Raw genomic sequence first — 51,299 nt, 5'->3', positions numbered from 1 at the left:
TAGATACTGATAAATTTACGATCAGAGGAACTTCGGGCGATCCAGATGCTAATTCTAATGTTAAAGTGTCTTATCGTATCAACGCTGGGAATGCCGTTGAAATATACGATGGCACAGGAGGAGCTTGGGAGTTTGAATTGTTATTAGCCCAATTAAAAGTTGGAGAAAATATGATTGTCGTTGAGGTAGTAGACAATTATGGTGCTAAAACTAGCAAGACGATAAAACTTAATAAAAACACTGTAAACACGCCTATTTTGCAATCTGTCGCTCGATATAAAATTGAGCCTCCGAGGGGATCAGCGAAGGGTGTTTTATTATTTATTGAACGTGACGCAGGGTTGGCAGTAAAAGTTGAGTTATCAATGACCTTGACAGGAGAACAGGAGCAATACATCACCCTCACACCAGTTAATACAGCACCAACTAATAATGACACTATAGAAGATACTTTTGAATACACAGTGTCAGAAGAAAAGCAAAATATTATTCTAAAAATAACGCCATCATGTACAGATTTATCGTTTAATCATAAAATTCACTTAATATCAGGGGCGGTGGACTAAATGCCATTTGAGTACAAAGTACGTAATCCAGACGGAACTATAAGTGCAATGAAAAAATTCGGGATTGAAGAAACAGCAGAGGAAAAGGCTGCTCGTTTAGAGCAAGAAAATAAATTGCTACTCGGTAGCATGATGGAAATGTCATCTTATATGGCAATGCAAGAACAACGTCTAAAAGGACAAGAGAATGCCATTATGGAGCTCTCTACATTAATTGCCATGTCGTTACCTGGAGGTGAAAGTGATGTTTAATGAAAACAGTGGCTTAGTCGGAATCTGGTGCAATTTTATAAAAGCGAATCCGGACAAGCGTGAACAGGTACCTAACCTATCTAATTTACGTGAAGTTGTATATAAGAAACTAGACGAAGGTGAAACGCAAGCATAGCTTAGCGTTATTTTTATTGTCAAAAATAGAAGGAATTCCTTTCTTGTTTCCAGAATTATTAATGTAGAAATAAAGGAGGATTACCACATGTACAAAGATGAAGATTTTATAAAATTAAGTAAGAATTATGATGTTAAAATTACAGAAGTCAATCAAAGTTCTTTTGACCAAGAAGAATCTCTTATAGAAGTGGTCACAGAATTGAATGATGAACAGTTATTAAAGTTCAAAGAAATTTATGGTAATTCTAACTTTGGAAACGAAAATGGTTTAGAGTTTAAAGTTAGTGATCATAAAGTTACTTTTAAAGCTGGAAACGTGAATAAATTCAATAATGTGTTTTCGTTAATAAGTAGTTATAAACCTAATTATTTTTAGCACTCTTTTTTGGGAGTGTTTTTATTATACGCTATGAGACCAATCAAGATGGGCAATGTTACTTAATCTCAATGCTTCTCGTGGCTACAGTTTTGTCATGAAAAAAATATTTTTAACCTAAATTTAACGTTGAAAGAATATACTAGAATTGGGGAAATAAATTTTAATGATCTATCGCTGACGGATCGCCGTATGCGATGAAAGTCGCCCGTGCGGTGAAGGCTCGTTATAAAGCCAAATAAAGAGAGGGTATAAGACGAGAATAGCGTACCAAATGTAATTATCTCACCACCATTCGAAGACGAATCTGTACATGGGCCATTTGCATCCTATACGAATGTGAATTTAACAGTTGCATTACCTGGTTCTAATGGAACAACAGCAACTTATTCAAATCCTGTTAGTAGTGACCCTGGCGTTGCTACGGTATCCATTTGGGGACCAAATCCTTCTGGACATGTGTATTTGGATGTGAACAAAGTATCAACTGGAACGGTCGATATTACTTTTACTTACACTGGTAGCAATGGGGCATCTGGCACTATAACTTGGACCTTTATTTTTAATTGATTGAAATTCAAAAGAACTTGAAATACCTTAATCCTCACCTTTTTAGGTGAGGATTCTTTTTGCACTTTCACAAGAGAGTGTTTTTTATATTGCCTCCCACAAATATAGTGGAGGGCTATTTTTATACAACAAGACTTAAGCAATGCACTGTGCTGAGCAGTGCTATTTTTTTATGTAGAGGTGAGGACAGTGGAGCTTTTAGTAATAACAGGGGCGGGTATAGCTGAAAAAGTGGCCAATAGTTCAAATCCGTGGATTTACTTGTCAATCATATTAATAATCGCGGTTTTGATTGCTGGACGTTACATTTTCAATTATTTAATACAACTAGATCAATCGCATCGTGACGAATCAAAAGAACGGGAAAAAGCATTAATGACACACTTAGAACGTTCTAATGAATCACAAGAAAGGACAGCAAATGCATTAGAAGGAATTCATTCAAGTCTTTCGACATTAGAGGGTCGAGTTGACCGTATTGAAAAACATACTTATAACAAGGAGAGTGCGTAAAATGGATTTAACAAATATTTTTATGATTGCAATCGGAATGGTTGCAATTGTCTTAGCGGTTGCAGAGGTACTTAAAAAGACTTTTAATCTAAATACCCAATACATGCCAATCACATCTGTAGTGATTGGTATTTTTATTGGTTTGGTGTTATGGCCTTTAGCCAGCTACCCACTCTATGTAATGGTGATTGCTGGATTTTTTGCAGGATTAACAGCATCAGGAACATTTGATTTACTAAAAGCAGCTAAAAAAGAAGGTGAGCAGTAATGTCTTATTTAATTGAAAAACGTTTAATGTCTGGATTACCGAATGTACGTTTAGATAGCGCTAAATATGTAATTGCTCATGAGTCTGGCAACCCAAATAATTGTGGACCGAACGCATTAGAAAATGAAATTGCATATATGAACCGAAATAAAGCAAAGGCATTCACTTCCCACTGGGTAGGTGGTGGAGGACGTATCGTGCAAATTGCGCCAGTTAATCGTGTTCAGTATGGTTGTGGTCCAAAAGGGAATCCACTTAGCTACGCACAGGTTGAGTTGGCTCGAACAAATGACAAAGAACAATTTAAAAAAGATTATGCAGCTTATATTTGGCTTTTGAGAGAACTTGCAAAAGAGGCAGGTATACCAGTTGTATTGGATGGGGCAGGTAACGGTATCAAGTCCCATCGATGGATTACTGACAATCTAAAAGGCACAACTCATAGAGATCCTTATGATTATTTAGCGAGTATGGGAATCTCCGAGGCACAATTCAAGCTAGACATTTTAAATGGCTTGGAGGAAGTAAAAAGGGCTCAAATTACAGAAGCTAAAGTTATGTTTAATGATACAAAAACTATTCCAGCTGTGATTATAGATGGTAGGACGCATGTTCAAGTACGTAATATTGCGGATTTGTTAAATTTAAAGCTTGTCTATAACAATGAAAGTAAAATAACAAAATTATACGAAGTAAAATGATAATATCAGCTCTCTTGTAATTCAAAGGCCCATTACCAATTAAGGTAACGGGCTTTTTTATTCTTCAATTGTCTCATCAAAAGTTTTTCTTCCTGGATTTATTTTATTAACATCAACATTTATTTTACTTATTGAATCTTCCGTTAAAGGTATTTTTCCATTATGCTCGATTTTTTTCCACACCTTTACATTACTCCTGTATAGATATTCTGATAAACGATATACATCAGCATCTAGTTTTAGACCTTCTTGATACGTTTCTTTAATTTCCTTTTCTATTTGTTTAGCGATATTTTTTCTCACTTCATCCGTAGTAATTTTCCCTTTAAACCCATTGAGTATTCCTTGTATTTTGATATCAACTTCAAATTGAACTTGATTGTTTTTATTAACAATTGGTTTAACTTCGAGATTTAAATGATCTAAATCGATAGTTAGATAATCCCTTTCACCACCTTCTATTTTAATTGTGACTTCTCCCCGACTTGTCTCTTCATTCATCCATTGATTCCCTCTTGCGGAGGAATCTGTAATGAAACCTTTAACCCCATCTTTTGAGAGAATACCTATGCCAGAAAAAGTGGTTTCCTCCGTTTGTTCCTTATCATTTTCCCAATTTTTCATTATTTTCACATAAGGTATACTAACCTCATGGCTTGGTTCATTTAAACCAATAATTAATTCCCTCAAATTTATAGGTTGAATAAATGATAATTGTTTATTAGTACTAAGTGGATTACTTAACTTTGAAGCTGTCATAGAATTTCGCAATATTGGTGTTACTAGCATTAATTCATTAATAGGATCCTTTGTGCAATAGACCCAGATATGATATCTTGTCTCTCGAAAACGAATAAAAGTATCAATAACAGGAATGCTTCGTTCATTTTCCATGGCACGTTCTGAGAATATTAGGTATCTCATATGCCCCCAAAAGATCTCTTGATCAGATGAACGATACAATTTATAAATCGCTTCTTCAATTGTTTTACCTTCAGCATACCCGACTTCAGCAGGTTCAACATCACCGCCCGATTGCTGTGATCTAGCTACATCAGCAAAATTGATAATTTGTAAGTAAACTTTATATTTATCGTCTTCAAAATCAACCCCAACGGCATTGATATAGTACATTCTTTGAGGTTCCGTTACATCCCAACAGCCTGCCAGGAGCAGAGTAGAGGATAAAATAAGAAATAATAATTTATTCATTGTCATTTTTTCGCCTACTTTTATTAATAAAGTGTAACTTTAGTATTCGCCTACAGTTTTGGTTCTAAACTATAAAAAAACACTTTTGTACTAGGGAGGCAAATAACAGTATGTTGATAAAACAGATCGTTAGTTCTATAACGCATCAAACAAACGTTCTTATCAGGAGAAATAAAAATAGCAAAGTCAAAGAAAAAAGATCCAGCTAAAATGGTTGCCGAAAAACTGAAACAACCACCTAAACACCCTGAACGTGACTAGTTTGATCTTGAGGAACTTAGCTATAGTTTAAGTGAAGTGCATTACATTTGATCAGATCCAAAAAGCTTCCTTACTAGACGATGATGATTAAAAGAGAAGATCACTTGGTACTAAACGTGTATATAAAACTTGATATGGCCATCAAATCATTACAGTGTGATTATGACAGCTATTAAAACTTTTGTAGAAGATGAAGTGATGAGATATGTCCTCAAACCGTTGATAAAACAGGATTGAGGACTTTTGGTTGATTTGGTCTTACAACCAAGAATATTAACGAGAGAAATTACCGGCGATAAAGTGTTTCTTTAGGCCAGCCTTGGTAAATTATCAGGTTTATAAATATTATCCTCTGAAGAATCTACACCTCCTACTAATTATTAGAGAATTAAAAAGTGTCAAATAAAAGAATTCTCCATAATGTATTTACTCTCTTGGTAGTTATTTGTAATAATAAAAATGTATTAATATAGTAGAATGTTGTTTGTATTTAAAAAAATAAAAATGCCACAGATAGTGGCAAAGAAATAATATTAACTTTAAAGGAATTTATATCGCTCATTCCTTATAAGAGAGTACCTGTCCAAACCTTCTTTATCTACATTTTTACGAACTGGGGCACCATTTTAAAAAAAGTTACAGGTGCCCCAGCAAGTGCCCCAAAAAGTGCCCCAGTTAAATACATTTAGATAGGCTTCGTTAGACAGGTATAGAAACCTTCATTAATACAAAACCTTGATATTATGCACATCAAAAAATTAAAAATATCAGGATAGAAACCAAGGTCATAAGTTATGCTTATCAAAAAAGATAATATTAATGTAATTTACTTATGAATATAAATGCGCTATCATGGGTATTGGAGAAAAGATGCTACACATTTTTAAAGCCTTTTCAAAAAGATATATTAGGGGGATCCGCAAATGGCACAAGGTAATTTACACAACAGCCGTGCATCATTCGAAGTGAATGGTAAAACTTACAATTACTATGACTTAGCTGCGATTGAAAAAGCTGGCGTTGCAAAAGTTTCAAACCTTCCTTACTCAATTAAAGTATTATTAGAATCTGTTTTACGTCAATATGATGCGTATGTAATTAAAGAAGAACACGTAAACGAATTAGCGAAATGGGGTAACGGTGCTGACCCAGAGGCAGAAGTACCATTCAAACCTTCTCGTGTTGTATTACAAGACTTTACTGGTGTACCAGTAGTTGTTGACCTTGCATCTCTTCGTTCTGCAATGAAAGAAATGGGCGGCGACCCAAGCAAAATCAACCCTGCTATTCCAGTTGACCTTGTAATTGACCACTCAGTACAAGTTGACAAATACGGTAATGCATCTGCATTACAAGCAAACATGGACCTAGAATTTGAACGTAACGCTGAGCGTTATAACTTCTTAAAATGGGCTCAAACTGCTTACAATAACTTCCGTGCTGTACCACCAGCAACTGGTATCGTTCACCAAGTAAACTTAGAGTACTTAGCTCCAGTTGTACACGTAAACGAAAATGCTGATGGCACATTCGAAACATTCCCAGATTCAGTAGTAGGTACTGACTCTCATACAACAATGATTAACGGTATCGGCGTTCTTGGATGGGGCGTAGGTGGTATCGAAGCTGAAGCAGGTATGCTTGGTCAGCCTTCATACTTCCCAATTCCAGAAGTTATCGGTGTTAAATTAGTTGGCGATCTTCCAAACGGAACAACTGCTACTGACTTAGCATTAAAAGTAACACAAGTATTACGTCAACGTGGCGTAGTTGGTAAATTCGTTGAGTTCTTCGGACCTGGCGTATCTAAATTACCACTAGCTGACCGTGCGACAATCTCTAACATGGCTCCTGAATATGGTGCTACATGTGGTTACTTCGCAATCGACGAAGAATCATTAAACTACATGCGTTTAACTGGTCGTGACGAAGAGCACATCGCGGTTGTAGAAGCTTACTTAAAAGCGAACCACATGTTCTTCGATCCAACATTAGAGCCAGTTTACACTGACGTTTTAGAAGTAAACTTAGCTGAAATCGAACCAAACCTTTCTGGTCCTAAACGTCCACAAGACTTAATTCCACTTTCTCAAATGCGTTCTCGTTACAAAGAAGCAGTAGTGGCACCACAAGGTACACAAGGTTTCGGTTTAACAGAAGATGAATTCGCAAAAACTTCTGTAGCGAAATTCGCTGAAGGCGATGTAGAAATTCCAACAGGTGCTGTTGCGATTGCTGCGATCACTTCTTGTACAAACACTTCTAACCCATACGTATTAATTGCTGCGGGCTTAGTGGCGAAAAAAGCTGTAGAAAAAGGTCTAACAGTGCCAAAATGGGTAAAAACTTCTTTAGCACCAGGTTCTAAAGTTGTAACTGGTTACCTTGAAGATTCAGGTTTACAAACATACCTTGACCAAATCGGTTTCAACACTGTAGGTTATGGTTGTACAACATGTATCGGTAACTCAGGTCCATTATTACCTGAAATCGAAGAAGCAATTAAAGCAAATGACTTATTCGTAACTTCAGTTCTTTCTGGTAACCGTAACTTTGAAGGTCGTGTACACCCACTTGTAAAAGCTAACTACTTAGCTTCTCCACCACTTGTTGTTGCTTATGCACTTGCTGGTACAGTGGATATCGATCTACAAAAAGATTCATTCGGTAAAGACAAAGATGGTAACGAAGTATTCTTCGCTGATATCTGGCCATCAACTGAAGAAGTTAATGCAGTATTAGGTACTGTTGTTAACCGTGAGTTATTCCAAAAAGAATACGAAACTGTATTCACAGCGAACGAAAAATGGAATGCAATTGAAACATCAACTGAGTCTCTATACACATTTGATGACAAATCAACTTACATCCAAAACCCACCATTCTTCCAAGGTCTTGCAAAAGAGCCAGAAGCTATTAAAGGCTTAGACGGCTTACGCATTATGGCGAAGTTCGGTGACTCAATCACAACTGACCATATTTCTCCAGCTGGTGCAATCGGTAAAGATACACCTGCAGGTAAATATTTAATTGAAAACGGTGTTGCAATCCGTGACTTCAACTCTTACGGTTCTCGTCGTGGTAACCACGAAGTAATGATGCGTGGTACATTTGCAAACATCCGTATCCGTAACCAAGTTGCTCCTGGTACAGAGGGTGGATTCACTACTTACTGGCCAACAGGCGAAGTAGAGTACATCTATGACGCATGTATGAAATATCAAGAGCAAGGTACTGGCTTAGTCGTACTTGCTGGTAACGACTACGGTATGGGTTCTTCTCGTGACTGGGCTGCGAAAGGTACATTCCTACTTGGCGTGAAAACTGTTATCGCACAATCTTACGAGCGTATCCACCGTTCTAACCTAGTAATGATGGGTGTTCTTCCACTTCAATTTATGCCAGGTGAATCTGCTGATACATTAGGCTTAACTGGTAAAGAAGAAATCTCTGTTAACATTACTGACAACGTAAAACCACGTGAAATCTTAACAGTAACTGCTAAATCTGAAGACGGCACAGTTAAAACTTTCCAAGCTTTAGCTCGTTTCGACTCAGAAGTAGAAGTAGACTACTACCGTCATGGTGGTATCCTACAAATGGTTCTACGCGCAAAAGCTGCTGAGTAATCATCATCATAAAAACCGATCTCTTAGGAGGTCGGTTTTTTTATTTATTAAGTGTTGGAAAGAAGTGACCAAAATATGTATAAATAGCACCAAATGACGGATTTAATGGATAATTATAATTTAATTTCCAATGAACCTAGCATTTTTCCAATTCTTTCGCTAAAATTAATAGGCAAGCATTAAATTTACATAAACGGGGGACGATTGATTATGACAAAGAAGAAACATAAGCTTTATACAGCGGCTACAGCTGCAATGGCGGTTACTGCTGTGGCGGTAGTACCTGTTTCGGCGGCTAGTCCATTTTCAGATGTGAGTGAAGATTATGCGCATTTTAACAGTATTTCCACATTGCATGCAGCAGATATCATTAATGGTTTTCCAGATGGTACATTTAAGCCTTCAAAGGATGTAACACGTGGACAGGCAGCGAAGATGATAGCAAGTGCTTTTCATTTAACTACAACGGATATGACTGTCGAGAATCCGAATTTTAAGGATGTCGACTCATCTAGCCCATACTATAAAGCGATTGTTACATTAGTTAATCTTGGCGTTGTACAAGGCTATGAGGATGATACATTCCGTCCAAATGACACAATTACACGTGGTCAAATGGCGGTAATGGTAGCTGAGGCTGCAGGTTTAACAGCGGAAGGTAAAAGTCCATTTACAGATGTACAGCAAAATAGTCCATTTGCTGATGCAGTAACAGCTCTGTATGAGGCAGGCATTGCGAAGGGTGTTACTGCCACAGAATTTGGTGTAGATAAAAATGTTACACGTGGTCAGTTAGCAACATTTATTGTGAACGCATTAGGCTTAGCTGAGGATACACAGCCTACAACGGAAGAAAAAGAGGAGCAAGTAACAGAAGAACAGCCTACTACACCAAAGGATAGTGCTTTGTTAGAGGAAGTATTTACGAAAACATTAGCCAAGCAAAAAGAGCTAAAAAGCATGAAGGCTACCATGACGATCTCTCAGACAGTAGAGGCAAACGATGGTAAGGAAACCATGAAAATGGAGTCTAAAGGCAACATGAAGATGGAAATTGTTACAGAGCCAATGCAATTCTTTGCTGATGGAACAATGGCTTTAACAGATCCAACAAGTGGTGAAGCGATTAATTTGCCGATTAAAATGTATATGACGGCTAAAGATGGTATGTATATGTATGAGGCAGAACAAAAGGCCTGGGTAAAGTTCCCGAAACAATTATTTGAGGATGTACTGAGCCAAACAGGGATGCAGCCAGATGCAACTGAACAATTGGAGATGTTACAAGCATTTGCCGAAGATTTTACATTAGTAGAATCAGCAAACCGTTATGAATTAACATTAAAAGGCTCTGGCGATAAATTTACAGAGCTAGTGAAGCAGCAGCTTGGCGCAATGGATTTAGGAATGGAAGCGGATCTAGAGGCACAATTAGGCAATATTTCCTTTGATGGTCTCACATATAAATTATTGATTAATAAAGAAACATTCGATGTAGAAGAAATTGCTATGGATATGACATTAAAGATGCAAGTAGAAGGCAATTCGATCAAAACAAGACAGCAAACAACGATTAAATATCATGATTTCAATGCGGTAACTACAATTACGATTCCAAAAGATGTGCTAGACAATGCAAAGGAAATGGATTTGAGTGCATCAGAAACAGCACCAGTAAGCAAATAATACAAAAAGTAGGTTTATGCCAAGTATATTGGCGTAAGCCTACTTTTTTATGCCTTAGTGGAAGCCCATTAATTCTTTTACTTTCGCTGTGTTTGAAGCGGATGTCAGTGTTTCTAGTAAGCGAAAGGCTACATCAAAGGCTGTTCCTGGATTGGAGGAGGTAATGATATGGTCAGTTTGCACAATGCGCTCGTTGATAATTGCCGCACCATAGCCTTTTAGCTGTGCTATACGTTTACTTGTTGAATGATTATAGGTTGTTGCTTGACGGTGCTGAAGAATTCCACTGTGGCCTAAAATAAGAGAAGCTACACAGATTGTTGCAATCGGTTTTTTGTGTTCATCAAAGTGGCGAACGACTGCCTGAAATTCCTCGCTAAAGGCGTCCTTATAAAAGCCTGCTTCCTCAAAGCCACCAGGAATCGCTAATGCATCAAAATCCTCTAATACAATTTCATGGAGCAATTTTTCAGGAGTGACTTTAAAATTCCATGTGCATTGCAGCTGTTCATGCAAGCCGACTGTAACCACCTCTGTTGTCCCATCACCTTCCCACTTATTCCAGCCTAGTACATCAGTAAAGACACTCGCCTCCACCGCTTCAAAGCCATTTGCTAATAATAACAATATTTTTTTCATAGTTGTTTTGCCTCCTTTATTGATATTATTGTAAACAAAAGGGAGAAAAGATTACATACGTTGTATAATGGATTTTAAGTAATAAACCTTATTTGAAAAGGTATTATGTCATAAATAATTGATTTAGAAAGGTGATGGACCATGGATCATATTGATACACAAATTTTACAGCAGTTACAGCAAAATGCCAAAATCTCGATGAAGGAATTAGCTACTACCGTTCATTTATCCTCTCCTGCTGTTATTGAAAGAGTCAAAAAGCTGGAGGAGCAGGGTGTGATTGAAGGCTATCATGCAAAGGTAAATTTGAAAAAGATGGAGCGTACGATTGAAGCTATTATTTTATTTAAATCCATTGATTGTAAAAGTCTTTCTTCATTTTGTAATGCCCATCCTGATGTTTTGGCATGCTATCGGGTGGCAGGAGAAATTAGCTATATTGTTCAACTAGCAACCTATTCAGTAGAAACATTAGAACAATTTATTGATGCGGCTATGCCCTATGGCACACCCTCTACTAATATCGTGTTATCTTCAACGGAAAAACAGGTGATTACCCCATTTGCTGACAATGATTTGGGGTAAATGACAAAAAAAGCAAACCTCGAAGCCGTGAGCACCGTTTAAAGGGTAGAGAGGAGGAAGAATGTTGCTAATTCATGAACTGGAAAGAATAATGGAACAGCATACAGAGAGGCTTATTCGTCTTGCCTTTTACTATGTTAGAGATTTACAAAGCGCTGAAGATATCGTACAGGATGTCTTTATTAAATTCTATGATAATCAGCAAAACTATGAGGAACGTGGGGAGCTAAGGGCGTATTTATCGAAATTAGTTAGTAATCGAAGTAAAGATTATATACGCAGCTGGACCTATCGGAAAATTCAAGTGCAACAGAAGATTTTTCCACAGCAAACCGTCATGAGAAGAGATATGCTTGTACAGCAAGATGAACGTACTTTGATTGAAAATGCGATTCTAGCTCTCCCCTTCAAGCAGCGAGAGGTCATTATACATTTTTATTTTGAAGAAATGCCTGTGGTGGACATTGCAGAGCTGTTAACGATTCCTGAAAGCACCGTCAAAACAAGGCTACGTCGTGGACGAGAGTTATTAAAGCTACAATTACAGCATGTTGAATGGGAGGTGCTTCTGCATGAGTAAAATGGATGCTCGTGTAGTAAGGGATTTATCAGAAAGCAAAAAGCGTGTGATGACAAATGTGGTTCAGCATTTACACCAACGCCATGAAAAAAAACCTGCAAAACGCTGGCCATATGGTGTTTTGGCTATGATTTTAAGTGTCTGCATAGGGCTGTTTATATATCAGCAATATAATGAACAACAACAGCAAGCTTCTACTATTCCACCCGTATTAGATGAGAGGATCTTAGAGCTGTATTTACAACTTGATTCTTTTATGAACGGAAAGAATCGTTTATCTAAGGCAAGCTTTGATAATTTTTTATATTTTGAATCGACCTTTGCTTATGCGCAATCGAAAAAACTAGTACCTACACAAGAGCAAATAGATAAGGCACTCGAACAGTTCATGCAAGAGTGGAGCTATGAGAACGATACTCGGCCAACTTATGAGAAGCTTCTGCAAATGTTGCAAATCACAAACGAAGGGTTTATAGAGAACTATGGCAAGCCAATTGCCTATAAAATGGCTACATTTGACTTATTATGGGAGGCAAGCCAAGCCGATTATAAGGATGTAAGTAATCCCATTCGTACATGGCTTGTCGAGCAAAAAGCCATGAATTATTTAGAACAACATTATCATAAAGACATTGCCTCCTTACGAGAAAAATATAAAATCCCAGAAAAGGACAGCCAAATGAAGCTCATCAGAAGTGGAACGGTCTTAGCGATCAAGGAACATGAATTTTTAGTTGTCTCGGGCGTCTTAGATAGCGAGATTGGTCAAAAATCTGTAGATGAATTAGTGCAGAAACATAGAAATGGTACATGGTTCCCTCTAGTGGATGTCCCGAAAACACTATCAGTTGGTGACCGAGTAGAAGTACAGTATAGACAGTCGATTGGGAACGATGACGCTCAGCCATTCATTGATTATAAGGATATCGTAGAGATGAAAATAGTAAAGGAATTTCAATAACAAGAAGCTAGACATTCAATGATTTTAGAATGTCTAGCCTTTTCTTTAAAGTTGGATTCATATACAATAGTTGTAATATTTTTCTAAAATAGAGGTGTTGATTTGGTATTTGCTATATTAGATAATGCGACAGCGTTTTTCCTAAGCTTACCTCTTCTACTGATTTATTTAAAAAGTATGTCACAGGAAGAATCCTTTTGGCGTTGGTCAATGCCCTTATGGCTGTTGAATTACTTTTGCATTCGATATTTTGTCTCGGATGGAGAAATTTTTTGGGTTGTCCTCTTTTGGCAGCTACTATTTTTATGGCCAATTAGTCTAGCAATCTATATCCATTTATACAACAAGGAAAAGAAGTGGGCATTTTATATAGGCTTAAAGAAAAAGCATGTTGTGATTGTGGCAACATTGATGCTGCTATTTGGGAGCTCACTCGTTTATTCACTTTATCAGGCAAATCAGCAGGTGATTGCGTTCCATCAGCAAGTAATGCAGGAGCTTGAGAATAGTTCTGACCGACAGCTTTATTTGATGCACAATACAATGAAGCCTACGACGCTTCTTGAAGTAGCGGATGATATAGCTGATGTGCGAAAGGGGCAGGTGAATGCATTTACCTTTCCTTGGCGCAGTAAGGTGATTGTACACCATGATAATTGGCAAAAGGAATTTACATATGTCCGTTTTAATGAGAGCTGGAAGTTAGATGGGATATACCGAGAAAGTGAGTATCAAAATAAATAAGCAAAGGGGAGTCAAAGAGTTGATACAAGATGTACTGAAGGAAGAAGAATTAAAGGATCGATTAAAGGCATTGAAAAAGGGTCAAGCAACATAATGGATGGTCAACAGCTAACATTATTAAGGGAACATGTAATAGCTGAATCAATCGTCAAGGACCATTATATTCTAGCGGAGGATAGCACCTGCCGTGTCTTGATGAATGTACAACTAACGGAGAGCCTACTACAAGAAGGGCAAATGCGAGAATTGATTCGTACAATACAAGATGCACGGAAAAAATGGCAGCTACCAGTGACGCAATATGTATCGATTGCCTTTAATGGTAGTCCAAAGGTACTTTCCATCATTCAGCAGCACGAAGCTTTATTACAAGCCAATGTATTAGTCAAAGCTATTCATTATGGCGAGGTATGGCCTCATGCAAAATCCATTGAGACGGCATTGTTTACTAAAAAGCTCACTTTATTTGTCTCTCTATAAAAGAAATGCTCAGGGAATTCCTGAGCATTTTCTATGTATGCTATAATAAGCCACTTGCGAGATAACATGCTGTTGCCCAAATAAAGACGGCGGAGCATTTATTAAATAGTCGCATCAACTTTCCAGAGCCGTCTAGTTTTTTGAACGAGGCGCCAGTCAATGTGAGACCGAAAAACCATAGCCAGGAAATGAACACACAAGCAACGGTGAACATCATTTGCTCGGTTCCACTATATTTTAATGCGCTCGTACCAATGACACCGATTGTATCTAAAATAGCATGTGGGTTGAGCAGTGACACAGAGAGTGCGAAGAGAATTTGTTTTTTTATAGGCAATGCTTCGCTATTTTCAGCGTTTACTGGATTTGAACGCCAAATGCTATAGCCCATATAAAGTAAAAAAATGATACCTATAGTCATTAAAGTGATACGCAACCACTCAAACTGTAGAACTATTAATGACAGACCGAATACCGCAAGTAGAATAAGCAGTGTATCACAGATCGCAGCTGTCACACCTGCTGGCAAAGCGCGCAATAAAGTTGGTTGTGTAGCACCTTGTGAAAAAACAAAAACATTTTGTACGCCTAGTGGCAAAATAAGTCCAAATGCTAAAATGATTCCATGAAGAAAAGCTTCCAACGATCATACCTCCTTTCTTTACTCATTTTAGATATGGTATAACTAAAAGAAAACGACCAATTGGATGGTTTTTTATCCACCCAATTTTATAGTGGAAGGAGAAGGAACATGAGCTGGCAGCCAAATAGACGAAGTGATAATACATTACAGCAGCAGATTGTACAGTGGATAACAGCCAATGTGGAACGAGGAGACTGGGCTGCAGGGACAAAACTACCTACCCAAAGACAGTTGGCCATGCAGTTCGATGTGAATCGTAGCACGGTTCAGCAGGCTTTGGAGGAATTAAAAGCAATGGGCATTCTTGAAGCAAAAGTAGGCTCTGGTGTTTATGTTACGCACAATTCCTGGCATGCATTAATCCAACAAACACAGCCGAATTGGCAAACCTATATCGAAACAAGCATCCATAAGCCAAACTACCACACTATCCAATTAATTAATGAATACGAACAGCGTGATGATGTAATTCGTTTAGGAACAGGAGAGCTAGCACCTTGCTTGTTGCCCACCAAGGAAATAGAAGCTTCACTGCGAGAGCTAACCTTTCAATCCAAAGCATTAGGCTACTCTTCGCCACAAGGTAATGATCATCTTCGTAAAGCTATTTGTAAATATGTCCAAAAAAGAGGCATTACTGCTGAGCCTCAAAACGTCTGTATAGTCTCAGGTGCTCTTCAGGCACTTCAATTGATTGCTGTTGGCTTATTAGAGCAGGGGTCCATTGTGTTCCAGGAGCCAACCTCCTATTTAAATTCAGTCCATCCATTTCAGTCAGTCGGCATGCAAATGATTAGTATTGATCGTGATGAACAACTTGCCCAAACATTGACGCAAAGGAAACGAAAGAAACAAGCCGTGTTTTATGCCATACCTACTTTACATAATCCTACAGGTCATGTGTGGACAGGACGGGAAAAAGAACAGCTATATGAAGCATGTCAGGCATCACGCATTCCGATTATAGAGGATGATGTCTACCATGAATTGCTTTTTGAAGAGACGTCACCGCCGATTAAGGCCATGGATAATAGTGGACAAGTTCTTTATATTGGCAGCGTCTCGAAAACCTTAAGCCCTGGGCTACGCATTGGCTGGCTCATTGGTCCAACCACTGTCATTGAGCGATTAGCCGATATAAAAATGCAAACAGACTATGGCTCAAGTGCCATTTCACAAGAAATTGTCCTTCATTGGCTTCAATCAGGAAAATATGAAAAGCATCTTGCTGGATTACGTCAACAATTACAGGAGCGAGCCGATTTTACGGAACAGCTGTTAATGGAGAAATTTACAGAGGTGGCGAATTGGAGCAAACCAAAGGGAGGTTTTTATATTTGGCTTAAGTTTCATGAGCCACTTGTAGATAAAGACTTTTTTATGAAGCTATTGCAGCAACAAATATTAATCAATCCAGGCTATATCTACGATCCACACGATCATCACCATATTCGGCTATCCTATGCCTATGCAACCTTTGAAGAATTACAAGAAGGCTTACGAATCCTGCATGAATGTGTGGTTGCGGCTATGGGACGAAAGAGTAAGTAAGGACTTGTTCTGAGGTTAGGGAAACGTGGAAGTGAGGAGGTCGCTCTAAATAAGGTGAGAAGTGATCATGGAATTCAAGAATCCGCTCCAAAGTGGGTGAGAAGTGATCTAAAAAGAGAGGAATCCGCTCCAAAGTGATTGAGAAGTGATCAAAAAAGTAAGAAACCCGCTCCAAAGTGGTTGAGAAGTGATCAAAAAAGTAAGAAACCCGCTCCAAAGTGGTTGAGAAGTGATCAAAAAAGTAAGAAACCCGCTCCAAAGTGAGTAAGAGGTGATCCAAAAGAGAGGAATCCGCTCCAAAGTAATTGAAAAGTGATCAAAAAAGTGAGGCCCCCGCTCCAAAGTAATTGAAAAGTGATCAAAAAAGGGAGGCCCCCGCTCCAAATTCAGTAAGAAGTGATCAACATAGCAAGCCCCCTCTTAATCAAGTATCCACGCTCAGTCACTCATCTCAACAGCAGAAAAGAAAGTGAATAATCCGAGCATTGTATCCATACATTTTAGAAGAATAGAAGTATTTTAGTTTGATTACGAACATAAAGAGGTGAACGATTGGAGAATTTGCCACCGGGTTATTTTCAGGTGCCTCAGCCTATTCGAGGTGATGGGGCTGGAGGGGTGGATAAGGGGCCACGGGATGTTATGAGGGATTTAGAAAATCCTGATATGCTGGTGCCACCAACGACCGATGCGGGTTTGATTCCAAATTTGCGTTACTCGTTTTCCGACACGCATATGACCTTAAATCAAGGTGGATGGTCTCGGGAAATTACGGTTCGTGAATTGCCGATTGCTACGACTTTGGCGGGTGTGAATATGAGTTTGACACCGGGGGGCGTACGTGAGCTACACTGGCATCAGCAGGCGGAGTGGTCGTATATGCTGCTTGGTCATGCTCGTATTACGGCTGTCGATCAGAATGGTTGTAACTTTATAGCGGATGTGGGGCCAGGCGATTTATGGTATTTTCCGCCTGGCATACCTCATTCCATTCAAGGGCTTGAGGACGGCTGCGAATTTTTATTAGTATTTGATGATGGGCATTTCTCTGATCTGAATACACTGTCTATCTCGGATTGGTTTGCTCATACGCCAAAAGAAGTGTTATCAGCGAATTTTGGGGTTCCTATTCATGCTTTCGATCACATTCCGGGTGAACAAGTGTATATTTATCAGGATCGAGTGCCAGGTCCTATCGAATCACAGAAAGTGCAATCTCCTTATGGGGAGGTTCCGCAAACCTTTAAACATCGTCTCTTGGCACAGTCACCATTGAAAACACCTGGAGGAAGTGTGCGCATTGTCGATTCGACTAATTTCCCAATCTCTAAAAATATCGCGGCTGCACTGGTGGAAATTGAGCCAGGGGCGATGCGAGAGTTGCATTGGCATCCGAACAACGATGAATGGCAATATTATCTGCAAGGAAAAGGACGTATGACAGTTTTCACAGGAAATGGAACGGCTCGAACATTTGATTATCGGGCGGGAGATGTTGGCTATGTACCATTTGCCACGGGGCATTATATTGAAAATACTGGAACAGAGCCATTATGGTTTTTAGAAATGTTTAAAAGTGATCGATTCCAAGATGTGTCCTTAAATCAATGGATGGCCTTAACTCCGACAGAATTGGTGCAAAGTAATTTGCAGGTCGGTCCTGAGCTGCTAGAGGCACTCAGAAAAGAAAAATGGCCAGTAGTGAAATATCCTGGTTTTTCCTATTATCCGAAATAATCAAAGCAGGTGAGGATGTTCTCGCCTGCTTTTAGTTTAATATTGATATTTTTTGCGTGTCAGGAGCAAAATAGCGATGGCTGGTATTGTACAAATGAGCATGGCTGCGAAGGACAGACCTGGCGATATTTCGTATAAATAGCCACCTAAAAACGTCAGGATGGCGGTACTTAAGCCCATAGCTAATGCAGAGTATAACCCCTGTGCATTGGGTATTTGTTCCTTCGGTAGTGCTTTTGTTAAGTAGCGAATAAAGGCAAAATGCGCTAAAGCAAAGGATAATGCATGCAAGGTTTGCGAAGCGATAAATACCCAGACATTTGGGAACATAAAGATAAGTAACCAACGTAAGGAAGACCCGCTCGCTGCTAAGAGTAATAGGGACGATGAGCGCCATTTTGTCAATAACGTATCAGCCTTCATAAAGTAAAGAATTTCGCAAATAACAGCGATATTAATAATCATACCCATATAGAATGGATCAACCTGTAAATCTTCTAAATAAATATAACCGTAGCTATAATAGGAGGCATGTGCTCCCTGTAGCAAGATCACGATGAATAAAACAATCGGGAAGCCTTTGATCGTCCATAGTGTTTTCATCGACAATGATTTTGCACGCTGTTCTTTTGTTGGTACTACGAGTAATTCCTTTGGTGTTGCTAATTGCTGCATAAGTAACATGCCCATCAATCCTATAATCATGCTCCAAAAGATGATGTTCTTTCCAAAAACGCCTGTTAGCATACTAATAATTAAAACAGCGATGACAAAGCCAAATGAACCATAGGAACGGCTTTTACCATAATGAATATTGCCATATTGGACAAGCGTAGCTGCACTGCTTTCCACAGCAGGTAATAGCGCTGGGTAAAAAACACTAAATAAAATAGTCACAATTAATAATGCTGTAAAGCCTGTGCTTGGAATATAGAGCAAGGCTGTTAGCAGCGAGCCTATTGCTAAAATTGTAATGAGCTGTTTATTGTGTACATATTTTGCAAGTGTTGGGAAGAAGAAAAGATTGGATGTGGCACGAGCTAGTAGCCCACAGCCCATCACTACACTTGCCTGCGAGACGGTTAGATGTTTGGCATCCACCAGCCAACCTGTCCAGTAGGGTAAGAAAATGCCCCACGTGATAAAAAATGTAAAGAAATTCTGAGAAAGCCATCGTTGATTGTTCATATAATTTTCGTACCTCCATTAACTATGTTGAATAATAGCATGTTCATCGCTACAATAATGTGAGATATCTCATATTTTTTATAGGAGAGAGAGAAAAAAATGCATATTTTAACAGCTGAAGCTCGTACCCATTATCTTGAAAAATATCCGATCGATGATTTTTTCTCATTTGATATCAATCCCTATTTAGAAGTCCGTCAGTTTGACAAGGGTGAGTGGATCTTCCAGGAAGGCTCCTTTCCAGACACAGTGTATTACATGATAGAAGGAAAGGCGAAGCTCTATATGACACATAAAAATGGGAAGGTTTCGCTTATTGAATACCTAGAAGCTCCTCTTTTTATGGGGGAAATTGAATTATTAAATGAGGCTAGGTATACAAAGGGGATACAAACCGTCACCAAAACAATTTGCTATTCAATTACACAGTCATGTAAGGATAAGTTACTTGCGGATGCCTTGTTTTTACGTAGACTTTGTGTATTTTTAGGGGAAAAAGCGACAAAAATGACATCTAAATATACACAAAATCAGGCCTATCCGTTGGAAAATCGCTTAGCAGCCTTTATCCAATTATCTGCCGACCAAGGTGTCTACAAGGAAAAGCATACGGAAATCTGTGAGTATTTAGGGGTCTCCTATCGCCATTTGTTATATGTCTTGGCACAGTTTTGTGAAGAGAGGATTTTGGAAAAGCGTAAGACGGGCTATCAAATTATTGATAAAACCCGTCTAGCCCAGCTTGCACAGGAAATACTATGAAAACAACCATTCCATAAAGGTTTCCTATTTTAATTTTTTCACGGTGTTTCCTATTTTTAGTTATGACAGCTAAGAAACACATGGCTACAGTTTTATAAGCTATAAATTGAAAATGGATTTGACTTCTTTAGATGAAGTCAAATCCATTTTTGTTGTATTCACTTTTTTTAATTAACCAGCGAGCGATATCCTTGCCGCTATGGTAAAAGTCCACTTCATTTACCTTGTTTTTTCGGATTGAGAGGTCAGGGATGTTTTCTAAAACGTCAAAAGGTAAAACACCGATACATAAATGATTATTTGATGGAAAATCTCCTTGCGGCTTATTGCCACTTTGTATCGCTTCACTATGCTTGTTCATTGAGTTTTGTGTCATATGGAATGCAAGTAGTTCTCCTTGTGCCAATGCAGTGCTTGATGAGTAACCAGTACCTTTCATTCAACATGCCCCCTTTTGTCGTTACATTTATTGTACAAGACTAGATGGGAAAATAGCCGTTATTTACAAGGCTTTTACAATAACTTTAAGGTTCATGGAAGATTTAGTAATTTGTAACCGTATTCATACCATTATGGAATTAAAACCATAGAAAACTGATATATATTCTTTTAAAAAAACTCATACACAAACTATTGTGAATTTTTCTAACACGAAGTATTATTGTAATTAGATTTAACGTGAAAGTTTTCACAAAGTCGCGAAATCGTTAGGAGGAATTTTTAATGAGTGCAATTCGAGTAGGTATTGTAGGATATGGAAATTTAGGACGTGGTGTGGAGTATGCCATTTCACAAAATCCAGATATGGAATTAGTAGCGGTGTTCACACGACGTGATCCTTCGACAGTAAACGTAGCAAGCAATGCGAGCGTATATTTAGTAGATGACGCTGAAAAATTCCAAAACGACATTGATGTTATGATTTTATGTGGTGGTTCTGCAACAGATTTACCAGAGCAAGGTCCACATTTTGCACAATGGTTTAATACAATTGATAGCTTCGATACACATGCGAAAATTCCTGAATTTTTCGATGCTGTAGATGCAGCGGCACAAAAATCTGGTAAAGTATCTGTTATCTCAGTTGGTTGGGATCCAGGTCTATTCTCTTTAAATCGTCTATTAGGAGAATCAGTATTACCAGTTGGTACAACATATACATTCTGGGGCGATGGCTTAAGTCAAGGCCACTCAGATGCTGTTCGTCGTATCGAAGGTGTTAAAAATGCTGTTCAATACACATTACCGATTAAAGAAGCGGTAGAGCGAGTTCGTAACGGTGAAAACCCTGAATTAACAACACGTGAAAAACATGCACGTGAATGTTGGGTTGTGCTAGAAGAAGGTGCAGATGCAACAAAGGTTGAACAAGAAATTGTCACAATGCCTAACTATTTCGATGAATATAACACAACAGTGAACTTTATTTCTGAAGATGAATTTAAAGCAAATCATACGGGTATGCCACATGGTGGTTTTGTCATTCGCAGTGGTGACAGTGGTGCAAACGATAAACAAATTCTCGAATTCTCATTAAAACTGGAAAGTAATCCAAACTTTACATCTAGCGTATTAGTGGCTTATGCACGTGCAGCACACCGTTTAAGTCAAGCGGGTGATAAAGGGGCGAAAACAGTATTTGATATCCCATTCAGCCTACTTTCGCCAAAATCAGCTGCTGAATTACGTAAAGAATTATTATAATCTTAACGAATGATCCCGATTATCATAGAGTTGATAATCGGGAATTTTTTAAGCCTAAATGTTTGCTATAGTAGGTTGCCAATGAAACGGTACAGTTGTGGAATGATGTTTTGTCCATTGTAAAAATTCATCTACATGTCGAATACCAAATTCTAAGACAGCTTGATAAATAAAAATGGAGGCGTATGGTATAGGAAGATGTAGCATTGCTTCCTTTATATCGAGAATAGCTTTTCTAGTTTCCTCTGTTAAGTGGTTTTTCATAAAGGGTACTAAGTCTTTAGAAATGGACCCTTTTTGGCTATTTGAAAATAACCACATATCAATATTCCACTCAACTTCCTCCGCTCGGTAAAGCAGTTTAAAATAATGTCCATTAAAATCGGAACTCGTAATTTATAGGCAACTGCTCCTGCTAAAAAGATTGCTAAAATTAGACGAAAAATGCAAACTAATTTCTACTTCTATTCCATAACAAAAAATAGAGGGGATTAAACCTATAAAAATACATAAAAAATATGGTAAACTGTCAATAATTTAATAATCTGAATTTTTGTAGAAATCTTTGTAACCTTACAAAATATGGAGGTTATGTTTATATGACAGCAGATATTATTATTCAATCAAAATGTATGGCCCCAAATCCATCCACGCATTGTATTAGTAGAGCAACACTAATGCGAACGTTAAAGAAAAGTCATCATCATACTTGTACTTTCTTGCATAGTGGTGCAGGGTACGGTAAAACAACCATTCTAACTCAATTTCTTGCAACCGAATCAAGTACGTTTTCTTGGTATAGTATTTCTGAAGAAGATGATAATTTATTACCCTTTTTGAGGCACCTCTTTTTTAGTATACAGCGCGTCGTACCGAATTTTGGTCATACATTTGATGGGTGGAATCAATTATCGCGCTTTCCAAAAATGGATGAGCTCAATCGATGGTATAAGCTTTTTGTCAATTGCCTCTGCAATATAGACGAGCCTCTTCTCATCGTGATTGACGACTTTCACCTAGTAGATCATGTTTTTCCTATTAATTATTTCATGGAAAAAATCATTGAATTTGCTCCACCCAGCATTCATTTTATTTTGGCTTCCAGAACACTACCCAATTGGGATATTATGAGGAAATTAAAGCTTCAAAAAAGATGGCTCGTTATAAAAGAGGATGAACTGGCATTTTCAACTGAGGAGATTGCAGTGTTTTTTGAAGAATATGTAGATGTACATTTATCCGAGGCTGAAATGAAAAAAGTATTAGAGATCACTGAAGGGTGGGCCATTAGCATTTCCTTATTGGCAGAGCAATGGCATCATGCTTCGCTAGATCATTGGCTGACGATTCCCACAAATGAGCTATTCACCTATTTATCAGAGGAAGTTTATAGTAGGATGACTGCTACTGAGCAGGAGACGATCTTAAAATTAGCGATTTTTCCTACCTTTTCTGCGGAGCTATTGGAAGCGTTTTATGGCGCTGAGATTGCGCAAATGCTGAATGCATTAACTCAGCGTCATTTATTTATCCAACCTGTGACAACAGATGGCTTCTATCGTTTTCACGCATTGTTTAGTCGATTTTTAGAAATGAAATGGCGACAGTATCCAACACAACATGCGGACCTTCATAAACAAGCAGCATTGTATTATGTAGAACATCAAAATATTCAAGCTGTCCTGTATCATGCCTTTAAAACGAATGATCATCATTTTTGCGGAGAGCTGTTACAGCTTCATGCAGAATCAATCGTACGGGCTGGTCAATTTGAATGGTTGCTCGAAAAAATCAATCGATTTAGTGCACAGGAAAAAGATAAATTTTATAAATTAAATTATTTTGAGGGTGAATGTCATCGCTACCGAGCTTATTATGAAAAAGCGAAACAATCCTATGAAAAATGTGCAATCCTCGCACAGCAGCAGCGGGATCACCTATTTATGACAAAGTCTCAAGCTGGGATAGCTCATATTTACTTAGACACCATTCAACCTGCTTTAGCAGAGCCATATCTCGAGAAAGCATTAGAGCTAGCGAAACATACACCATTGCGCAAAGAGGAATTACTAGAACTTCAACGGCAATACGCTGAAAATTTAGTGAATCTAGGGAAGGCCAAGGGTGCACAGCTCTTTATAGAGGACGTCGCATTGCCAGCGGATGTCATACAGCGAGCAAATGTTGATGTACGTGTTTTACTACGAACAGGACAACTACGGGAGGCCAAGGAGTTATTAGCGCAGCGACTTGAATTACCGCCTCAGCTTGTTTCAACCCATCGAGAAAGTGAACTGCTGGCAGCTTTCGTTTATGCACTGTTAGGTCAAGGCAAAGAAGCCTGGTATGCTGCCCAGCATGGCATTCGAAGAGGATTAAAAGAGAAGTCTATTTTCATAGAGGCGGTTGGCTATATCAGAAAGGCTCATGCCCTGCTGTTAATGGATTTCCCAGATCATTATGGGGCATGTCAAGCCTATGAAAAAGCGTTGACCCTCATGAATGCTATTAATATTTCTCGTGTGAAGGCGGAGCCATATATGGGGTTAGCCATTGTCAAACATTTGTTAGGTGATATGGTAGCGGCTAAGAAATATTTAGCACTGGGCTTACAGGAAACGGAGCAAGTTCAAGATGCTTGGATGACTGCGCTTATTCTTTTAGCAGAAGTAAAAATTATACTTTCTGAGCAAGAAATAGGGCGAGCAAAGCAATTATTAAAGAAGACACAGCAACTATTTCAGGAGTGCGGTGATCGCAATGGCTTGATGCACGTAGTATTTTATCAATCAGTAATTGCCATGCAAGAGTGTAATAAGAAGCCGTTTCAGCAGTATTTTCAACAGTTTGCACAACTAGTTGTTTCAAATGGCTATGAATACTTCTTACAAAGGCCAACGATACTGGGTCCGAGCAATCGAATGATTTTTTACGAGCTATTGCAATTTAGTCAAAAATGCCAAATGGAGCATCCGTCTATCATAGCATTGCAAAGTTATTTTCAGGTCGAGGATGGCATCAGTTATCCGCATGATGAAGTACAGATGAATCTTTTTGGGAGTTTAAATTTAATTCGTACACAACGCAAGCTGGAAGACAAAGAATGGCAACGTGATAAATCGAAGGAATTATTCGTGTACCTCTACTGTCATCGCCATCGCTTTACTCCAAAGGAAGAAATTGCACAGGCATTATGGCCCGAACGCAGTGTCGAGTCCTTAGATCGAGATTTTAAGGTGGTGTTAAATACGTTACTTAAAGTGTTGGAGCCACAACGTCATGCAAGACAAGATAGCTTTTTCATTCAGCGGAAAAATAATATGTATCAATTACAAAATCTTGCTTTTCTTCAAATTGATGTTGAACGCTTTCACTATTATTACAGCTTAGGAATGGAGGAATTTGATCCACAGCTGTCCAATGAGTGGCTCTTATTAGCGGAAGCGAGCTATACGGATGCGCTCTATGCGGAAAAAAAGCAAATCGATTGGCTAACGCAGGACCGTGAAAAGCTACAATTTTTATATATCGAAGTCTTGGAACGACTAGCACAAAATGCAACAAGACAACAGCAATATAAAAAAGCCATTTTTTTCGCAGAAAAGATGTTACGCGAAGATGCACTCTGGGAGGAAGCGTATCGCCTGCTCATGTACAGCCACTACCAACTCCAAAACCGCTCCCTGGCCTTAAAATGGTATGAAAAATGTGTCCAACAATTACAACAGGAGCTAAACACAACCCCGATGGAATCCACCATGACGGTCTATGATTTGATAATGGGTTAGCCGATGTTGTTTAGGCTAAGCGAAGTGATTCAACTGCTCCTAAGTAATATAAAAGTGCTCCTATTGAGGGGAGGACCGCTCCTAAGAGTAGACAAAGCGCTCTAACTAAGGGAAGAGCCGCTCCTAAGTAAAGATAAAGCGCTCTAACTATGAGTAGAGTCGCTCCTAAGTGAAGACAAAGCGCTCTAACTAAGGGAAGAGCCGCTCCTAAGAAAAGATAAAGCGCTCTAACTATGAGTAGAGTCGCTCCTAAGAAAAAACAAAGCGCTCTAACTATGGGTAGAGTCGCTCCTAAGTGAAGACAAAGCGCTCAAACTGAGAGTAGAGCTGCTCCTAAGTAGCGTCAAAGTGGGCAACCCGCTCCAACAGTGGCGTAGTCTATATAAACTATAAAAAAAATGTAACCTATCTGGAGGAACAACAATGCCATTTTGTCAGACGAAAAAAGCGAATATTTACTATGAAATAATTGGAACAGGGATACCTATCATCATGCTACATGGTTTTTCTCCTGATCATCGTTTGATGAAGGGCTGTATGGAGCCTGTTTTTAAAGAACGTGAAGGGTGGAAACGTATTTATCTGGATCTTCCGGGAATGGGAAAGACAACAGACTATTCATCAATTCAAAACTCGGATGAAATGCTAGAAGCGATTACCGAATTGATACACACAATCATTCCACAAGAATCGTACCTGTTGGTTGGTGAATCTTATGGTGGCTATTTAGCGCGCGGTATTATGAGGAAATCAGTGGATCAACTTTTAGGTACTGCCTTTATTTGTCCTCTCATCATTCCTGAAAAAGAACAACGTACGGTGCCACCGCATTGTATTGTACAAGCAGATACGGCTTTTTTATCAACATTAAGTCAGCAGGAGCAAGATGATTTTATGTCTCATCAAGTTGTCTTAGATGCCTATAATTGGGAGCGTTATTCAACAGAGGTGTTGGCAGGGTGTAATCTAGCGGATCAGGCATTTTTAGAAAAAATTCAGCAAAGCTACGGATTTTCCTTTGCCGTTGACGAAAAGTCCTTTGATAAGCCAAGTCTCTTTTTACTTGGTAAACAAGATTCTGTTGTTGGCTATAAGGACGCCTTTTCCATTCTAGAGAAGTTCCCCAGAGCAACCTTTGCAATCTTAGATAGTGCTGGTCACAATTTGCAGATCGAACAACCTGAATTGTTTACCGAGCTGATGAATGAATGGTTGAATCGTGTAGAGGGAGAGATGAATTAAAATGATACTTGCCAATGATATATTATTTTTAAGAGAATTCAGGCAGCAAGACTGGGTTGATGTACATAAATATGCCTCCCAGAAGATTGTTTGCAGGTATCAAACATGGGGACCGAATTCAGAAGAGGATACAAAAGAATTTATTCAGGATGCTCTCGAAGAAGCAACTCAAACACCAAGGGAAAGATATGTTTTTGCTATTATTTATCAAGATACGTTAATAGGTGCGGTCGAAATCATGATTAGGGATTTTGCAAATAAAGTCGGGGAAATTGGCTATATCATGAATCCTGATTATTGGGGAAAGGGAATAGCAACGCAGAGTGCGAAATTGGTGATGACTTTCGGCTTTGAAACATTAAAGCTCCATCGTATTTATGCAACATGCGACCCTCGAAATATTGGATCATCCAAAGTATTAGAGAAAATAGGAATGTAAAAGGAAGGAATATTACGTGAAAACATGCTAATGAAAGATGGCGTTTGGCGAGATTCATTATTGTATAGTATGTTGAAACAGGAATGGTCATCATAAAGCGTACGATTTTAGGGGTGTACAGCTATGCAGTATTCCATCTTAAATGGATATGTTGAAGGAATTTTTTTGTAAATTGGCCGAATCCGCAAACACATCTACAATTGTCGGAAAAAAGCAATTTGGATGTATCAATGCAATTAAATGTAGCTAAGAATTAGAAGCGAATTATAAGAAAAAATAAATGTGGACTCTAAAAAAGCAAGAATGTTGATTTCTAAACATTCTTGCTTTTTGTTTTGAGAAATATTGTTTAGTTGCCGTTCTGCTTCGCTATCTTGGAGGATAGAAATAGATTTGGTTTCCCACTTTTATCACTTTCGGGACAGAGCTAGGTGGCTCATATTTGAGCCATCTAGCTTGTAACTAATTTGTAACTGGACTTTTATATAGTGTTGTCATAGCAAGAAAGCGCTTTCTATGGAGCTTATTTTAAAGGGGGATATGGGATGAGGAAGCAGTGGTATTGGTTGCTTTTAGTGATGTTGGCTGTGGTGTTGGTGGCTTGTAATGGGGAAACGAAAGACGGTGCAACGGAAGCGGATTCTTCTGATGGGGAGACGAAGGCGGTTACTGCGGAAGGCGGCACAATTAAGATTGGTGTGCTTGCATCGTTAACTGGGGCGCTTGAGTCATATGGGAAGCAAACGCAGCGAGGATTTGATTTAGGAATTGAGTATGCAACAGGCGGCACGATGGAGGTCAATGGTAAGAAAATAGAAATTGTATATGAGGATACCGAAACAAAGCCAGAGGTGGCTGTGCAAAAAGCGACAAAGCTTTTAGAAGATGATCAGGTTGATTTTTTAGTCGGCTCTTCAAGCTCGGGTGATACGCTCGCTGTTCTACCACTTGCCGAGGAGTATGAAAAAATTATGGTGGTAGAGCCTGCAGTGGCTGACAGTATTACAGGTTCAGAGTTCAATGAGTATATTTTCCGTACGGGGCGTAATTCATCACAGGATGCCTATGCGGCAGCAGCGGCTATTGCAGGCAAAGGTGTAAAGATTGCTACATTTGCGCCAGATTATTCGTTTGGCTGGGATGGTGTGAATGCCTTTAAAACGGCAGCGGAGAAATTAGGGGCTGAAATTGTACTAGAGGAGTATGCCGATCCTGCGGCAACAGACTTTACTTCCAATTTGCAAAAGGTGATTGATGCGAAGCCGGACTATTTGTTTGTGGTCTGGGCGGGGGCGAATTCACCATGGAATCAAATTGCAGATCTTAAAATTCAAGAAAAGGGCATTAAAATTTCGACGGGTGCGCCAGATATTATTGCGCTTCAATTTATGAATCCATTGGTTGGGATGGAAGGCTTCTCGGTGTATTATCATACACTTCCTCAAAATGATGTCAATCAATGGTTAGTAGATGAACATCAAAAGCGTTTCAATGAAGTGCCCGACTTATTTACGCCTGGCGGCATGTCTGCGGCGATTGCGATTGTGGAGGCATTGAAACAATCAGATGGGGATGCAGACGCAAACAAGTTAATCGACGTTATGGAGGGTATGTCCTTTGAAACACCAAAAGGGACGATGACATTCCGTGAAGAGGATCACCAGGCTCTACAATCCATGTATTCGATTCGCTTAGAGCAACAAGATGGTGTGGATTATCCCGTACCAGTACTTATTCGGGAGCTTAGCCCTGAAGAAACAGCACCTCCCGTTATGAATTAAAGAATTGAGAGGCAGCATGGCTGTCTCTCTACATAAACGTGAGAAGGAAGGGAGTAGAGAATGGAGCCTATATTATATACAGATAATTTAACAATTCGTTTTGGGGGACATACGGCTGTGGATGGCGTTAATTTTCAAATGCCTGAGAAGCATTTAAAGTCCATTATTGGGCCGAATGGTGCTGGGAAAACAACCTTCTTTAATTTGATTAGTGGTGAGCTAAAGCCAACTGCGGGTGATGTTTATTTTAAAGGGCAATCACTTGCACAAAAGTCAGCCATTGAAAGAACCCGAATGGGATTGGGACGATCTTTTCAGATTACTAATGTTTTTCCAAACTTAACAGTTCTCGAAAATGTTCGTTTAGCCGTTCAATCCAGGGAGAGAATTCGGTATCAGCTATTCCGCCATTATAAAAGCTATCAGGCGATTACGGACAAAGCGGAGGAGTTATTGGCACTTGTGTTACTCGACAATAAACGAGATGCCCTGACAACAATGCTCTCCCACGGCGAGAAAAGAAAGCTTGAGATTGCCATGCTACTCGCGTTAGATACAGAAATTCTACTGCTCGATGAACCAACTGCAGGGATGTCATTAGAGGAAGTACCTACGATTTTAGAAATTATTCGAAGCATAAAACAGCAGGGGGATAAAACCATTTTGCTCATTGAACACAAAATGGATATGATTTTGGATTTATCGGATTCTATTATGGTGTTGTTCAATGGTCAACTATTAGCAGATGGCTCACCAGAGGAAATTATGAATAATGATACCGTGCAACATGCATATTTAGGAGGGCTGTACGATGACCACCTTACTGACATTAAATGAGGTGCACACGCATATTGGTCAATATCATATTTTGCAGGGCGTTAATTTTGAAGCGAAGGAGGGGCAGGTTACTGTTCTGCTCGGACGCAATGGCGCAGGAAAAACGACCACTCTGAAAACAATAATGGGTTTAACGCCTGCAACAAAGGGTGACATTGCCTTTCGCTCCCAATCAATTAAAAAAAGCCCTACCTATAAGGTGGCGAAATTAGGAATCGGCTATGTACCTGAAAATCAAGGGATTTTTGCAGATTTAACGGTAGAGGAAAACATGAAGGTAGCGATGCGCAAGGAGGATACAGCCACATTAGAGCGACAGCAATATGTGCTAGAGCTGTTTCCTGACTTAAAGAAGTTTTGGAAAAAGGCTGGTGGGCATTTATCGGGTGGTCAAAAGCAAATGCTGTCCATGGCAAGAGCCTTTATCAATGATAGCCAATTAATCTTGATAGATGAACCTTCCAAAGGACTTGCACCTATTGTGGTAGAAAAAGTGATGGAAGCGATTGTGGAAATGAAAAAGAAAACGTCCATTGTTCTAGTGGAGCAAAACTTTATAATGGCTAGTCGAATTGGTGATACCTATACATTAATCGATGATGGTAGAACAGTAAATTCAGGCAATATGCAGGATTTGATTTATGATGAAGAGCTAAAATGCAAGTATCTTGGCATTGGATAGAGGGGGGTGACTATCATTGGAGCTATTGGTCAATTTAATCATTAATGGCTTGGCCACTGGGATGTTAATTTTTCTACTAGCAGCTGGCTTGACATTAATTTTCGGTTTAATGGATGTATTAAATTTTGCACATGGTGGGTTATTTGTTTGGGGGGCCTATGCGGGCATCTTTACCTATATGTTGACAGAAAGTTTTATCGTTGGGATTATAGGCGCGATTGTGACTGGAGCGTTGCTTGGACTGCTGACAGAGAAATTCATTATTACACCTGTTTACGGCAATCATATTCAGCAAATTTTAATTACCTTAGGGCTAATGCTCGTTTTACAGGAGCTTATTAAGGTGGTCTTTGGCCCAAATGGGGTGGCAGTGAAAACACCGAGTTATTTAGCAGGAAGCTGGGAAATTGGTGATGTGATCATCATTAAATATCGTTTATTTATTATTGTCATAGGGTTTGTGATTTTTGGCATTTTCCAATACATGCTGAAGCGCACAAAGATTGGCTTGATCGTTCGTGCTGGTGTCCAGGATAAGGAAATGGCGCAGGCTCTCGGTATTCATATTAAGCGTGTTTTTTTATACGTCTTTATGGTGGGTGCAGCTTTGGCCGCACTAAGTGGAATGCTGATGGCTCCCTATTCAGGTGTGATCTATGCAGAAATGGGCATGGAGTATGCTATTTTAGGCTTTATTGTCGTGGTAATTGGCGGCATGGGTAGCTTTTCTGGCTCCTTGCTTGCAGCGATTTTAGTGGGGCTTGCAGGTAGCTTTATGGCTTATTATGTCCCTGTGCTGTCACTGGCGGTCAATATGATTTTAATGGCCATCGTTTTAATTTTCCGTCCACAGGGGCTGTTTGCGATGCGAAAGGAGCGAACATCATGAATAAGAAAATATCCTTACGCTCTTTCGCATTTTTCCTGTTACTTGCCATTTTTATTATCCTTCCTTTTGTCAATGATTCAAGAACACTACTTATTTTACTCACACAAATCTTTATATTTGGGATATTGGCAATGAGCTATGATATTTTACTAGGCTATACAGGCATCGTCTCCTTTGGGCACGCCATGTTTTTCGGCATTGGTGCCTATACAACAGCAGTCATGCTTAAGCAGATGGATAACACACTCTTGATCTTTGTACTGTCTATCGTTATTGGCATGATACTAGCAGGCTTCATTAGTTTTTTAGTAGGTTTATTGACCTTGCGCTTAAAAAGTCATTTTTTTGCGATGTTGACGCTAGCCTTCTCGGGGTTATTTTTAGTATTAGCTGAAAAGTGGCGCTCTGTCACGTATGGCAATGATGGCTTTACATTCAGAGCACCTGATCTATTTAGAGATCGAATGACCTTCTATTTCTTTGTGCTAGCAAGCTTAGTTATTATCTTTTTAGCGCTCTACCGCTTTGTTAACTCGCCGACAGGTCGTATTTTAATTGCCGTTCGTGAAAATGAACAAAGGACGAAATCCTTAGGCTTTAATACGTTGCACTACAAAGTCATTGCCTCTGTTGTGGCAGGCATTGTAGCGAGTTTTGCAGGCTCCTTATATGCAGTATCATTACGCTTCGTCAACACAAGTGTCATGGCAATGGATATTACGCTGGATGCATTGTTAATGACGATTATCGGTGGGGTTGGTACTTTAGTGGGACCGCTATTAGGCTCGGCAGTCATCGAATATGCGCAGCATGCACTGTCAGGGCTTGCACGAGATTATCCTATTTTCGAACGTTGGATTATCTTCTTTGGGATTCTCTATATTTTAGCTGTTATCTTCTTCCCAAAAGGTATTATTGGCTCACTAAGACTGCTCTTTTGGAAGTGGCGAGGAAGGCTAAAGCAACAAAAAACGACAGGTCCCCAGCCACAGGAAAAGGAGCGATTTGAATGACAGTTGGTATTGTTAGTACAGGTATTTATCTACCTCAACAAAAGATGACATCGCAGGACATTGCTGCTCTTTCCAATATTCCTGAGGATATTATCCGTCAAAAAATGGGCATCCATGAAAAGCCAATCCCTGATAAGTCTGATCATACAGTGCAAATGGGTATCTGGGCAGCACAGGAGGCGATTCAAAAGGCAAATATAGACCCCAAGGATATTGATGTTGTCATTTATATGGGGGAGGAGCATAAGGAATATCCACTCTGGACAGCCTCTATTAAAATGCAGGAGGAGCTAGGTGCAGTTAATGCTTGGGCATTTGATGTGCAATTACGCTGTGGCACAACAATCATGGCATTGAAGGTAGCGAAAAGCTTAATGGCCTCAGATGACACGATACAAACCATTCTGTTAGCAGGTGGTTATCGCAATGTTGATTTTATTGATTACAGCAATCCGCGAACGCGTTTTATGTACAATTTGGGCGCAGGTGGAGGCGCCATGTTATTACAAAAAAACTATGAAAAAAATCTGCTACTAGAGGCAGATATTATAACGGATGGTTCTTTCTCAGAGGATGTAGTCGTGCCAGTTGGAGGAACGAAAAATCCATTAACTCCATCTCATTTAACCGAAAATTTATATAAGCTTGACGTTTTGGACCCCATTGGGATGAAGGAGCGGCTAGAACAAAAATCTTTAAGTAATTTCTTGAAGGTCATTCGCAGTTCTTTAGCGAAAAGTGGATACAGTGAGGAACAGCTCAATTATTTAGCGATGCTGCATATGAAACGATCTGCACATGATTATATTTTAGCGGAGCTTGGCTTACAGCAGGAGCAGTCTATTTATTTGCAAGACTATGGACATATTGGTCAAATCGATCAAATTTTGTCTCTACAGCTAGCACAGGAGCAACATCAACTGCAAGCAGGCGATATTGTGACGCTTGTTAGTGCCGGCATTGGCTATGTATGGGGAGCTATCACAATACGTTGGGGATAAGGGGGAAATGGCATGGTAAAAACGATTCAACTAGCAAATGGAGAAACAATGGCCTATCGCAAGCGATCAGGTGGAGGTCATCCTTTAGTGTTGGTACATGGCAATATGACATCTTCTAAGCATTGGGATATTCTGATGGATGCTTTAGACGAGAAATATACCATTTACGCGCTAGATTTACGTGGTTTTGGTGAATCATCCTATCTTAAGCCAATCACTGCGATTAAAGATTTTAGTGATGATGTCAAGCTATTTGTGGATGCACTACAACTGCAAAGCTTTGATATGATTGGCTGGTCAACAGGTGGAGCTGTCTGTATGCAGTTTGCAGCAAATTATCCAGGACACTGTCAACGACTGATTTTACTTGCATCTGCTTCTACACGTGGCTATCCATTTTACACGGATTTAGGAACAGGCAATCCAGCCTCCTTTAAGCGAGCCTATCATTATGAGGAGGTATTGGTGGATACATCCAAAACAAAGCTTATTCAAGGCTTCTACGATGCAAAAAATGCGGAAGGCTTACAGTCTATATGGAATGCATTAATTTATACGCACCATCGACCAAACGAGGGAAAATATCAAGAATATGTAGAGGATATGCTTACACAGCGCAATTTAGCAGAAGTATATCATGCGCTCAATACATTTAATATAAGTGCTGTTGACAATGATGTGGTAAAAGGCTCTCGGGAGGCCATGTTGCTTCATATCCCAATTTTAGTGCTACGAGGGGATCGTGATTTGGTGATTACAGAGGAAATGAATGCAGAGTTATTACATGATTTAGGCAAAACAGCACAGTTTGTAAGCCTAAAAGATTGTGGGCATTCACCGTTGATCGATGATTTAGCACAATTAACAGCTGAAATTGAAGCCTTTTTAGAAATTGGAGGAAGACAGTATGCGTTTGAACAATAAAGTGGCTATCATTACAGGCGCTGCAAATGGTATTGGCTATGCGGCTGCTGAGCGTTTTATCGAGGAGGGGGCATCGGTGTTTATCGCCGATTTTGATGACAAAGCAGGCAATCTTGCAGCACAACAACTAGGTGAAAATGCTGTATTTATACAAGTAGATGTTGCAAGTAGAGAGAGCGTTAAACAGCTAGTGACGGCAGTGATCGAACAGGCAGGACGCATTGATATTTTAGTGAATAATGCGGGGATTACACGAGACGCCATGCTGACAAAAATGACGGAGGATCAATTTCAGCAGGTGCTAGATGTCAATTTGACAGGAGTCTTTCATTGTACACAGGAGGTCATTCCCTATATGGTGGCAGCTGGTGAAGGGAAAATTATAAATACATCCTCAGTTAGTGGGGTATATGGCAATGTTGGTCAAACCAATTATGCAGCGACAAAAGCAGCGATTGTTGGTATGACAAAAACATGGGCGAAGGAGTTAGGGCGTAAGGGCATTAATGTTAATGCAGTGGCACCTGGCTTTACAGAAACAGATATGGTCAAAAAAATGCCTGAAAATATTTTGGCTCAAATGCGATCAATCGTCCCCCTACAACGCTTAGGGACACCACGAGATATTGCCAATGCCTATTTATTTTTAGCATCTGAGGAAGCCTCCTACGTTCATGGGCATACTCTGCATGTGGATGGCGCGATTATGATGTGATTGGGGGTAGTCAAGATGTTTGTTGAGCAAGAATGGATTTTAAAACGTGCAGCTTTAACACCTCACCATATCGCCTTGATTAATCTAACGTCAAAGGAACAATGGACCTACCAGCAATTATCTGAGGAAATCGGCAAATGGAGTCAATTTTTCGAGCGGCAGCAGCTACAAAAAGGAAGTAGAGTCGCTGTTTTTGCGAGAAATCATATCCAATTGTTTGCTGTTTTATTCGCCTGTGGGCTACGTGGGCTTATTTATGTGCCGTTAAATTGGCGCTTAAGTATGGAGGAGCTAACACAAATTGTAGAGGATGCGACCCCTGCCATCCTATTATACGACGAGGCTAGTCATTGTCCCTTAGTTTTGGAAAAAATGTTTTCACTTCATGTTAGCCAGCATGAGAAGGAGATACAACCAAGTAGGCAAGACGTGGATGTGAATGATCCATGGTTAATGATTTATACAGGAGGTACGACGGGGCGTCCAAAGGGGGTAGTGCTATCCTTTCAGTCGGTTAATTGGAATGCCATGAATACAATTATTAGCTGGGGTTTACATGCTCAAGATCGGACATTAAATTATATGCCGATGTTTCATACTGGTGGCTTAAATGCTTTATGTATTCCCTTACTGATGGCGGGAGGAACCGTCATTATTGGCGATAAATTTGATGCAGAGGAGGCACTACAAGCAACGAACCAATATCAAACAACAATTTCCCTTTTTGTGCCGACGATGTATCAAGCGATGATTGCAACGAAGTATTTTCAGGAAAATCAATTTCCTTCCATGAAGGTATTTTTATCTGGCGGTGCCCCGTGCCCTCATCCTATTTACGATGCTTTTTATAATAAGGGATTATTTTTTAAAGAGGGATATGGCTTAACTGAAGCAGGGCCAAATAATTTCTATATTGACCGAGAGCGTGCCTATGCGAAAAAAGGGGCTGTCGGGAAAAGCATGCAATTCAATGAAGCGAAAATCATCAATCTTACAGGACAAAGCTGTGCACCTGGAGAAGTAGGAGAGCTATTGGTAAAAGGGAAGCATATGTTTCGCTTTTACTGGAATAACAAGCAAGAAACCGCCAATATCCTGCAAGACGGCTGGTTGAAAACAGGGGATTTAGCAATGATGGATGAGGATGGCGATTTTTATATTGTTGGGCGTAGTAAAGAAATGATTATCTCTGGTGGTGAAAATATCTATCCTCAGGAAGTAGAGCAATGTCTACTACGGCATCCAGATGTGCGGGAGGTGGCCGTAATTGGTGTTGGTGATGCCTATTGGGGTGAGATCGTGACAGCCTTTATTGTCTGTCCCCACCCAGTAGCCTCCATATTAGATGATCTTAACGAGCTATGTCATCAACAATTAGGACGTTATAAGATGCCAAAACAAATGATATTCTTAGACGAACTACCAAAAACAAGCGTTGGTAAAATCGATAAAAAGGCATTGTATAAGCTTGTCGACTCATCTATCTGTTAAGTATGATAATGACAAGGAGGACACGCTCGTCTTTCTAAAATACGAAATAAGAGAGGGACACATAAATGGCCCACGCATTAGTTATTGGTGGAACAGGGATGTTAGCTGACACATCACTTTGGTTAGTGAATAATGGCTATCATGTCTCAGTAATTGGACGTAGTGCTCATCGAATGGAAGACTTGCGAAATAGAACAAAAAATCCCTCCCTTCTAACACCGATTTTAGTTGATTATTGTGATGTCGTCTTATTAAAAGAGAAGCTAGAAGAAACACTTGCGCATAATGGGCCCATTGAATTGGTCGTTGCTTGGATTCATTCCTATGCGGACACGTCATTAGAGAACATCTCCAATGTAATTTCGATAGAGAATAACGGGGAATGGAAACTGTTTCATGTGTTGGGGAGTAAGGCGAATTTAAGTGAAGTCCAAGAGCAATTGAAGCTCCATGCTCGTACGCAATACAGGCAAATCCAGCTAGGTTTTATGATGGAAGAAGGTCATGCGAGATGGCTGACCCATGAGGAAATATCGCAAGGTGTCGTTGCTGCTATTCAACAGGATCGACCTATTCATATCGTTGGGACGCTGCAGCCTTGGGAAAAGCGACCGTTCTAACTAACTAACCTTCGTCTAATTATATGGACGAAGGTTTTTACTTATTGCCCATTATTATTAGATGTTTACATTTTTGTGAGGGATAGTTAGGTTTGTTACTTAGTATAGCAAAATCATTTCCATATAACTTATCCTTATTTACTCACATCTCTTCCCATCAGACCGACATATCAGTAAAATAGAGTAGGTTAGGGGGATTACATGTGAAAGATCAACGCTTTAAAATAGCGCATCGAGAGGCGCTAATCGGAATTGGACTCGTCCTTGTCAACTTTGCGATTTGGTTTGGCTTTGCCTATGGACTAGGTTCAGGCGATCCAAGAAATTATACGTATGTATTTGGTTTTCCTGCCTGGTTTTTCTATAGCTGTATCGCTGGGACAGGCTTTATGATCCTTCTTATCTGGATTGTGATGAAACTCTTTTTCAAAGAGGTACCATTTGATGATGAGGAGGTGGATCGCTAATGCATTGGCAAGTTGTATTTCCATTGCTATTATTTTTAATTATTATATTTGGAATTGGTATTTGGGCCAATAAGCATGTCCGCTCCTCTAATTCATTCCTACAGGAGTATTTCCTTGGTGGTCGTGAAATGGGTGGTTTTATCCTTGCGATGACGATGATTGCTACATACGGCAGTGCGAGTAGTTTTATCGGAGGACCAGGTGTGGCTTATACAAAAGGACTTGGGTGGGTATTACTGGCTATGGCTCAGCTACCAGCAGGCTATTTTGTGCTCATGATTTTAGGGAAAAAATTCGCTATTATTGCCCGTCGTTACCAGGCCATTACGTTAATCGACTTTTTACGCGAGCGCTACAAAAGCCATGTCATTGTTATTTTATCAGCCATTAGCATCATTGTTTTCTTATTTTCGGCTATGATGGCTCAATGGGTTGGGGGTGCACGCTTAATTGAGTCATTAACTGGCTTAAACTACACAGCAGCACTGTTTATTTTTGCGATTTCCGTGTTAGTATATGTGATTATTGGTGGTTTCCGTGCGGTTGCGCTAACAGATACGGTCCAAGGTTCAATTATGGTGATTGGTACAATTATTTTATTAATCGGCACCATTGTGGCAGGTGGGGGCATCGACAATATAATGGCCTCACTGGTCGCTGAAAATCCTGACTTTGTGTCCCCATTTGGCGCACAAGGAGATTTAACGCCTCTGTATGTCTCGACATTTTGGATTCTCATTGGTGTAGGGGTTGTTGGACTTCCACAAATTGCGGTTCGTGCGATGAGCTATAAGGATTCGAAAAGTATGCATCAAGCGATTCTTATTGGCACGATTGCCATAGGGACAATCATGTTTGGCATGCATTTAATTGGGGTGTTAGCCCGACCTGTCTTACCAGGCATTGAGATTGGGGATAAAGTCATGCCGCTTCTGACATTGAAGGTATTACCGCCATTTTTAGCAGGAATCGTTTTAGCTGCACCAATGGCTGCCACAATGTCAACGGTTAATGCTTTACTAATGCTTGTCAGCTCTACAGTTGTCAAAGACATCTATTTAAATTATATGAAGCCGAAAGCTAGTGATGCAGAGATTAAGCGTGCAAGCTTTGTTGTAACAACAGTCATTGGCCTAGCCGTTGTCCTCTTTGCACTCCATCCACCTGATTTATTAGTATGGTTGAACTTATTTGCCTTCGGTGGACTAGAGGCTGTCTTTATTTGGACAGTAGTCTTAGGTTTGTATTGGAAAAAAGCGAATAAATACGGAGCGATTGCGTCAATGATTTCAGGTATGTTGTTGTATATTATAATTGATCGGTTTTATCCTTCTGTCTTTGGTATGCATACAGTCACAATACCAATTGTCGCATCCTTCTTTATTTTTGTGATTGTCAGTTTGTCCACTAGTCATAAATTTAAAAACGAAAAGCTTATGATTTAACGCCAAAACGCCACAGATTTCAAATTCTGTGGCGTTTATTTTAATGCATCATAAAATCATAGGCATTTTTCGCAAGTAATGTCATTGTCACGACAATAAATAGCGTACGGACAAAGCCACTTCCTTTTTTGATCGCCATGCGCGAGCCAAGCATAGCCCCCCCAATTTGCGCAATGCCCATTACTAAACCATAAACATAATGTATTTGGCCTAAGTAGGCAAACATACAAACGCCAGCCACATTACTCGCCAAATTTAAAAACTTCGCATTACCAGCCGCCTTTAAAAAATCAAAGCCTACCAGTAGGAAGCTAAAGATTAAAAAGGAGCCTGTTCCAGGACCAAGAAATCCATCATAAAAACCAATAGCAAATAATAGCAGCATAAATAAAAATAAATGGGTTTTAGAGAGATTTTTAACAGTAGCAACAGCGCCCCAATCCTTTTTAAAGATCGTATAAATCCCAACAGCTGCCAGCATAACAAGCATTAATGGCTTAAGTAATGCTGGATTGATTAGATGCACAGTCCATGCTCCACATAAGGATCCGATAAATGCTAGTGGAAAATATTTGAGGACAGAGCGAATGTCCAGCTGACCAGAACGATAGAAGGAAATCGAGGAAGTGAGCGAGCCCATAGCTCCTGCTAGTTTGTTAGTGGCAACAGCAGCGGCTGGATTGAGGCCGACAAATAGTAGGGCTGGTAGTGAAATTAACCCGCCCCCTCCCACGACTGAGTCAATAAAAGCCGCCAGAAATCCAAATGAAATTAACAGTATCAAAATATGTACATCGACTTCAAACAACATATTACACCTCTTTGAAATTAGTTACTACTGAAATAGTAACTAATTTTATTTGCGCTGTAAACCCTTATTTTTTCATTGGCAAATCTTCACAAAGGTAGCCTATAATAAAGATAATGGAGGGATTACATGGAGGAATTAATCACCCAGTTGAAAGAAATGGGTTTTACAGAATATGAAGCAAAGGCCTATACGGCACTTGTTCAGCAAAGTCATGTTAGCGCCTATCAGGTTAGTAAAAATTCTGGCATACCTCGTGCAAGAGTGTATGATATTTTAAATAACCTTGTAGAAAAGGGTATCGTGTTAAAAGAAGAGACTGCAGAACAAACAACCTATTCGGCGATGCCTGTGTCTGTATTCTTACAGCAAATGCAACAGCGCTGGGAGTCGAATTTTACGTCAATAAGCGGGAAATTAGAAAAACTAGAGGAAAAAGTGCAGGAAGCTGAGCCTAAAGTGGTCATGCTAAAGGGCAAGGAATCCATTATCAACTATTGTCAGTCACTTCTAAAGAAGGCGAAGAAAAAAGTGATGCTGTCGATGTGGGAAGATATGTATGATGCCTTACGTGGAGATTTGCAAGAGGTGGCGCTGCATGTTCCTGTTCATGGCATTACCTTGTATGTAGGAGAACATCTAGCCTCGATTGACCAGCATAGAGCCACACATTATACAAAAAAAGCGTCTACACCGCATTGGTTTATCTTATCGGTAGATGGTCAGGAAATGATTTATGGTCATTCTCCATCTACGCAAGAGACGGCCTTTATCACCAATGATCCCGTTCATATTTATTTGTTAGAGGATTATATATGGCATGATGTGCTCATCAATCGATTAGTAAAACGTGATGATCAGGAGTTAGAAGACTGGATTGCTAAGGAGCGTAAAGCTTTTTTCTTAGAATAGTCGTATAAGGGAAGGGGAGTAACTTGAAAAAATTCGTGTTGCTAGGTTTTATGAGCTTACTAATGCTAGGAGCCTGTAATGCTACACCACCTACCGATCCACCAACGATTCATGAGCTAACGGTTGTCCCAGACATTGTCCAAAAAAATATTGTAGCTACTGATCGAATTCAATTATTGCATGAAAATGATGCACCATATTATCTCGTTTATTATTCAAAGGGAAATGTATTGGCAGATATTACGGCAGAGGGAAATAGGCTTATCATCCAGTTAGAAGAAGGCAGCGAGCAAAGGAAAGAGGCACATCCCTATGTTTTTCAAATCACCGTCAAGAATCCTGAGCTGGATACCATTGATTTGCGAATAAACGGTCACAGTACACCGATTGATCGTATGACCATTATGTGATAAAAGAAACCGAAATCCCTCGATGAGATTTCGGTTTCTTTGCGTGATGTCTAATAAAAGACCTTGTCTACGTTATATTTAGAGCGGAAAGTATTAATCGCATATGTTTCGTAAATTTCACGTTCCATTGGATCTTCCACTTCATAGACTTCAATTTTGAACACTTCATCACGATGGTTTTTCATCGGAGATACATTATCCTCGAAATGTTTTTTAATACGTTGACGAATTTTACGTGCTTTCCCAACAAACAATAGCTCATTCTTGTCATTATAGAATAAGAAAATGCCGCCTTTATCACGTGTAATTTTATGGAAGTCAATAAAACCGAAGTAAGGTGTGATTGGCACATCACCTGGTTTTAAATCTTGTTCACGTTGACGGATTACTAAATCTGGTTTTGGAAATTCAATTTTAATCAAACTATTCACGTTCCTCTCTCTTACTAAAAGTATATGGTAACATAATTACGGCATGTTTACCATAAATTTTAAATGTAGAAACACCACATATAGCAAGCTTAGTGTACATCAAATGAGCAAGGAACATGCACATGAATCACAAAATATTCTATGAATTATTGATATTCTAACTAGTTCGTGTTACAATTCAAGATAATTAAATAATCTTATCAAGAGAAGCTGAGGGATTTGGCCCGATGACGCTTCAGCAACCTCTAACAATTGTTAGAAAGGTGCTAATTCCAGCAAAGGATTTTTTCCTTTGAGAGATAAGAGTGGACGTGAAAAAATCCTTCTCATTCTATCTCGTATGGAATGAGGAGGATTTTTTAATTTCGTTGCATTCTACGCAAGCAAGGTTTGCTAAAAGTGAGTGATTATAGAGAGGGGAAAGCAAGATGCCAATTAATATTCCGAAAAATTTACCAGCTGGAGAACATTTACGTGAGGAAAAAATCTTCGTCATGGAAGAGGATCGTGCGAAAACACAGCAAATCCGTCCATTAAATATATTAATTTTAAATTTAATGCCTGAAAAAGAAAAAACAGAGCTCCAATTACTACGTTTATTAGGAAATACACCATTACAGGTGAATATTACCTTTTTAAATACGGCCACACATGAATCGAAAAATGTGAGTAAATCCCATTTGCAGCTATTTTACACAACGTTTAACCAGATTCGTCATCGACGCTATGATGGTATGATAATTACTGGTGCGCCAGTAGAGAAAATGGCTTTTGAAGAGGTTAACTATTGGCAGGAAATTTCAGAAATTATGGATTGGTCTAAAAAGAATGTGACATCCGTGCTACATATATGTTGGGGGGCACAGGCTGCATTGTATCACCATTATGGCATTGGGAAGGTCGAGCTTTCTGCTAAATGCTCAGGCGTCTACTCCCATGTGATTACAGATTTAACAGTGGATTTGGTACGAGGCTTTAGTGATTTATTTACTGCGCCGCACTCTCGCTATACATCTGTTTCGATTGACGAGGTTCGCAATCATCCCGATCTACGACTATTATCTTACTCAGAGGATGCAGGGGTATTTATTGTACAATCAAAAGATAATAAAAATATTATGATTACGGGGCATCTAGAGTATGATGCGACAACACTAGCCGATGAATACAGTCGCGATGTGGCGAAGGGCATAGATATCGCCGTTCCTGTAAACTACTTCCCGAATGACGATCCAACACAAGTGCCGATGAATACATGGCGTGCCCATACCCATTTATTATTCTCTAACTGGTTGAACTACTATGTTTACCAAGAAACACCATATGAATGGGATTTTGTAGATGAAATCGAATATCATATTTAATTAATAAAAAGTCTAATTTCTTTTCTAGCGTAGAAGAAATTAGACTTTTTGATTGTCATTTTTTGTTTCCTGCTGAGGTGTTTCGTTATTTTGAGCCTTGGACTTGCGGTTTCGAATGACTGCTACAATCAGCAAAAGTATAGGTAATAAAATGGTGAAAATAAAGGAAAAGATTGGCCAAATTTCATTATTATAATTAGTGGAATGCACAATATCTGGATGTACTATTTGGGAAAGTCCAATGACAATGATACCCATCGGTAAAATAAGTGGACGATGATCCTTGATTTTCAAAATTTGTGCAAGGCCCACAACGGTCGTATAGAAGTACATAAATGTACGAATATAAATGGAAGATATCCACATAAATGCCATGATAATTTCAATACGCTGCAAAAAGTTCCCTATAGATATTCTTTGCGCTAAGGCATAGCTAGGAAATGTTCTAGCCGCAGTATTTTCAGGCCCTAGTACAAGAATTGATAGGACAATCAACGTAATTAAGACGACTCCGCCAAGGATGGTCCCGATATATAGCCCTTTCTGCGCAGCTTGTTGTACATTGACGCTAGCAGGATATAGCATCAATAGCACAAGTAAAGGAAAGGAAAAGATACTCATAAAGCGTGTAATACTATAAAGCATAGATGTTTTCGTTGCTTCTAGCAGTGGCTGAATATTCTCAAATGTAATTTGAGGGCTAATACTAATGATGAAAAAAATAAATATAAAAATAAACATTGGAAAAAGAATTTCTGCCGAACGGGCAAAGGTCTCAATCCCTAAATAAGCGGCATACATAATAATGATACTGAACAGTAGGGCAAATGCTAATGTCGGTGTCTCTGGCATAACTTCCGTTTTCATGAAAATACCGATAAAATAGAGTAATTCTCCAGCGGAAAGAAAGGTCATAATCAAGAAACAAATCGCTGTGATTTTCCCAAAAAAACGCCCGAGAATTTTTTCATTGGCCTCGATAAAGTTTAGGGACGGTGTTTGATTGGCAAGTGTTAAAAATAATTTTACAAGCAATAAACTAAGCAGAACACCAATGCTTGCCGCAATCCAGGCATCTTGCTTAGCAGCACCAGTAATACTCGAAGGGATAATTAAAATCGCTGTACCGATAGAATAGAGGAAGGTAACGATTGTAAACTGTCTTGAACTAATGATCTCTTTTTCCATCTAGCTACCCTCCGTTTCAAATTCCATTCATCTATTTTGTAAATGAAACAATGTAATCTCTAATAGGTGTAAAGATAAAGGTGATCAAATCTAAAGGGCTCGGTATATGGACTTTCAGGGCAATGCCCATATTTAAAGCAGTTCCAATGAGTAGTAAAATGGTGAATACGACAACGGCTTTTCTATCCTGTTGCTTTTTTAACTTTGGAATAAAAATAAGTGCAACAATGATTGCGATAATCAGGAAAGCTACGGCTAGCACCATTCCATTACTCCTCCTTTGGCTTGCTTAATAATGAATTTTGCAACGTGCCCAAACCTTGTGTTGTTACCTTCACGTGAACGGCCACTGCTAAATCTGGAAAAATGGAAGTCCACTCATCCTTGATTTTTTTCCATTGCTTTGGATTTGCACGGTGTAGGGCATCACCAAAACCAAAGACATCGACTTCATATTGCTGTTGGATTTTCTCTAATGTTTTTTCAACGCGTTCATCGATACCTTGGGCTGTTTTTTTATTAACATAATCAATCGATTTATTTTTGGTAAGATCGATATCACATTCGACCTCTCCAACATTCTGCTCTACATTAATATGAACATCAATTTTGGGTTTCCCGTTTTTAAAGGACCCTTTCACTTTTGTAGTGGATTGAGTGATTTCAGTAGATAAGGTCCCTTTATTAGGACAGGCGATGATTTCAATCGTACTTTGAATTTTGTCATTAAGAAAACTAATACTTTTGCTTTCGCTCTCTGTCAATAGCCCCATATATTTATCACCTTTAAAGACTGCTAATCCCGCATATTGTAACAGCACAGGTGTTTTAACACGTTGTACATTTGTTTGATCTACCCCTAATTTCTTATCGCCATGAATTTCAATAGCAGAAATTAACGCCCCTTTCTGCTTATTACTTAGCGTATTGACTAATTCATCAATATTAACAGCTATTGTGGAGCCCCAAGCTTTTTCAGAGACATCGAGAGAATTTAACAATTTATTAGCAGGAACCTTTTCGATGGGTGTAAGTACATTTAACACTTCTTTCGCTGTTGCTTCGTGAGACATGATAACGTCGAAATCCTTACGAAATTCATGATCCCTTACAATTAAATCAAGTGCATCACTAATTCCTTCTTCGGCAAGGTCCTCCCCAAGCACAACCACTTGGAGGTGGGCAAAATAGGGTTTTCGAGCAGCAATGGTCGTCATTTTGCGAATGGCCTCAAAGATAGTCTCGCCTCTCGAATGATAGCTAACGACAGGAGAGCGTTGAGTGGAAGCTTGGCGCATTGAAATTTCACCAGGATCGACAATTTGAACTGTGATTTCATAGTCCTCATCTATTTTGTCAATGCCCAATGCTACGACAATGGCCAATTCATTTAATTCACGCTTACTCCAGCAGCCACTTAACAGTATTGTGAGGATACATAGTAAGCAAATCCAGTTTAATTTTGCCATATTCCATTCCTCATTTATCCAGTTGTTATTTTCTGTTTTTTACATTGATATAGTTATGTCCTCTAACAATATTTTTTTGATTGACTAAACGAGGTCGTGTAAGTAATTTTCTACGCGGGAACAGCACAAAGGCATCCTTCTGATCCTGTAATACCAAAGGTGCAAATGGACTTAAATATGGTACACCAAATGAACGAATGCTACATAAATGGAGAATAATCACCATAATGCCAAACATTACACCGAATAAACCAAACATTGCAGCCAATATCATTAATGGGAAACGTAGCACACGAATCGTATTCGATAAGCCATAGGCAGGGAATAGGAAGCTACAAATCGCCGTTAGGGCCACAATAATTACCATTACAGCGGAGACAACGCCCGCATCCACAGCAGCTTGCCCAATAACTAAAGTTCCTACAATGGACACCGCAGGCCCGATTGTTCTAGGCATCCGTAATCCAGCTTCCCTTAGTACCTCAAAGGCTATTTCCATAATGAGGGCCTCAACAACAGCAGGGAAGGGAACACCTTCTCTTTGCGATGCAATACTAATTAACATGGGTGTTGGAAGCATTTCTTGGTGAAAGGTAGTAATCGCTACATACAAGGATGGTGCTACTAACGCTAGACTGATACCAAAGAAACGCAGGATACGTATAAGCGAGCTAATCATCCAATGCTGATAATAATCTTCTGCTGATTGTAAAAAGGATGTAAATAGCGCTGGTACGACTAAGACAAAAGGTGTGCCGTCAACGAGAATCGCCACTTTGCCATCTAATAATTCACCAGCGATAACATCAGGACGTTCAGAGTTGTAGACGGTTGGAAACATAGAGTTTTTTGAGTCCTGAATAAAATCCTCAATATAGCCGCTTTCCAGTATGCCATCGATATTAATACGATCTAATCGAGCCAATACTTCAGCTACAATTTTGTCACTCGCTATACCGTTTATATACATTACTGCTACGTCCGTTTGCGTCACATCCCCGATAACACGTGACTTTATCCAGAGATTCGGACTTTTTATTTTGCGACGGATAAGCGCAGTATTGGTCCTTATTGTTTCGGTAAAGGATTCCCTCGGTCCGCGAATAACGGATTCAGTCGATGGCTCTGTGACAGCTCGATCCTTGGCACTTCTTGTACTTGTCACAATCCCCTCAGCGAAGCCATCCAATAAAATAACCGTTTCACCATTGAGAATGGCACTGTAGAGTGTTGTGAAATGCTCAATATTCGTCACATCGCCTACCGTTAAATAGGAATTCCGAACATATTGGTTAATTGTCGTTATTTCAATATCTTGTTCTTCTTCAATATTTGCCATCAGTTTATCGATAACAGAATCAGAAATAGTCGTTTTATCCGATAAGCCATCAATGGAAATAATGGCAAGGCTATGTGGTTCAGCTTCTCCAATCCTAATTTCACGTATAATAATATCATTACTATGCCCTAGTGACTGTTGAATGATTTTGATATTTTTAGATAGGGAAGTATACAATAAATCGTTCTGGGATGGGGAGGTCTCGGCATTGTTATACATGGACATGTGTGTTTTCCTCCTCAAATGGTCGTTCATTACCTATAGAGTGGACAATTTATTGGAGAGATAAACGAAAAGGGCATGAAAAATCTAGCTATTTGTGGCAAAATTACATCCCTTTTGTTTTGGAATAAATAAAAAACAGTCTGTCCTTTCAATACTTGAAAGGACAGACTGCTTTATGTACGATAGTCGTATTGTAATTCATCTTTACTTGTATCAACATCAACATGTAAATTGTGATCGTTAAAGAACCAAAGATCTTTCTCATCAATGTAATAGATGACACCATCAATTTCTGTCTGCACACCAATGGCAATGGGTTCCTCACGTGTCATTCCCAGCGAAAAGCCTTCATGAAACGGACTAGAGCCTCCATAACGTGCATAAAAACGAATTGTATCACCCGGTTCAACTTCCATTTCCTGTTTGAACCATTGTAGGGCTTCATCTGTCAATGCAATATTCATTTCAAATGCTCCTCTCTTCCTACAGCCATTTTACCTTTGGTTCGGTGCCGTTTTTAATACGTGCAATATTGGCACGGTGACGATAAATAATAAAGGTAAATAAAAAGGCTACCAAGATGCCTAATGCAAAGTCACCTGTAATAAAATAATAAACGATTGCATAGATAAGCGCTACTAAAGCGGCTATCATCGATGTTAAGCTGACGATTTTTGTGATTTTTAACGTCACAATAAAGGTAATAAATAGTAGGACAAAGAGTGGCCAAGAATAGCCTAATAATACACCCGCTGATGTTGCCACAGCTTTCCCACCACGGAAGTTGGCGAAGATCGGAAACATATGACCGATTACGGCGACAAGCCCCAGTAATAAAGAATGGAGTGTAGTATCAGAGAAAACGGGAAGTGTCACGAGTAAGACAGCGGCAGTCCCTTTTAAGACATCCATCACCGTAACAACAATACCTGCCTTTTTCCCTAACGTTCGAAAAGTATTGGTCGCACCAAGATTACCGCTTCCGTGTTCACGAATATCGGTGTTATAAAAAATTTTGCCTATCCATAATCCAGAAGGTATAGAGCCGATTAGATAAGCACATAAAATAATAAGTCCATTGATCATAGCTGGACTCCTTTCATTCATAGTCCATCACTTGGTACTAATAGTTTGTATCAAGTATTTTACACTTTTTCTTGCTAATCTACAATGTTATGAAGGAGATTTCATTCGAAGTCTTGAATTCAATACAAAAGAGAATCTATGAGCGAGGACTAGGCTTTTAGACATAAATTTGTAGGAAGCGATAAAACCTTTTTAAAAATATAGGCAAAATGGCAATTTTGTCAATCGCTCATTCCTTTGGTAGAATAGAAGTCTAACTTTAACCAGTTTAATCGCAAGGCACGAGGTAGTGTGTGCTACTATTTGCAAGCAACACAAATTTATTTTGCAACTATGTAGGCTTCAAGGCGTCAAATGATGTTGGAAGCTAGAAGCAGTCTGCCTTGCTTAAATACCAATTTTAAGCAACTGTTGAAGATGTTTACTATTAATAAATATGATCAAAACTGTGAGCAAATTTTAAAATTTTATTGGACCTGTCGCTAACTATTGACAGGAAATGCTATTATTATTAGGATGAGAACATAAATAGAACATGTGTTTGTTTTTTGGAGGGGAATTTTTTTGACGAATAAACAGTCACCTAGCGTCTATAATGATGACGCTATACAAGTATTAGAAGGATTAGAAGCGGTACGCAAACGACCTGGCATGTATATCGGTTCGACGGATGGCCGTGGACTTCATCACCTTGTGTATGAAATCGTAGATAATGCGGTGGATGAAGCACTGGCTGGCTTTGGATCTCATATTATTGTCACAATTCATAAAGATCAAAGTATGAGTGTACGCGACTTTGGCCGTGGGATGCCAACCGGTATGCATAAAATGGGTAAACCGACACCAGAAATTATTTTTACTGTGCTACACGCTGGCGGTAAATTTGGTCAAGGTGGCTATAAAACAAGTGGTGGTTTACATGGTGTTGGTTCTTCCGTTGTGAATGCGCTCTCAACATTTTTAGAGGTGACAATCCATCGTGATGGCAAAAAGTATCGACAGCGCTTTGAGCATGGTGGACATCCTGTCACAACACTTGAAAATATTGGGCAAACGAAGCAGACAGGAACGCTTGTTCATTTTCTACCAGATGAAACGATCTTCTCTGTCACAAAATTCAATTATGATACGTTAGCGGAACGATTACGTGAATCAGCCTTTTTATTAAAGGGCTTAAAAATTGAATTAATTGATGAGCGCGAGGAAGGCAAGAGCGATGTGTTCTTTTATGAGAATGGCATTGAGGCTTTCGTTGCGTATTTGAATGAGGAAAAAGATGTCCTTCATCCAGTAAAATATGTAGAAGGCGTACAGGATGATATCGAAGTAGAGTTTGCTTTCCAGTATAACGATGGTTATTCGGAAACGATTTTATCATTTGTTAATAATGTTCGTACACGAGATGGTGGTACACATGAAACGGGTGCAAAGGCAGCATTGACGCGTGTCTTTAATGAATATGCAAGAAAAATTGGTTTGTTAAAGGACAAGGATAAAAACCTTGAGGGGACAGATATTCGTGAAGGCTTAGCGGCCATTGTATCTGTTCGTATTCCAGAGCACTTACTACAATTTGAAGGACAAACAAAGGGCAAGCTTGGGACAAGTGAGGCTCGTTCTGCAGTAGATAGTGTAGTGTCTGAGCAAATTTTGTATGTGCTAGAGGAAAATGCAGAATTATCAGCTTCTCTTGTTCGTAAAGCGATTCGAGCGCAGCAAGTGCGTGAAGCAGCTCGTAAAGCGCGTGAGGATGCACGAAATGGCAAGAAAAACAAAAAGGGTAGTACGATTCTATCTGGAAAATTAACGCCAGCTCAGTCACGTAATGCGGCAAAAAATGAGCTGTATTTAGTCGAGGGTGATTCTGCTGGTGGCTCTGCTAAACAAGGTCGTGACCGTACATTCCAAGCGATTCTGCCATTGCGCGGGAAAGTAATCAACACAGAAAAGGCCAAGCTACAGGACATTATGAAAAACGAAGAAATATCAACGATTATCCATGCGATTGGTGCTGGTGTTGGTACGGATTTTGCGGTGGAGGATTCTGCCTACAATAAAGTAGTCATCATGACCGATGCGGATACGGATGGGGCACATATTCAAGTCTTGCTATTAACATTCTTCTATCGTTATATGCGTCCGCTCATTGAGTCTGGGAAAGTCTATATCGCACTACCGCCGCTTTATAAAGTCTCAAGAGGTACAGGGAAAAAAGAAGTCATTGAATATGCTTGGACAGAAAGCGATTTACAAAAGGCCATCAAAAAGGTGGGAAAGGGTTACATATTACAGCGCTATAAAGGTCTTGGTGAGATGAATGCAGACCAACTATGGGACACAACGATGAACCCTGAAACACGGACATTGATTCGTGTCACAATTGAGGATGGTGCACGTGCGGAGAGACGTGTCACGACGTTAATGGGTGATAAGGTAGAACCACGTCGTAAATGGATCGAAGCCAATGTGGACTTCGGTATGGAGGATGATTCTAACATTTTAGAGAATGAATTCATCCAACAAGAGGAGGGCCAAGCATGAGTAGTACAGAAAAGTTTCAAGATTTACCGCTAGAAGAAGTGATGGGTGACCGTTTTGGTCGCTATAGTAAATATATTATTCAAGACCGCGCGTTGCCTGATGCACGTGACGGTCTTAAACCAGTACAGCGCCGTATTTTATATGCGATGTATACGGAAGGCAACACACATGATAAGCCGTTCCGTAAATCCGCAAAAACAGTGGGTAACGTAATTGGTAACTATCATCCGCACGGTGATAGCTCTGTTTATGAAGCGATGGTACGGATGAGTCAGGACTGGAAGGCACGTCATATGCTCATTGAGATGCACGGGAACAATGGCTCGGTCGATGGCGATCCTCCAGCGGCGATGCGTTATACAGAGGCGAGACTATCTGCTATAGCTGCTGAAATGCTACGAGATATTGGCAAGAAAACGGTCGAGTTTGTGCCAAACTTTGATGAC

Annotated in this window: 52 protein-coding genes, 1 pseudogene and 1 riboswitch (1 of these 54 running past the window's edge); of the genes and pseudogenes, 39 read left to right on the top strand and 14 right to left on the bottom strand. The window is 39.5% G+C overall.

Going from position 1 to position 51,299, the window contains the following annotated elements:
- The 8 genes from CD31_RS23595 to CD31_RS16845 all read left to right on the top strand — a co-directional run.
- The coding region (locus CD31_RS23595; protein WP_036079343.1) for a hypothetical protein at positions 1-566 on the top strand (566 nt) is incomplete at its 5' end.
- Positions 567-818 carry a hypothetical protein gene (locus tag CD31_RS16865; protein ID WP_036079342.1) on the top strand — a complete coding sequence of 84 codons (252 nt, stop codon included), beginning with the start codon at positions 567-569 and terminating at the stop codon, positions 816-818.
- Positions 811-954: a hypothetical protein gene (locus tag CD31_RS23590; protein ID WP_167334370.1), complete on the top strand. Its 144-nt coding sequence runs from the start codon at positions 811-813 to the stop codon at positions 952-954. The genes CD31_RS16865 and CD31_RS23590 overlap by 8 nt, the downstream gene beginning before the upstream one ends.
- An 87-nt stretch (positions 955-1,041) precedes the next feature.
- The gene (locus CD31_RS16860; RefSeq protein ID WP_036079340.1) at positions 1,042-1,332 is read left to right on the top strand and encodes a hypothetical protein; all 291 of its coding nucleotides are present in this window, start codon (positions 1,042-1,044) and stop codon (positions 1,330-1,332) included.
- Positions 1,333-1,671: 339 nt separating this feature from the next.
- A complete protein-coding gene (locus CD31_RS23370) occupies positions 1,672-1,902 on the top strand; it encodes a hypothetical protein (RefSeq protein WP_140423002.1) in 231 nt (76 codons plus the stop codon).
- Positions 1,903-2,091: 189 nt separating this feature from the next.
- Positions 2,092-2,415: a hypothetical protein gene (locus CD31_RS16855; protein ID WP_004227828.1), complete on the top strand. Its 324-nt coding sequence runs from the start codon at positions 2,092-2,094 to the stop codon at positions 2,413-2,415.
- A gap of 1 nt (position 2,416) precedes the next feature.
- Positions 2,417-2,683 carry a holin gene (locus tag CD31_RS16850; protein WP_036079338.1) on the top strand — a complete coding sequence of 89 codons (267 nt, stop codon included), beginning with the start codon at positions 2,417-2,419 and terminating at the stop codon, positions 2,681-2,683.
- The gene (locus CD31_RS16845; protein ID WP_081977510.1) at positions 2,683-3,384 is read left to right on the top strand and encodes a peptidoglycan recognition protein family protein; all 702 of its coding nucleotides are present in this window, start codon (positions 2,683-2,685) and stop codon (positions 3,382-3,384) included. The genes CD31_RS16850 and CD31_RS16845 overlap by 1 nt, the downstream gene beginning before the upstream one ends.
- Positions 3,385-3,441: 57 nt before the next feature.
- Here CD31_RS16845 and CD31_RS16840 read toward each other — a convergent pair whose 3' ends face one another.
- Positions 3,442-4,602 carry a Ger(x)C family spore germination protein gene (locus tag CD31_RS16840; RefSeq protein WP_052125396.1) on the bottom strand — a complete coding sequence of 387 codons (1,161 nt, stop codon included), beginning with the start codon at positions 4,600-4,602 and terminating at the stop codon, positions 3,442-3,444.
- 1,178 nt (positions 4,603-5,780) lie between these two features.
- Here CD31_RS16840 and acnA point away from each other — a divergent pair.
- Together acnA and CD31_RS16830 are read left to right on the top strand one after the other, a co-directional pair.
- Positions 5,781-8,486, top strand: a complete 2,706-nt coding sequence (acnA, locus tag CD31_RS16835; RefSeq protein ID WP_016994223.1) for an aconitate hydratase AcnA — start codon at positions 5,781-5,783, stop codon at positions 8,484-8,486.
- Positions 8,487-8,696: 210 nt separating this feature from the next.
- A complete protein-coding gene (locus CD31_RS16830) occupies positions 8,697-10,172 on the top strand; it encodes an S-layer homology domain-containing protein (protein WP_016994224.1) in 1,476 nt (491 codons plus the stop codon).
- A gap of 54 nt (positions 10,173-10,226) precedes the next feature.
- Here CD31_RS16830 and CD31_RS16825 read toward each other — a convergent pair whose 3' ends face one another.
- Positions 10,227-10,811, bottom strand: a complete 585-nt coding sequence (locus tag CD31_RS16825) for a DJ-1/PfpI family protein (RefSeq protein WP_036079335.1) — start codon at positions 10,809-10,811, stop codon at positions 10,227-10,229.
- A gap of 141 nt (positions 10,812-10,952) precedes the next feature.
- Between CD31_RS16825 and CD31_RS16820 the strand changes: the two genes are divergently transcribed.
- From CD31_RS16820 to CD31_RS16800, 5 genes are all read left to right on the top strand, one after another.
- Entirely contained in the window at positions 10,953-11,396 is a 444-nt protein-coding gene (locus CD31_RS16820; RefSeq protein WP_016994226.1) for an Lrp/AsnC family transcriptional regulator, read from the top strand.
- A 61-nt stretch (positions 11,397-11,457) separates the two neighbouring features.
- Entirely contained in the window at positions 11,458-11,976 is a 519-nt protein-coding gene (locus CD31_RS16815) for a sigma-70 family RNA polymerase sigma factor (protein WP_036079332.1), read from the top strand.
- Positions 11,969-12,937, top strand: coding sequence for a DUF3221 domain-containing protein (locus tag CD31_RS16810; protein ID WP_036079330.1), 969 nt, complete (start codon positions 11,969-11,971; stop codon positions 12,935-12,937). The genes CD31_RS16815 and CD31_RS16810 overlap by 8 nt, the downstream gene beginning before the upstream one ends.
- Before the next feature lie 102 nt (positions 12,938-13,039).
- On the top strand, positions 13,040-13,681 hold the full coding sequence (locus CD31_RS16805; protein WP_036079328.1) for a hypothetical protein: 642 nt from the start codon (positions 13,040-13,042) through the stop codon (positions 13,679-13,681).
- A 93-nt stretch (positions 13,682-13,774) separates the two neighbouring features.
- Positions 13,775-14,161, top strand: coding sequence for a DUF5915 domain-containing protein (locus CD31_RS16800; RefSeq protein ID WP_036079327.1), 387 nt, complete (start codon positions 13,775-13,777; stop codon positions 14,159-14,161).
- A 40-nt stretch (positions 14,162-14,201) separates the two neighbouring features.
- Here CD31_RS16800 and CD31_RS16795 read toward each other — a convergent pair whose 3' ends face one another.
- The gene (locus CD31_RS16795) at positions 14,202-14,804 is read right to left on the bottom strand and encodes a LysE/ArgO family amino acid transporter (protein WP_036079326.1); all 603 of its coding nucleotides are present in this window, start codon (positions 14,802-14,804) and stop codon (positions 14,202-14,204) included.
- A gap of 108 nt (positions 14,805-14,912) precedes the next feature.
- Between CD31_RS16795 and CD31_RS16790 the strand changes: the two genes are divergently transcribed.
- Together CD31_RS16790 and CD31_RS16785 are read left to right on the top strand one after the other, a co-directional pair.
- Positions 14,913-16,355, top strand: coding sequence for an aminotransferase-like domain-containing protein (locus CD31_RS16790; protein WP_036079324.1), 1,443 nt, complete (start codon positions 14,913-14,915; stop codon positions 16,353-16,355).
- A gap of 552 nt (positions 16,356-16,907) precedes the next feature.
- Positions 16,908-18,092: an oxalate decarboxylase family bicupin gene (locus CD31_RS16785; protein ID WP_036079323.1), complete on the top strand. Its 1,185-nt coding sequence runs from the start codon at positions 16,908-16,910 to the stop codon at positions 18,090-18,092.
- Between the two features lie 36 nt (positions 18,093-18,128).
- Here the strand turns inward: CD31_RS16785 and CD31_RS16780 are convergent, their stop codons facing one another.
- Complete coding sequence (locus CD31_RS16780; protein WP_036079322.1) at positions 18,129-19,280, bottom strand: MFS transporter; 1,152 nt, start codon at positions 19,278-19,280, stop codon at positions 18,129-18,131.
- Between the two features lie 99 nt (positions 19,281-19,379).
- Here CD31_RS16780 and yeiL point away from each other — a divergent pair, with 99 nt between their 5' ends.
- Positions 19,380-20,042: a transcriptional regulator YeiL gene (gene yeiL / locus CD31_RS16775; RefSeq protein WP_016993644.1), complete on the top strand. Its 663-nt coding sequence runs from the start codon at positions 19,380-19,382 to the stop codon at positions 20,040-20,042.
- 127 nt (positions 20,043-20,169) lie between these two features.
- Here yeiL and CD31_RS16770 read toward each other — a convergent pair whose 3' ends face one another.
- Positions 20,170-20,481 carry a hypothetical protein gene (locus CD31_RS16770; protein ID WP_036079321.1) on the bottom strand — a complete coding sequence of 104 codons (312 nt, stop codon included), beginning with the start codon at positions 20,479-20,481 and terminating at the stop codon, positions 20,170-20,172.
- Positions 20,482-20,765: 284 nt separating this feature from the next.
- Here CD31_RS16770 and CD31_RS16765 point away from each other — a divergent pair, with 284 nt between their 5' ends.
- Positions 20,766-21,746, top strand: coding sequence for a diaminopimelate dehydrogenase (locus tag CD31_RS16765; RefSeq protein WP_036079320.1), 981 nt, complete (start codon positions 20,766-20,768; stop codon positions 21,744-21,746).
- A 54-nt stretch (positions 21,747-21,800) separates the two neighbouring features.
- Here CD31_RS16765 and CD31_RS16760 read toward each other — a convergent pair whose 3' ends face one another.
- Entirely contained in the window at positions 21,801-22,067 is a 267-nt protein-coding gene (locus CD31_RS16760; protein ID WP_036079319.1) for a hypothetical protein, read from the bottom strand.
- Between the two features lie 278 nt (positions 22,068-22,345).
- Between CD31_RS16760 and CD31_RS16755 the strand changes: the two genes are divergently transcribed.
- From CD31_RS16755 to panF, 15 genes and pseudogenes are all read left to right on the top strand, one after another.
- Positions 22,346-25,534, top strand: a complete 3,189-nt coding sequence (locus tag CD31_RS16755) for a winged helix-turn-helix domain-containing protein (protein ID WP_036079318.1) — start codon at positions 22,346-22,348, stop codon at positions 25,532-25,534.
- A gap of 423 nt (positions 25,535-25,957) precedes the next feature.
- Complete coding sequence (locus CD31_RS16750; RefSeq protein WP_036079317.1) at positions 25,958-26,776, top strand: alpha/beta fold hydrolase; 819 nt, start codon at positions 25,958-25,960, stop codon at positions 26,774-26,776.
- Position 26,777: 1 nt separating this feature from the next.
- Positions 26,778-27,311: pseudogene (locus tag CD31_RS16745) on the top strand (GNAT family N-acetyltransferase).
- A gap of 449 nt (positions 27,312-27,760) precedes the next feature.
- A complete protein-coding gene (locus CD31_RS16740; protein ID WP_036079316.1) occupies positions 27,761-28,996 on the top strand; it encodes a substrate-binding domain-containing protein in 1,236 nt (411 codons plus the stop codon).
- Between the two features lie 60 nt (positions 28,997-29,056).
- Positions 29,057-29,833 (top strand): ABC transporter ATP-binding protein, encoded by a 777-nt coding sequence (locus CD31_RS16735; protein WP_036079315.1) that lies wholly within the window; start codon positions 29,057-29,059, stop codon positions 29,831-29,833.
- Entirely contained in the window at positions 29,808-30,515 is a 708-nt protein-coding gene (locus CD31_RS16730) for an ABC transporter ATP-binding protein (RefSeq protein ID WP_036079312.1), read from the top strand. Before CD31_RS16735 ends, CD31_RS16730 begins: the two co-directional genes overlap by 26 nt.
- A gap of 16 nt (positions 30,516-30,531) precedes the next feature.
- Positions 30,532-31,404: a branched-chain amino acid ABC transporter permease gene (locus tag CD31_RS16725; protein ID WP_004227888.1), complete on the top strand. Its 873-nt coding sequence runs from the start codon at positions 30,532-30,534 to the stop codon at positions 31,402-31,404.
- Positions 31,401-32,417 (top strand): branched-chain amino acid ABC transporter permease, encoded by a 1,017-nt coding sequence (locus CD31_RS16720; RefSeq protein ID WP_036079309.1) that lies wholly within the window; start codon positions 31,401-31,403, stop codon positions 32,415-32,417. The genes CD31_RS16725 and CD31_RS16720 overlap by 4 nt, the downstream gene beginning before the upstream one ends.
- Positions 32,414-33,418, top strand: coding sequence for a 3-oxoacyl-ACP synthase (locus tag CD31_RS16715; protein ID WP_036079307.1), 1,005 nt, complete (start codon positions 32,414-32,416; stop codon positions 33,416-33,418). Before CD31_RS16720 ends, CD31_RS16715 begins: the two co-directional genes overlap by 4 nt.
- 12 nt (positions 33,419-33,430) lie before the next feature.
- Complete coding sequence (gene phaZ / locus CD31_RS16710) at positions 33,431-34,342, top strand: intracellular short-chain-length polyhydroxyalkanoate depolymerase (RefSeq protein ID WP_036079304.1); 912 nt, start codon at positions 33,431-33,433, stop codon at positions 34,340-34,342.
- A complete protein-coding gene (gene fabG, locus CD31_RS16705) occupies positions 34,326-35,057 on the top strand; it encodes a 3-oxoacyl-ACP reductase FabG (RefSeq protein WP_036079302.1) in 732 nt (243 codons plus the stop codon). The genes phaZ and fabG overlap by 17 nt, the downstream gene beginning before the upstream one ends.
- Positions 35,058-35,072: 15 nt before the next feature.
- On the top strand, positions 35,073-36,548 hold the full coding sequence (locus CD31_RS16700; RefSeq protein ID WP_036079300.1) for a class I adenylate-forming enzyme family protein: 1,476 nt from the start codon (positions 35,073-35,075) through the stop codon (positions 36,546-36,548).
- A gap of 65 nt (positions 36,549-36,613) precedes the next feature.
- Entirely contained in the window at positions 36,614-37,168 is a 555-nt protein-coding gene (locus CD31_RS16695; protein WP_036079297.1) for a short-chain dehydrogenase, read from the top strand.
- 203 nt (positions 37,169-37,371) lie between these two features.
- Positions 37,372-37,635, top strand: coding sequence for a YhdT family protein (locus CD31_RS16690; RefSeq protein WP_004227902.1), 264 nt, complete (start codon positions 37,372-37,374; stop codon positions 37,633-37,635).
- The gene (gene panF / locus CD31_RS16685; RefSeq protein WP_036079294.1) at positions 37,635-39,080 is read left to right on the top strand and encodes a sodium/pantothenate symporter; all 1,446 of its coding nucleotides are present in this window, start codon (positions 37,635-37,637) and stop codon (positions 39,078-39,080) included. Before CD31_RS16690 ends, panF begins: the two co-directional genes overlap by 1 nt.
- Before the next feature lie 40 nt (positions 39,081-39,120).
- Here panF and CD31_RS16680 read toward each other — a convergent pair whose 3' ends face one another.
- Complete coding sequence (locus CD31_RS16680; protein ID WP_036079292.1) at positions 39,121-39,891, bottom strand: TSUP family transporter; 771 nt, start codon at positions 39,889-39,891, stop codon at positions 39,121-39,123.
- Positions 39,892-40,017: 126 nt separating this feature from the next.
- Between CD31_RS16680 and CD31_RS16675 the strand changes: the two genes are divergently transcribed.
- Positions 40,018-40,800, top strand: a complete 783-nt coding sequence (locus CD31_RS16675) for a TrmB family transcriptional regulator (protein WP_036079291.1) — start codon at positions 40,018-40,020, stop codon at positions 40,798-40,800.
- Positions 40,801-40,823: 23 nt separating this feature from the next.
- On the top strand, positions 40,824-41,210 hold the full coding sequence (locus tag CD31_RS16670; protein WP_036079290.1) for a hypothetical protein: 387 nt from the start codon (positions 40,824-40,826) through the stop codon (positions 41,208-41,210).
- A gap of 50 nt (positions 41,211-41,260) precedes the next feature.
- Here the strand turns inward: CD31_RS16670 and CD31_RS16665 are convergent, their stop codons facing one another.
- Positions 41,261-41,632: a nucleotide excision repair endonuclease gene (locus CD31_RS16665; protein WP_004227912.1), complete on the bottom strand. Its 372-nt coding sequence runs from the start codon at positions 41,630-41,632 to the stop codon at positions 41,261-41,263.
- A gap of 203 nt (positions 41,633-41,835) precedes the next feature.
- Positions 41,836-41,947: riboswitch (SAM riboswitch) on the top strand.
- A gap of 122 nt (positions 41,948-42,069) precedes the next feature.
- Between CD31_RS16665 and metA the strand changes: the two genes are divergently transcribed.
- Positions 42,070-43,005: a homoserine O-acetyltransferase MetA gene (gene metA / locus CD31_RS16660; protein WP_004227915.1), complete on the top strand. Its 936-nt coding sequence runs from the start codon at positions 42,070-42,072 to the stop codon at positions 43,003-43,005.
- A 39-nt stretch (positions 43,006-43,044) separates the two neighbouring features.
- Here the strand turns inward: metA and CD31_RS16655 are convergent, their stop codons facing one another.
- From CD31_RS16655 to plsY, 6 genes are all read right to left on the bottom strand, one after another.
- Entirely contained in the window at positions 43,045-44,193 is a 1,149-nt protein-coding gene (locus CD31_RS16655; protein ID WP_036079289.1) for a GerAB/ArcD/ProY family transporter, read from the bottom strand.
- Between the two features lie 31 nt (positions 44,194-44,224).
- The gene (locus CD31_RS16650; protein WP_016993907.1) at positions 44,225-44,458 is read right to left on the bottom strand and encodes a hypothetical protein; all 234 of its coding nucleotides are present in this window, start codon (positions 44,456-44,458) and stop codon (positions 44,225-44,227) included.
- 4 nt (positions 44,459-44,462) lie between these two features.
- Complete coding sequence (locus CD31_RS16645; RefSeq protein WP_016993906.1) at positions 44,463-45,662, bottom strand: Ger(x)C family spore germination protein; 1,200 nt, start codon at positions 45,660-45,662, stop codon at positions 44,463-44,465.
- A 25-nt stretch (positions 45,663-45,687) separates the two neighbouring features.
- Positions 45,688-47,226: a spore germination protein gene (locus tag CD31_RS16640; protein ID WP_016993905.1), complete on the bottom strand. Its 1,539-nt coding sequence runs from the start codon at positions 47,224-47,226 to the stop codon at positions 45,688-45,690.
- 173 nt (positions 47,227-47,399) lie between these two features.
- Positions 47,400-47,690 carry a HesB/YadR/YfhF family protein gene (locus CD31_RS16635; protein WP_016993904.1) on the bottom strand — a complete coding sequence of 97 codons (291 nt, stop codon included), beginning with the start codon at positions 47,688-47,690 and terminating at the stop codon, positions 47,400-47,402.
- A 19-nt stretch (positions 47,691-47,709) separates the two neighbouring features.
- Positions 47,710-48,312: a glycerol-3-phosphate 1-O-acyltransferase PlsY gene (gene plsY / locus CD31_RS16630; RefSeq protein WP_016993903.1), complete on the bottom strand. Its 603-nt coding sequence runs from the start codon at positions 48,310-48,312 to the stop codon at positions 47,710-47,712.
- 564 nt (positions 48,313-48,876) lie between these two features.
- On the opposite strand from plsY, the gene parE reads away from it, so the two are divergent.
- Together parE and parC are read left to right on the top strand one after the other, a co-directional pair.
- The gene (gene parE, locus CD31_RS16625) at positions 48,877-50,853 is read left to right on the top strand and encodes a DNA topoisomerase IV subunit B (protein WP_016993902.1); all 1,977 of its coding nucleotides are present in this window, start codon (positions 48,877-48,879) and stop codon (positions 50,851-50,853) included.
- Positions 50,850-51,299, top strand: the 5' end (the start) of a protein-coding gene (parC, locus tag CD31_RS16620; protein ID WP_036079287.1) for a DNA topoisomerase IV subunit A. The gene runs 1,989 nt beyond the window's last position; 450 of the gene's 2,439 nt are visible here — the first part of the coding sequence; it begins with the start codon at positions 50,850-50,852; its stop codon lies beyond the right edge, outside the window. Before parE ends, parC begins: the two co-directional genes overlap by 4 nt.

Origin of the sequence: Lysinibacillus boronitolerans JCM 21713 = 10a = NBRC 103108, assembly GCF_000772935.1 — a bacterium.
Lineage (GTDB): Bacteria > Bacillota > Bacilli > Bacillales_A > Planococcaceae > Lysinibacillus > Lysinibacillus boronitolerans.
The sequence above is the reverse complement of the archived record's forward strand: the minus strand, read 5'-3'. Positions and strand labels throughout refer to the sequence as shown.

Coding starts and splice junctions, on each gene's coding strand:
- CD31_RS16780 (WP_036079322.1), bottom strand. CDS start 19,280: ATGAACAATCAACGATGGCTTTCTCAGAATTTCTTTACATTTTTTATC.
- CD31_RS16850 (WP_036079338.1), top strand. CDS start 2,417: ATGGATTTAACAAATATTTTTATGATTGCAATCGGAATGGTTGCAATT.
- plsY (WP_016993903.1), bottom strand. CDS start 48,312: ATGATCAATGGACTTATTATTTTATGTGCTTATCTAATCGGCTCTATA.
- CD31_RS16720 (WP_036079309.1), top strand. CDS start 31,401: ATGAATAAGAAAATATCCTTACGCTCTTTCGCATTTTTCCTGTTACTT.
- CD31_RS16730 (WP_036079312.1), top strand. CDS start 29,808: ATGACCACCTTACTGACATTAAATGAGGTGCACACGCATATTGGTCAA.
- CD31_RS16815 (WP_036079332.1), top strand. CDS start 11,458: ATGTTGCTAATTCATGAACTGGAAAGAATAATGGAACAGCATACAGAG.
- CD31_RS23590 (WP_167334370.1), top strand. CDS start 811: ATGTTTAATGAAAACAGTGGCTTAGTCGGAATCTGGTGCAATTTTATA.
- CD31_RS16840 (WP_052125396.1), bottom strand. CDS start 4,602: ATGACAATGAATAAATTATTATTTCTTATTTTATCCTCTACTCTGCTC.
- CD31_RS16770 (WP_036079321.1), bottom strand. CDS start 20,481: ATGAAAGGTACTGGTTACTCATCAAGCACTGCATTGGCACAAGGAGAA.
- CD31_RS16695 (WP_036079297.1), top strand. CDS start 36,614: ATGGCCCACGCATTAGTTATTGGTGGAACAGGGATGTTAGCTGACACA.
- CD31_RS16755 (WP_036079318.1), top strand. CDS start 22,346: ATGACAGCAGATATTATTATTCAATCAAAATGTATGGCCCCAAATCCA.
- CD31_RS16865 (WP_036079342.1), top strand. CDS start 567: ATGCCATTTGAGTACAAAGTACGTAATCCAGACGGAACTATAAGTGCA.
- CD31_RS16650 (WP_016993907.1), bottom strand. CDS start 44,458: ATGGTGCTAGCCGTAGCTTTCCTGATTATCGCAATCATTGTTGCACTT.
- CD31_RS16675 (WP_036079291.1), top strand. CDS start 40,018: ATGGAGGAATTAATCACCCAGTTGAAAGAAATGGGTTTTACAGAATAT.
- CD31_RS16635 (WP_016993904.1), bottom strand. CDS start 47,690: ATGAATATTGCATTGACAGATGAAGCCCTACAATGGTTCAAACAGGAA.
- phaZ (WP_036079304.1), top strand. CDS start 33,431: ATGGTAAAAACGATTCAACTAGCAAATGGAGAAACAATGGCCTATCGC.
- CD31_RS16825 (WP_036079335.1), bottom strand. CDS start 10,811: ATGAAAAAAATATTGTTATTATTAGCAAATGGCTTTGAAGCGGTGGAG.
- CD31_RS16680 (WP_036079292.1), bottom strand. CDS start 39,891: ATGTTGTTTGAAGTCGATGTACATATTTTGATACTGTTAATTTCATTT.
- CD31_RS16640 (WP_016993905.1), bottom strand. CDS start 47,226: ATGTCCATGTATAACAATGCCGAGACCTCCCCATCCCAGAACGATTTA.
- CD31_RS16860 (WP_036079340.1), top strand. CDS start 1,042: ATGTACAAAGATGAAGATTTTATAAAATTAAGTAAGAATTATGATGTT.
- CD31_RS16715 (WP_036079307.1), top strand. CDS start 32,414: ATGACAGTTGGTATTGTTAGTACAGGTATTTATCTACCTCAACAAAAG.
- acnA (WP_016994223.1), top strand. CDS start 5,781: ATGGCACAAGGTAATTTACACAACAGCCGTGCATCATTCGAAGTGAAT.
- metA (WP_004227915.1), top strand. CDS start 42,070: ATGCCAATTAATATTCCGAAAAATTTACCAGCTGGAGAACATTTACGT.
- CD31_RS16735 (WP_036079315.1), top strand. CDS start 29,057: ATGGAGCCTATATTATATACAGATAATTTAACAATTCGTTTTGGGGGA.
- fabG (WP_036079302.1), top strand. CDS start 34,326: ATGCGTTTGAACAATAAAGTGGCTATCATTACAGGCGCTGCAAATGGT.
- yeiL (WP_016993644.1), top strand. CDS start 19,380: ATGCATATTTTAACAGCTGAAGCTCGTACCCATTATCTTGAAAAATAT.
- CD31_RS16845 (WP_081977510.1), top strand. CDS start 2,683: ATGTCTTATTTAATTGAAAAACGTTTAATGTCTGGATTACCGAATGTA.
- CD31_RS16750 (WP_036079317.1), top strand. CDS start 25,958: ATGCCATTTTGTCAGACGAAAAAAGCGAATATTTACTATGAAATAATT.
- CD31_RS16700 (WP_036079300.1), top strand. CDS start 35,073: ATGTTTGTTGAGCAAGAATGGATTTTAAAACGTGCAGCTTTAACACCT.
- CD31_RS16765 (WP_036079320.1), top strand. CDS start 20,766: ATGAGTGCAATTCGAGTAGGTATTGTAGGATATGGAAATTTAGGACGT.
- CD31_RS16820 (WP_016994226.1), top strand. CDS start 10,953: ATGGATCATATTGATACACAAATTTTACAGCAGTTACAGCAAAATGCC.
- CD31_RS16790 (WP_036079324.1), top strand. CDS start 14,913: ATGAGCTGGCAGCCAAATAGACGAAGTGATAATACATTACAGCAGCAG.
- CD31_RS16800 (WP_036079327.1), top strand. CDS start 13,775: ATGGATGGTCAACAGCTAACATTATTAAGGGAACATGTAATAGCTGAA.
- CD31_RS16740 (WP_036079316.1), top strand. CDS start 27,761: ATGAGGAAGCAGTGGTATTGGTTGCTTTTAGTGATGTTGGCTGTGGTG.
- CD31_RS16655 (WP_036079289.1), bottom strand. CDS start 44,193: ATGGAAAAAGAGATCATTAGTTCAAGACAGTTTACAATCGTTACCTTC.
- panF (WP_036079294.1), top strand. CDS start 37,635: ATGCATTGGCAAGTTGTATTTCCATTGCTATTATTTTTAATTATTATA.
- CD31_RS16645 (WP_016993906.1), bottom strand. CDS start 45,662: ATGGCAAAATTAAACTGGATTTGCTTACTATGTATCCTCACAATACTG.
- CD31_RS16810 (WP_036079330.1), top strand. CDS start 11,969: ATGAGTAAAATGGATGCTCGTGTAGTAAGGGATTTATCAGAAAGCAAA.
- CD31_RS16830 (WP_016994224.1), top strand. CDS start 8,697: ATGACAAAGAAGAAACATAAGCTTTATACAGCGGCTACAGCTGCAATG.
- CD31_RS16760 (WP_036079319.1), bottom strand. CDS start 22,067: ATGTGGTTATTTTCAAATAGCCAAAAAGGGTCCATTTCTAAAGACTTA.